Genomic DNA, 55,833 nt, shown 5'->3' on the forward strand with positions numbered 1-55,833 from the left:
CTCAGAACTGATTTAGCTTACATAATACTGTGATTCTATTCACTTTGATTATACCTTACCTATAAGGTATGTTCAATTTTACTTCATTATACTCTTTATGTTTATTCAATCAATCTAATTTTTAATGCGTGTGTTTCATTGGCTTTTGCTTTTTTTGTTGGAAATAATTCTAATGACACAACTGAATCATGTTCTAAAACGATAACAGGGATCACTGTATTGAATCCTCTCTCACTAATGAATTTCTGATCGAAGATAGCCAGCCGCTCCCCTTTTTCAACACGTTTATTTTTTTCCACATATGACTGAAATCCTTCACCGTTTAAAAGTAAGGTATCGATACCGATATGAATCAGTACTTTCATACCTCCATCGGTCTGTATATAATAGGCATGTTTAGCATCGGCCACTTCAATCAACTTTCCTGAAACTGGCGCATACACCACTTCAGATGTTGGTCTTATAGCGTATCCATCTCCAATCATCTTTTGTGAGAATAAATCATCCTGCACTTCTTCTATCGAAATAATTTCTCCGTCAGTGACTGCGCTCAGAATCAATTCCTTTGTTTCATGGTTTTGCTCTTTAACTTGATCACCAAACCCATTACTTTGATTACTCATTTTTTTCTCCTTTTTAAAAAGTGACTGATTTAAATCTAAAAAGCTGTAGAGACAGTCTGAATATTGACTGATCCCGCTACTTTTTCACTCTACTTTTTTATTTCTCGAAGCGAACCACAAAAATCCTATTGTGTAGCTACTATTCTAACAATTAAAGCTCATTCAAGCAATATCTTTTCGCTAGCGTTTTAGTTGGTGTTATTTTTACTTCATGGTATTCTAATACTATAGATGTAAAAATCATGAAAATGATCAGTAAAGGAGGCACACAATGGAATTAGGTTATCTTATTTCGCTCATTATTTTAGGTGTATCACTTGTTTTCCTCATCGGAATAGGTGTGTATGCTATGAAAAAAATAAAACCAACACTGAAAAATATTGAACGGACCCAAACAACTGTACAAGATCAAATTGAACATTTCACTAACGAATCCGATGCGATCCAAAAGAAAGTGGATCTTATCATGACACGCGTCGATAGCACCAAAGATGTTGCAGAAATCAATCTAGAACGAATAAACGAATTATCAGATTATGCGTCTAGCTTGTCTCACTCTTTAACTTATTTAAAAGAGCATAGTGGCAACTATTCGAAGGGTATTGTAGAAAACACCTACACAGAGTTAAAAACAGATGGACCTCGTTTAGCTGAAACATTCAAACGCGCTTTCAAAGGAACAGTTGAAAAGCAAAAGCAACGTCACCAAGATAATAATACGCAAACACTATAATTAGTCTGTTTTGAGAGGATGAAAGAATTATGCCAAAAGTAAGTTTATCAAAAGCTGTATTCATGAGCGCCGCTTCTGCCTTTACCGCTTTACTATTCGCTCCAAAAAGAGGAAAAGAATTTAGAGAAGATTTAAAAGATGAAGCTATCAAATTAAAAGATTCAGGTGAAGAAAAAGCACAGGAACTGGTTGAAGATTTTAAAACATCATATATCGAAGCCGAGAGAGAATTAGAATCGGAGCAAGCGAAATTAGATGCAAAACAAGCGAAGTTGAATCAGACAATTGATGAAATCGAAAGAGACCTGGCTTTAAGCGACGCTGAAAGACAAGGAACAACAGAGGCTGACGCTGTTTCAGCTAGTCAAGCGATCTATACGGATCACAAAGTCGGCGATGTAAAAGACACCGCACTCGAACCCGAGCACGATCAAGCTATTCCAAAAGATAAAGTGGATGAAGCTTTACACGATAATTACTTATCAGATGATGAAGATTTTGAAATCGATGAGTCATCTGTCGAGGACGAAGACGATGCTTCATTGAAGGTAAATCCTAACAACTAATTCTAAAAAAAAGGATCCCTTAAAAAGGGATCCTTTTTACGTTCTAGTTTTATTTTCTAACCCAAACAGAAAGCGATTCTGCATTTACCGGAAATGTTGCATGACCTTCTTCGTCAATTGTTATTTCATCTTCTCGATTTTTCAATAAATCAATATAGATATTCCCAGCATGCAAACTTCCTACGTACATATCCTTGTACCCTTCGTCTCCGTTAGATATGATAACAGCACACCCTTCAGGATGCTCGTCATTCCCTGTTCGAGTAAAACCAATACAATTATCATGATCCAAATAATTATTTTGTTCGCCATAAGCGTATTCTTTGCGTGCGTGTAGTAAGGTATCGATCTCGTATTGACAGCCCTCATAATCCACATCGCCATTATATCCATAATAATCTCCATAAAACACACACGGGTAACCATAAGAACTCAATAAAATAAATCCGTAAGCGATTGGTTTAAACCATGGTTCTACATAAGATTCCAAAGCTTGATTGGGTTGAGAATCATGATTTTCTACAAACGTCACAGCTTGCTCGGCATTACCTTTATAAAGCGTCCCATCTAATAATTTCCTTAAGTCAAAATCACGGTACTGTTTACTTGCTTCATGTAAAGCAAAATGGAAACGAACATCCATCATCGAAATAGAATACTCGTGTTCCTCCAAGTAATCTTCCAAGAATTTATAGCGTTGATTCCAATACTCAGCCACAAAAAAGAACTCTTCGCCATGTTTTTCTCTAACGTCTTCGATTAATTCTTTCATGAATGCACTATCGATGTGCTTAACTGCATCTAGTCGTATGCCATCAATTTTTGTTTCTTCAATAAACCAGTGAATCCATTTTTTTGTTTCCTCAACAACTTCAGGATGTCCATAATCAATATCTGCAAACATAAGGTAATCAAAGTTCCCAAATTCTACCGATACATTCTCATCTGGCGCCCATCCTTTTCCTTCACCCTCGATGCGGAAAATCCCATGGTCACCTGTCTTCTCATCCTCTGAGACGCCCGAAAAATGGTACCAGTGCCATTCGAAGTCTGAATATCCACCTTCCCTTCCGGAGAAGTTGAAATAGGTCCACGCCTCGATTTCTCTGGTCTCTCCGACATCTTCATGACGATTGTCTTCATTCACCGGTGTAGCTTCGAACGTTTCTGTTTCGTCTGCTCCACCTCTGTGATTCAAAACCACATCAGCATACACATGAATATCATTTTCATGTAAGGCTTCTATTGCCTCAATCAATTCTTTTTTCGTTCCGTACTTTGTTCTAACCGTTCCTTTTTGATCAAATTCACCTAAGTCAAATAAATCGTATACACCATAACCGACATCATTTTGTCCCGTACCTTTATAACAAGGAGGAATCCAAACAGAAGTTATTCCTATCTCTTTTAAGTGTTCTGCATCTTCTTTCAATCGCTGCCAATGTTTTCCGTCGTTTGGCAAGTCCCATTCAAAGTACTGCATCATCGTTCCATTCATTTTTCTTTCTCCCTCCATTAAGCTATAGCAGGACATACTACACTTAAGTATTTTACAGTGTATGCTCCTTATTGACAACTTTGACGCCTTTTACACATCATTTAATACCCTTAAAATGAACCTGTAAAGAAAGCTTGTATTTCTTTATCAAGAACGGTAAAATCTAGCTATTCACGTTTTGTTTCGTTACACTTTAATGTAGTTTGCTTTAGGAAGGATTGTTTTAGATGAAAAAATTTCTGGATCAATTTTCTGATTGGCCGATACCGATAAAAATCATAGTGAGTTTCGCTTTTGCTATGTTTGTAGGTTCGTTAATTTTGGCTATGCCTTTCAGTCAATTAGAAACATCTCAAGCAACTTATTTTGATCATCTGTTTGGTGCTGTATCCATGGTGGCTGTGACTGGTTTATCTACAGTCCCCGTGGCTCAAACCTATAATTTATTTGGTCAGATAGTTACTTTGGTATTAATAAAATTAGGTGGTTTAGGACTCATCACTATTGTTTCGGCTATCATCATGCAATTTGGTCGTCATGTAAGTATGAAAGAAGAAATCACTATACAACAAGCTTTAAATCGTAGTAATATGAAAGGATTTAGTCATTTTTTACTTAATGTAGTGAAATATACGACGTTGTTTGAGACTATCGGAGCTATCTTGCTCGCTTTCACGTTTGTCCCAATTTTTGGATGGCCGAAAGGCCTGTTTAATTCTATATTTATAGCTATTTCCTCTTTCAATAACGCTGGGTTTGATAATCTCGGAACCGAAAGCATGCAAGCCTTTGTAGACACTCCCATGGTTAATATCGTTATCCCCTTTTTAATCATTATAGGTGGCATTGGTTTTTCCGTCTGGTTTGATCTCGCACGTAATTTTAAACAGTTTAAAAAAGCAAGAAGTTGGATAGATTTCAAAGGTACTTATCGTCACTTGACTTTACATACACGCTTAGTTATCAAGTGGTCGCTATGGCTGATTGTCTCTGCAATGGTTATTTTCACTTTAGCCGAATGGACCAATCCAAATTCTCTAGGTAACTTAAGCTTAACTAATAAGTTACAAGCGATTTTTTTCCAAGCAGTCACTTTAAGGACTGCTGGTTTCAGTACTTTGAATTTTGCTGAATTTCACATGTTTACTCTGGTCGTATTCACTGTTTTCATGTTTATTGGTGGATCTCCAGGCGGAACGGCTGGTGGGGCAAAAACCTCTACTGTTGCTTTAGTCGTCAAGCTCATTGGGACAGAACTAAAAGGACAAACAAACATTAATTACAAACACAGAACATTAGAAATAGACATCGTCAAGCGAGCATTGGTCATTGTCGTTATGTTTATACTACTAAATTTCGTAGCTTTATCATTAATGACAATTTTTGATGAAGAAGTCCCTCTACAATATTTATTTTTCGAAAGTGTCTCAGCCTTTGGTACTGTTGGTTTATCTGCCAATTTGACCGCAACACTTTCTAGATACAGTCAAACCGTTATCATGTTCTGCATGTTTATCGGTCGACTAGGACCTATTACTATCTTCACTGCTTTAGGAAATAGAGATAGAAAAAAACGAGATATTAGATACGCAACCGGAAGTATATTAATTGGTTAGGAGTGTCAATTTTGGTTAAAACAGTTGGAGTATTAGGATTAGGTGTTTTTGGGTCAACCATCGCAAAAGAGTTAGGCGAACAACATTACGATGTCATTGCCGTCGATAAAGATTTAATTGACGTTAATCGTGTTGAGGAATACGTCGTACAAGCGGTTCAAGGTAATTTCACTGATATCGAACTTTTGAGAAGTATTGGTTTTTCTAATTGCGATGTCGTAGTTATCGGAACAGGCTCAAACTTAGAATCAAGTGTTATGGCCATCATGAATTGTAAAAAACTTGGTATTAAACGTATCATAGCTAAAGCGAAGAATCGTACCCATATGGAAATCATGCAGGAAATGGGTGCACATGAAATAATACGTCCTGAAAAAGAAATGGGCGATAAAGTAGCACGAAATATCATGCGTAATAATATATTGGACGTTATTAATTTAGATGAAGAAAACTCCATAATTGAATTTACTGCACCTAAACGCTGGATAGGACGCAGTTTGAAAGATCTGGATTTACGTAAAAAATACCAGATAAATGTTATCGGAATGAAATCAGATCCAAAAGGTAAGTTGTCCATCAATGTTCCACCCGAAGAAAAAATAAAACCTGGAAGCTTTATTGTAGCCATTGGAAATCCAAAAACCTTTGAGCATCTAGATTATACTGATCAGTTAAAATAAATAAAAAAGCTGAAAGGCTGGGACACATTAAAAATGTCCCGGCCTTTCAGCTTTTATTTAAAGTTTCGTTCACAATTGACTTTACTAACTTCTCATTTAGTTTTCTTTCAATTACCCCGATTAAACGCTCTGCATTTCAATTACAGCGGAAGCATATATGTTTCACTACTTAACTCCCTTAAAACGCTCAGAACGCCTATTTTTAAGTTTGACATCCATATAGAGACATCTACCTCTACAATCGACTGCTTGGACATAAAAAGAGTGGTAACCTCTGTAGTAACCTCACTTTATTTGAGGTTAACACAGAAGTTATCACTCTGAATGTTTAACGTGGAATATCGTTTTCAGGATAATATGATAAGGAAGAAAATTTATTATATTCTTTAATAAAGAGCAATTTACATGTTCCTCTAGCCCCAGAACGGTTTTTTTCCAGTATCACTTCAACGATGTTTTCATCTGCCGATTCATCTTCTTCACCGTCTTCACCACGATAATAATCTTCTCGATATAAAAAGGCTACGATGTCAGCATCTTGCTCGATTGAACCAGATTCTCTTAAGTCACTTAGTATAGGACGTTTGTCTTGTCTTTGTTCCACATTACGAGAAAGCTGAGATAAGGCCACAACTGGAACAGACAATTCTTTCGCTAATTTTTTCAATTGACGAGAAATTTCAGATACTTCCTGCTGTCGACTTTCCCGACCAGTACCTTCAATGAGTTGTAAGTAGTCGATTACAACAAGACCAATACTTCCCTTTTCCTGTTTAAGCTTACGACACTTCGCACGGATCTCAGCTGTTCTGATACCCGGCGTATCATCAATGTAAATATTTGCTTTAGACAAACTACCCATAGCTACAAACAATTTTGTGAATTCTTCTTCAGTTAACTGACCTGTTCGCAAATGTGTTGCATCGATCGTTCCCTCCGCACACAACATACGATTAACTAATTGTTCTGCACCCATTTCCAAACTAAATATGGCCACTGTTTCATCTGTTTTTGTCCCGATATTTTGAGCTACATTTAAGACAAAAGCTGTTTTACCGACACCAGGACGCGCTGCTAAAATAATCAATTCATCCTTATGCAAGCCTGAGGTCATCTGATCAAGCATTTTATAGCCAGTAGATAGACCTGTGATATCATCATCATTCTGAAAAAGTTCATCGATATTATTGATCGTATTTCTCAAAACAGTTTCTATATCTACAAATCCGCTTCTGCTTTTCTTCTCGGAAACCTCGAGTATTCTTCTTTCTGCTTCGTCGAGCAGATCGGGGAGATTATCTGTTTCCTGATACCCTTTAGAGGCGATTTCAGTTGCTGTTTGGATTAAATTCCTTAAAATCGCACGTTCCTCAACGATTTTTGCGTAATATTCAACGTTTGCCGCTGTAGGTACGGTCGTAGCAATTTCTGCTAAATAAGGTGTCCCACCTACATCTTCTAATTGATTTTTCGATCCTAAATTATTAGCAATTGTAATAACGTCTATTGCTTCATTTTTCTCATTCAATTCAACCATGGATTGAAAAATAAGTTGATGCGCACGACGATAAAAATTATTTGCTTCAACATACTCCATAGCTGGAATAATCGCTTCAGGATCAAGTAAAATCGAACCTAAGACAGATTGTTCCGCTTCTATATTCTGTGGAGGTAAGCGATCACCTATAACGTCCATCTTGATGTCTAACTTCCTTTCATACTCGTTAACTGTTCCTTAATTGTACCTTATCTTTATTTAAAAGTACATAAGGGAACACATGTTTTAAAATGTTTCACATGAAACATTTTAAAAAACTAGCACAGTCTCATGTCGTTTACATGAGGAACTATGCTAGTTACTTTAACGCTCTAAAATATTACTATTTATTCTTCCGCTGTAACACTTACAGTAATTTCTGCCGTTACATCTTTGTGTAACTTGATGTCCATTTTCTGACTTCCGACCGTACGCATTGGTATAGATTGATTGATCTTACGTTTATCTACTTTGATCCCTAATTGTTTTTCGATAGCCTTAGCAATCTGTTTTGTCGTTACTGACCCAAACAAACGACCATCTTCTGCCGCTTTTTCTTTGATCTCGATTGTGTTTTCTTCCAACATTTCTTTTTCTTTTGTTGCAGCTTCAAAGATTTCATTTTCTTCACGTTCCTGAGCTATATTCTTCATATTCAATTCTTTTTTTGCTGAAGAGGTTGCTTCTTTTGCTAAACCTTTTTTGATCAAGAAATTCCTTGCATAACCGTCGGAAACATTTTTCGTTTCACCTTTTTTTCCTGTACCCTTGATATCTTTTAATAGAATAACTTCCATAGTTTTTAACTCCCTTTATAATTAGTCTAATTGAGAATGTATAACTTCTTTTAATTCTTCTATTATTTCAGAAATACTTTGTCCATCTATCTGTGTTGCAGCATTGGATAAGTGTCCGCCGCCTCCCATTTTTTCCATAATAGCTTGAACATTTATTTTACCGAGACTTCTGGCACTAATACCGACTGTTTCTTCAGAACGTCTAGTTATAACAAAAGCAGCCTCTACTCCCGACATGCTAAGCATCGTGTCTGCCGTTTGAGCAGCTGTAACTGAAGGATAGATTTCGTCTTCTGCCCCGCTTGCAACAGCTATACCTTCGATAACGTAGTTTAATGTTTCAATTAATCGACTACGTCTGAGATAGCTCTCTGGGTCTTCTTTTAATAGTCTTTGTATCATCGTAGGATTGGCTCCGACCGATTGCAGATAACTTGCTGCATCAAATGTACGTGAGCCAGTTCTTAAGCTAAAGTTATTAGTATCCACGACGATTCCACCTAACATAGCAGTCGCTTCAATACGGTTGATCGGTTCTCCATCTGTTGATATATATTCAAATAGTTCAGTAATCAGTTCCGCAGTGGACGACGCATAGGGTTCGATATACACCAGTAATGGATTCTCTGTAAATTCCTCACCACGTCTATGATGATCGATTACCATGTTTCGTTTTGTTTTCTTCAACAGATTTGGTGCAATTGAAAGGACAGGTTTATGATGATCCACCAATACAACCAAGTCATCACTTTTAATCATTCGTTCAGCCTCGGCTGATGAGATCAGATTATTATTCACCTGTTTATACTTTTTAATTTCTTGAAGAAGTTTGTCAACGTCTTTGCTTACTTCATCTTCATCAATGACAACATGCACAGTCTTTTTAAGCATCATGGCAATGCGCGCTATGCCGAGCGAAGATCCTACAGAATCCATATCCGGATTTTTATGTCCCATAACAAAAATCGCATCACTGTCATTCATTAATTTCTGCATGGCTTGACTGATCATTCGAGAACGTACCCGTGTCCGTTTTTCCATGGGATTTGTTTTACCACCATAATAGCGTGGTTCTTCATCAACTGGTTTGACAATAGCTTGATCGCCACCACGTCCTAATGCTAAATCTAAATTATTTTGAGCTAATTCAGCTAATTTATCAAAAGGTTCATCACCATAGGCGAGTCCAAGACTTATAGTCAGTGGTAAATTCCGTTTAGATGTTCGATCTCTTATATTATCTATGATATTAAATTTTTCACTCTCTAACCGTTCCAGCTCTTCTCTATTCAAAAGCAAGAAATAGCGGTCATCGGATATCCGTTTATAGAAAATACCATGTTGTTTACCCCAGTTAGAAAAATAGGTAGTAAGTAGACTATCAAACCCGGATACTCCTCTATCATCTAGACCCTGAGTGATTTCATCGTAATTATCCAGAAACAACCAGCCTACAACAGGACGTATTTTCTCATATTCTTCAGTAACTTTCGCGTATTCGGTTATATCCAATAGATAGAGAGCATTAACATCTTTTTGAAGAGAAACTTTATAAACTTTGTCGTTCCATTCAATTAAATTGAAATCTTCTCTTTTTTCATTATCAAAGTAATCCGATATATCTCGATTCACCTCTCTAATAGGTTCACCCAACAACTGCTGATTGCTCGGTAATTGTAATTGCATATAGGGATTGATCCATTCAATCTGATTTTTTTCATTGAGTAAAATTATACCCATCGGCATTTTAATTAAAGCTTCCTGCTGCCCACGTTTGATTCGGTAAGATAAATTAAGTATATAGTTATTTAATTCTTCATTATATTTATTACTAAATCGCCATATTATAATGAGGGTAATAAAAAAAAATATTAACATTAAAGAACCCAGCCAAATGAAAGCAAAGAAACTCAACACTGTCATAAAGAGCTGAACAGCTACCGCAAATAAAAGCATTCGCTTTAAATAGGGATGGTCCAGTAACTTAGGTAGATTTTCTTCCTTTGACTTATCATTCATATTTTCTCCTCTTGACATCATCGTTATAACTATTCCCTGATATTTTAACACGTTTTCAAGGTCTATTCTATACCTGATATCACATTATAAATGTTTCACGTGAAACATTTATATCAAAAGAAGCTGCAACAGTATACTGTCACAGCTTCTCTAATTTTTTTATTCTTCAGTAACGAATGGTAATAAGCCCATGATACGAGCACGTTTAATTGTTTTCGTTAATTTACGTTGGTTTTTAGCATATGTTCCAGTAACACGACGTGGTAAAATTTTACCTCTGTCTGAAATGAAACGTTTCAATAAATCGACATCTTTGTAATCAATATATTCAATATGATTTGCTGCAAAGAAATCAACTTTACGGCGCTTTTTGCCGCCTCTACGTCCAGCCATGTTATAATCCTCCTTTTATTCTTGAATCAAAATGGTAAATCGTCATCGGAAATGTCGATTGAATCATTATTAGATTCAAATGGATCTTCATCGAAATTTGCGTGATTGCTTTTAGTATTATTCTTTGGAGCTTGATTGTTATTTTGCGAATCATTTGAATTATTCGAGTAATTCTTTGAAACTCCAGCATTAGAACTTGAACCGTCATTTTGTGCACGTTTTTCAGTGACTGATTTAGGTTCGAGCATTTGGAAATTTTCGCAAACTACTTCTGTAATATAAACTTTTCTACCTTCGTTATTTGTGTAGTTTCGTGTTTGCATACGGCCAGTTACTCCTACTAAAGATCCCTTACGGGTAAAGTTAGAGATTATTTCAGCTGTTTTTCTCCAAGCAACACAATTGATAAAATCAGTTTCTCTCTCACCCTGTGCATTGGTATATGGACGTTCTACAGCTACTGTAAATGAAGCAACGGCTATCCCGCTACCCGTATAACGAAGTTCAGCATCTCTAGTTAATCGTCCAACTAGTACGACATTGTTAATCAATCAAAGTGCTCCTTTCTTAAAAGGCAATCAATAAAAATGTTTCACGTGAAACATTAGTTTTCTAGACGTACGATCATATGACGTAAAATGTCGTCATTGATACGTGCTAGGCGTTCAAATTCATTGATAGCTGCTGCATCTGAAGAATTTAAGGTTACTAAGCGATATGTTCCATCGCGGTATCCTTTAATTTCATAAGCAAAACGGCGTTTCGCCCAGTCTTTTGACTCAGTTACTTCAGCACCGTTATCTTTTAAGATAGTTTCAAAGCGTTCTACTAAAGCTTTTTTACCGTCTTCATCAAGATCAGGACGGATGATATATAAAATTTCATATTTAGCTGTCTGACTCATCGTTGACTGTCACCTCCTTATGGACTTTGGCCCCTTCATTTGAAAGAGCAAGGAGAGTATTCTATATAGAGTACTCACCGAAGCATTATAGCACACCACTACTATTAACACAAGGTTTCTTTTAATATGGATAATAGTGACAAAGAAAAAACACAAAAGTAATAATTAAAATAATGATCTATTTTTAAAATTGATATATCTTTATATGTTTTTGTAGAATTTTATTCACAACTACCTTAAGTTTAATCTATATAAAAGTGATATGATCAAATCATCACAATAGATAATACAGGAGGAATTTAATGATCACATTTTTTGGTGGGATTCTATTTTTAATTCTTGGGTACTTCTTTTACGGAAAGTATATCGAGAAAATTTTTGGGATCGAACATCGTCGAACAACGCCTGCTTTTGAACTAGCAGATGGAAATGATTTTGTTGTTATGGGAACACGTAAGAATGCACTGATTCAATTACTAAATATTGCAGGTACCGGACCTATATTTGGTCCAATTATGGGTGCTTTATACGGTCCTGTTGCGTTTGTATGGATTATATTTGGCAACATATTCGCAGGAGCAGTCCATGACTATATGCTTGGTATGATATCACTAAGGAATGAAGGGGCTCATCTTCCAGAATTAGCCGGTCGCTATTTGGGCAAATTTATGAAGCATATTGTAAATGCTTTCGCTGCGCTTTTGCTTTTGTTAGTTGGTACGGTATTTGTAACATCTCCAGCTAACCTCTTAGCTAATCTAACCCCGGAATGGCTAGGGACAGGTGTTTTAATAGCACTTATATTTGTATATTATATCTTATCAACCTTACTACCTATTGATAAATTAATTGGTAAAATATATCCCTATTTTGGCGCCTTATTGATTATAAGTACACTTGCTATATTTATATCACTTGTATCCAGAGGAGAACCCATCCCTAATCTTACTCTTTCCAGTTTCCGAAATCTTCATCCTTCAGGTGTAAGCTTATTCCCGGGTATTTTCTTTACGATATCTTGTGGTGCAATGTCAGGTTTTCATGCTACTCAAACGCCCATTATATCACGAACACTTAATAGCGAATCAGATGCTCGTTTTGTCTTTTATGGCATGATGACTACTGAAGGTATTATTGCCATGATCTGGGCTGCTGCTGCTATGAGTTTCTATGACGCTCCATCATTGAGTGGTGTTATTGCTGATGGTACCGCCTCATTAGCGGTTGAACAAATAGCTCGCCATTACTTGGGTGCCTTTGGCGGTACTCTTGCTATCCTTGGGGTTATTGTCTTACCTATTACATCAGGAGATACAGCATTCAGAAGTTTACGCATGATTATTGCAGATTATTTGAATATCAGTCAGAAAAAAATTAATAAGCGATTACTTATTAGTATTCCGCTTTTTCTAATTTCTATTGGTTTATCATTTATGGATTTCAACATTTTATGGCGTTACTTTAACTGGGCTAACCAAGCTACTGCGGCTATAGCCTTACTCGTTTCAACACGTTACCTATTCTTAAAAGGAAAAAATTATTTAGTCACGCTTATTCCCGCTTCATTGATGCTTTATGCCGTTATAGTCTACTTGTTGAATGAGCAGATTGGTTTCGGATTGTCTTACGTTATTTCATTAGCTTTAGGATTAATCTTGACTATTGGTCTTCTTTCATTGTTCTGGTATTCCGGCTTGAAACAAAAAGAGACACTAGATCCAGAGCATGTTTTATTAAATGACCATTTATCTATTAAAACCATACGAGGATTAAGAAAAAGAGCTTTCAATAACTAATAACATTACAAAAACCCCCGTATCATCAGTAAATTCGTACTGATGATACGGGGGGATTTTTCTATTTATTTTCTCTTTAGATTAATCTGTTTCTTCTTCATTTTCTTGATTTTCAGTTACTACTTCGCTGTTTTCTTCACTTGCGGTTTCTTCTAATTCATTTGTCTCTTCTTCTACTGGTTCAACTTTTTCTAATGTTGATACAAAGACATCTTCTTCAAGTCTCATTAAACGTACACCCTGAGTTGCACGCCCTGTTTGAGAAATGTTTTTTGCATGGAAACGAATAATAACGCCATTCGTTGTGATCATCATGATATCTTCTTCACCATGAACGGTTTTGAGCCCAACAAGTGGTCCGTTTTTATCGGTAATATTAACGGTTTTAACCCCTTTACCTCCACGTCCTCTGATTGCATATTCAGAAGCAGCGGTACGTTTACCATAGCCTTTTTCTGTTATAACTAAGACTTCAGAGTCAGGATTTAAAATATCCATTCCAACGACCTTATCATCTTCTCTTAAGCGTACGCCTCTAACTCCTGCAGCAGCACGTCCCATACTTCTTACATCTTCTTCATGGAAACTTACTGCGTAGCCTTGACGTGTCCCGATTACAATGTGATCTGACCCATGAGTTACAGCTACATTGATCAATTCATCTTCTTCTTTAAGAACGATCGCTTTGAGTCCGCTGGTTCTGATGTTTTCAAATTCAGAAAAGGCTGTACGTTTCACTGTACCCATTCGGGTTGTAAAGAATAAGTGATCAGTTTCTTTAGTTTCTCCTCGAGTACTGATGATGGCTTGTATGTTTTCATCATTGTTGATACCCAAGAAGTTAATGGCAGGTATTCCTTTTGCTGTTCTTCCGTATTCTGGAATTTCATACCCTTTTGCTTTGTACACTTTACCCGTATTGGTAAAGAACAAGAGTAGATCATGAGTCGAGCAGGTAATCAGTGTCTCTACAAAGTCATCTGTGTTCGTTGTCATGCCCTTAACGCCACGACCGCCACGGTGCTGAGCTTTAAACTCAGAAATAGCCATGCGCTTCATATAGCCGTTGTGTGATAAGGTGACAGCAATTTCTTCTTCTTCGATAAGATCCTCATCTTCAATACTGAGAGATTCACCGACAAGCAATTCTGTACGGCGGTCATCACCATGTTTATCAGAAATTTCTTCTAATTCAGTTGCGATGATTTCATGCACGCGCGCAGGGTTAGCTAAAATGTCCGCCAGATCACTGATGAGCTGAATAAGGTCCTGATATTCACCTTCGATTTTTTCTCTTTCAAGGCCTGTTAATCGAACCATACGCATATCCAGGATAGCCTGAGACTGTCGATCACTTAAACCAAAACGTTCCATCAAGGCATTTTTTGCCACATCACCCGTTTTTGAACCTCTGATTATGGTTATGATTTCATCGATATGATCTAAAGCAATGCGCAAACCTTCAAGAATATGTGCGCGTGATTCTGCTTTACGTTTGTCAAATTCTGTTCTTCTTCGGATAACTATCCGTTGATGTTTTAAATATTCAACGAGGATTTCTTTGAGTCCTAAAGTTTTAGGAACACCATTCACGATAGCCAGCATATTGAAGCCGAAAGATGTTTGCAACGGTGTCAATTTATAAAGGTTATTTAAAACAATACTGGCTGAAACATCACGTCTGACATCAATAACAACACGCATACCGTCTCTGTCTGATTCATCATTTAAATCAGTGATGCCTTCAATACGTTTGTCTCGAGCTAAATCTGCTATACGTTCAACCAGTTTTGCTTTATTGACTAAGTAAGGAATTTCATCGACGATAATGCGTTCTTTCCCGTTGGGTTGAATTTCGATTCTTGTTTTGGCCCGAACTTTGATCGAACCTCTACCTGTTTCATAAGCTTTTCTAATGCCTGATTTACCTAAAATCATAGCTCCAGTAGGGAAATCTGGTCCAGGTAAGACTTCCATCAATTCTGCGACAGTTGCGTCTTCGTTTTCCATCACAATACGGCAGGCTTTAATGACTTCTCTCAAGTTGTGTGGTGGAATATTTGTAGCCATACCAACAGCTATACCGGATGCACCGTTAACCAGTAAATTAGGGAAACGGGCAGGTAAGACATTCGGTTCACGTTCTGATCCATCATAGTTATCATGATAATCGGTTGTGTCCTTATTGATATCACGTAGCATTTCCAAGGCCATTTTACTCATACGAGCTTCAGTATAACGCATAGCGGCAGCGCTATCTCCATCGATAGAACCAAAGTTACCGTGTCCGTCAATCAAAGGATTACGGAAACTGAAATCTTGAGACATACGAACCATCGATTCATAAATCGCAGAGTCGCCATGGGGGTGATATTTACCCATGACATCCCCGACGATACGCGCCGATTTTTTAAAGGCTTTATCCGGTGTCATTCCCAGTTCGTTCATTCCATACAGTATACGACGATGTACAGGTTTCAAACCATCACGTACATCAGGCAAAGCACGAGCTACAATAACACTCATTGCGTAGTCCAAAAATGATTTTTTCATCTCACTGGATAAGTTTATTGTTTCCATGCGTGCTTCTCTTTCTTCAGTCAAGTACTTTTTCCTCCTTAAACAAATTCACAACTATATTTACTTTTCATATTAAAATAGCACTCTATTTTATGATTAAACGTCGATATTGGTTACATATTGGGCATTTTCTTCAATGAAAACACGTCTTGGTTCTACTCTTTCACCCATCAGCATATCAAACACCAAATCGGCTTCTATCGCATCTTCAACTGTCACCTGCAGTAAACGTCTATTTTCAGGATTCATCGTTGTTTCCCACAGTTGTTCAGCATCCATTTCACCTAGTCCTTTATAACGCTGTATAGAGGGTTTAGGAGACGTAGGAATAGTTTTAAGGTAATTCTCCAATTCTTTTTCAGTATCCAAGTAGACCTCTTTTTTGCCTTGTTTAACTTGATACAGTGGTGGCATCGCTACATAAACGTAGCCTGCTTCTACCACTGGTCGCATGTAACGGTAAAACAGAGTTAATAGTAACGTCCGAATATGTGCGCCATCGACATCGGCATCGGTCATGATGATCAGTTTATGATAACGCGCTTTATTGATTTGAAATTCTTCTCCAAAACCGGTGCCCATCGCAGTAAAGAGCGAACGAATTTCTTCGTTAGCCAAAATACGATCGATGGTCGCTTTTTCAACGTTTAAGATCTTACCTCGAATAGGTAAAATAGCTTGGAACAAACGAGAACGTCCTTGTTTGGCAGAACCGCCCGCGGAATCTCCCTCAACGATAAAGATTTCTGATTTTGCAGGATCTTTTGATGAACAGTCAGCTAATTTCCCAGGTAAATTACTGATTTCCAGTCCATTTTTCTTACGGGTCACTTCGCGCGCACGTTTAGCAGCCAAGCGTGCTTTAGCGGCGAGTAAGGCTTTTTCCATTATTTTCTTTCCAATTTTAGGATTCTCAACCAAGAAACGATTGAAATGCTCACTAAAGAGACGATCTGTGATCGTTCGTACTTCTGAATTGCCTAATTTTGTTTTTGTTTGTCCTTCAAATTGAGGATCAGGATGTTTGATGCTTAAAACAATCGTTAACCCTTCTCTAGCATCTTCCCCACTCAGGTTTTCTTCATTTTCTTTTAGAAATTTATTTTTTTTGGCATAATCATTGATGATACGTGTGAGTGCCGTCTTGAAACCAAACTCATGCATACCACCTTCATAGGTATGGATATTATTGGCAAAACTCATGATATTCGTGTGATAGCCGTCTGTATGCTGCAAGGCAACTTCAACGACTATCCCCTCTTGTTCACCTTCTAAAAAGATGGGCTCATCGTATAAAACAGTTTTGCTTTGATTGAGGTATCCTACATAACTTTTGATTCCGCCGTCGTATTGATACTCTAAACGGACAGGCTCTTCGGGGCGCTGGTCTTCAATGGAAATAGCTAGCCCACGATTTAAGAAAGCTAATTCACGGACACGTTTCGACAATTTATTGAAATCATATTCCTGTGTTTCCTTGAAAATGTCTGCATCTGCTTTAAAACGGACAACCGTCCCGGATTTATCTGTGTCTCCGATCTCATTCAATTCATTGATTACATCTCCGCGCTCAAAACGCATGTTATGAATTCTGCCGTTCTTATGAACATCCACTTCAAGAAATTCTGAGAGTGCATTCACAACAGAAGACCCTACACCATGAAGGCCACCGGAAACTTTGTATCCGCCACCACCGAATTTACCACCTGCATGCAAAATCGTAAAGACGGTTTCTAATGCCGGACGTCCTGTTTTCGCTTGAATATCGATCGGTATGCCACGTCCGTTATCGCTGACTTCTACAACATTGTCGGGTTTGATTACGATGTCAATATTTTTTGCATGACCAGCCATTGCTTCATCGATAGAATTATCGACTATCTCCCAAACGAGGTGATGCAAACCTTCAGGACCTGTTGTTCCAATATACATACCGGGACGTTTTCTAACGGCTTCTAATCCCTCTAAAACTTGAATCTGACTGGCATTATATTCTTGTACCTCTTTTGGCGTTATTTTTTCATCTGCCATTTTATTCACTCTCCATTTCAATCTGTCCATTATGAACGGTAAAAATTCGCGGATCATGGAGTAATTCTTTTTTTACTCCATCTAAACTTGTCGTTGTTAAGAATGTCTGCACTTTATCCTGAATAGATTTCAGTAAATGTGTCTGGCGATCATCATCCAGTTCGCTCAAAACGTCATCCAATAATAAAACGGGGTACTCTCCCGTCATCTCTTTCATTAGTTCGATTTCTGCCAGTTTCACACTCAAAGCGGTTGTCCGCTGTTGACCTTGTGACCCATACGTTTGAACATTTTTGCCGTTCACATAAAAACGAACATCGTCGCGATGCGGACCAGAAAGCGTTGTTCCTTGTTCATATTCTCTACGTTCATTCTGTTTATACTGCTCAAGTAAATCGGTTATCACTTGTTCTTTCTTTTTTTCCGACGATAAAGTGACGGAAGACGCATACTCAAGGGTCAGCTCTTCCTTGCCCTGTGATATTTCTGAATGAATGGGTCGTGCCCATTTTTCCAATCGTTTAACAAAAGAAAAGCGTCCAGTCAGTACCTCAGCACCTTCTGCCGCTAGTTGTTCGTTAAGTATCGCTACGTATGTTTTGTCCAGCTTACCGTTTTTTCGATTCTGCTTTAGGTAAGCATTCCGTTGTTTAAGTATTTTCTGATATTCTACGAGATGATACAGATAAATGGCACTCATCTGTCCCATTTCCATATCCAGGAATTTTCGTCTGACTGAGGGTGAGCCTTTAACAAGCGCTAAATCTTCTGGGGCAAACAAAATAATGTTCAAATGCCCTATATAGGCACTCAATTTCTTTTGTTCTAAATGATTCAACTTGGCTTTTTTCCCTTTTTTTGACAACACGATTTCAAGTGGATACGTCGTTTTATCCGTTTCCACCTTACCTGTTATTTTAGCGAAATCCTGATCCCAGCCAATGAGCTCTTTATCGTTGGCTGTCCGGTGACTTCTTGCCATGGCTAAAACGTAGATACTTTCCATCATATTCGTTTTACCTTGAGCATTTTCTCCTAAAAAAACATTGATTTTTTCAGAGAATGCTACGTCTGCTGTTTCATAGTTTCGGTACCCTTTTAAAGAAAGTTCTTTTAGAAACATTCCTATTGTCCATCATGGCTTGATTCAATCGTGTATGTCCCAAAATCTTCGATTTTTATGATATCTCCATGACGTAATTTCTTTCCTCGACGGTTTTCAGGTTCACCGTTGACCCATATAGCGGTGTCCAGTAAAAAAGGTTTTGCCATGCCACCACTTGAAATGATATTGGCATGTTTTAAAAATTGTCCTAATGTGATCATCGATTCATCGATTTGAATTATTTCAGACACAGTTATCGGCTCCTTAAAAAGTAAAGACATGGAAACTCTCCACGTTCACTTCATTTATCTTCATATTATACCTCAAATGACCATTTAAAACAACTTTATATGGGGAATTCGGCATTCTAATCGATTTTGTATCATTATAGATAAAAAGTGCTATTAATAGCGAAATGAGCTCAGAGTGGAAATTTTGAATAGATTGGGTGTTTTGGAATGAAAAAAAGGGGGATTACACTTTTTTTTAACAAATTAAAGAAAAAAAGACCCAAAATGGGCCTTTTTCACTGTTTTAAATTCACGAAGAGGTTCTGATCGGTGTAATCAACTGAATAAATTCACCATTGTCTTCACTTGGTACCAATACAAACGGACGGAGCGTGGAAATCAGTTTCATTGTAATTTCAACAGGTCCAAATGTCGTTAAGGCAGCTTTTAAATAATCAGGATTAAATGAAATTTCCATTTGTTCACCATTCAAATCATTGTAAGCCACTTGTTCATTCACCCGGCCAACTTCAGGAGAGTTACCCGTAATTTCAACGCTATTGTTATTTACTGTTAATTTAACCACATTGTTCTTGCCTTCATGTGACAATAAACTGGCTCGTTCAACGGCACCCAGCAAAATGTTTGCGTCTAATCTTAATTGTGTAGATGAATTTTCTGGTATCAGGCGATTAGTATCAGGATAATTACCTTCGAGTAAACGAGAATAGAAATAAGTATCTTCCGTCTTAAATAATATTTGATTTTCAGCTACAGCGACTTCGATCTCATCCAGACTGTCGTCAAGTAAGCGAGTCAATTCTTGTAGACTCTTTCCTGGAATAACTAAATCATGAGAAAGTTCTTCAGTTCCTTCAATAGGAATGACGCGTTGACTTAGACGGTGACTGTCTGTTGCAACAGCTTTAAGTTTGCCGTCACTGATCGTAAAGTGGATCCCAGTTAAAATAGGACGACTTTCATGAGTGGATACTGCAATAACCGTTTGTTTGATAATCTTTTTAAGCAAGTTTACGGGTAAGGTAAAAGCTTTTGTTGTATCTATTTCTGGTAAATGTGGGTAATTAGCCGCATCTAATCCATTGATCACAAATGCAGAAGAAGCGGATGTAATAGATGTTTGTACACCGTCTTTAACTTCTACGGTAAAGGTTTCATCTGGTAATTTATTGACAATATCACTAAAGAAACGCGCAGGCTGCAAGACGATCTGTCCCGTTTCTTCGATAGACAAGCCCGCTTTTTCATCTGAAACACTTATGAGTGTTTCTATAGAGATATCCGAATTACTTCCGGTCATTTTAATTCCTTCAGAATCAGCAATTATTTTTATCCCTGTTAATATTGGGATTGTTGCACGTGATGAAACAGCTAACTGAACATCTTTTAATTTCTTTAAAAAAATTGATCGATTGACAGTGAATTTCATAGTCTTCCTCCATTGATAAATTAGTGACCTAATTCATAGTATATATTAGTATAAATACTTAGTAATAGTAGTAGGTCCTGTGGATACTGTGGAAAACGGAATAATCATTTAAGGATAAAGGTTTTCCACTTGTGTATAAGTTGTGTATAAGGTTGTGAGTAAATCTGTTGTTTATCCACAGCCTTGTTTTATAAACTTTTTTTAATTTCCTTGATTTGATCTCTCAATTCGCCATTTTGTTCTTCATTTAAAATCTTTTTAATTTTCTCATGAGCATGAATGACCGTTGTGTGATCTTTTCCTCCAAATTCTTTTCCAATCTTAGGCAAGGACATACTTGTTAATTCTCTTGATAAATACATAGCTATTTGTCTTGGCATAACAATTTGTCTGACTCTTTTTTTCCCTTTTAAATCAACTAATGAGATTTGATAGTATTTACTTACTTTTTGTTGAATGGAAGCAATCGATACATTTTGTTTGGTATCATTTTTCAGCATACTTTTCAGAGCATCAGCTGCTAAACTTGTGGTGATATCATTGCGTTGAATGGCAGAATAAGCCTGAACTCGAACTAAAGCTCCTTCAAGTTCTCTGATATTGGAGTCGATCTGACCGGCAATATAACTTAATGTGTCATTAGGTATTTCTAACCCTTCTGCATTAGCTTTTTTACGCAAAATAGCAATACGGGTCTCCAGATCCGGAGGGGTGATGTCTACCGATAATCCCCAGGCAAAACGCGAAACAAGGCGTTCCTGCAGTTTAGGAATCTCATTTGGTAAGCGATCACTTGTTAAAACGATTTGTTTTCGGTCATCATACAACGCATTGAACGTATGGAAAAATTCTTCCTGCGTTCCTTCTTTGTCTGCAAAAAATTGAATATCATCAACTAATAACAAGTCTACATTGCGGTAATTTTGTCTGAACTGTTCCTGCGTACGATTTTGTATTGAATTAATAAAATCATTGGCAAAATTTTCGCTGGAAACATACTTTATTCTGGCATTGGGATTGATTTGTAAAAACTGCTGACCGATGGCATGCATCAGGTGAGTTTTGCCTAAACCTACACCACCGTAGAAGAAGAGCGGGTTATAGATCGTTCCCGGTTCTTCAGATACGACTAAGGCAGCAGCATGGGCCATCTGGTTACCTTTACCAATAACAAAAGTATCAAACGTGTATTTACTATTTAAAGTACTCGATTTATATTGTGATGTAAATTGGTCAACCGTATCATTCGTATCCTGTTCCTCATAAGTAGCTTGCTCATCTGCGGTCACAAATAATGGAGAAACTTCTCGGCCTAAAAATTCGTACAGGTATTCAACGACTTTAGTAGAGAGATTATTTTTCCAATATTCTTTATGCAGCGTGGAAGGGACTTCAATCGTGATTGAATTATCAGAGATTCTGACGAGGTTAGCGCTTTGAATCCAAGTATCATAACTAACTTTTGATAGTGTTTCTTTAAATTTATCCTGAAGATAAGTCCATATAGTATATATATCGTCCATTTTTTTCCTCCTCGCCGTAAAGTTACTTTTATTATTTTAGCACGTCTTGATTAAGTTTTCCACAGTTGATTTAAATTGTTGATAAATAGTTCACAGGGTGTAAACAAAGATATACACAGGCTGGGACAAGATGTGTTTAAATTAAATTTACGAGTGATTTTTAACATATTTTGTGGATAAGTATGCACTAATTAACGTTGCTATAATAGGTTTTTTGTTAGTTATGCACAGACAGAAAAGGCCTGTGCATGGTTTTCATTAACACCCTGTGGAACTGTGTATAATATCTGGACAAAGGGGTGGATAAAAAAAGTGAAGGATTGACTTATCTTAACATGTGGATATCTTATTGGGATAACTTTTAGGCGGATCTTAAAAAAAAAAGTGATATTTAAATGAATTGATGGTAAAATAAGCTTGACAAATTATGAAATGTTTTCTAAACTAACATAGTCTGTCTATATAGTGTAAAGTAATAGTCTGTTATTGCTTATAATTAAGTACAGAGGACAAAGGAAAGATTCAGGAGGTGTTCGCCGATGGCACAAGGATTAACTCATCAACCAAAAAAACGTAAACGTCAAAGAGTACATGGATTCAGAAAACGTATGAGTACAAAAAGTGGACGTAATATATTAAGAAACAGACGTCGTAAAGGAAGAAAAAATATTTCTGCTTAATGATGTCAGGCGACGAGAGCTTCTTGCTGGAATAACTGGTGAGGGCACGTTGCCTTTTTTTTATTTAAAATTTGGAATTACTTAGTTAATGTAGAAAGATGGGACGTATATGAAAAAAGCTTATCGCGTAAAATCAGAAGCAGATTTTCAAAAAGTCTTTCATCAGGGGCAATCTATGGCTAACCGTCAATTTGTTATTTATCATCTACCCAAAGAGGGACAAACTCATTTTCGTGTAGGGATATCTGTTGGTAAAAAATTGGGCAATGCACCGAAGAGAAATGCAATTAAACGAAAAATAAGGCACTGCTTCATTGAATTTGATCAGGAAGACAAGATAAAACCTGACTTAGATTTTATTGTTATTGCAAGACAGCCAGTAAGCACGATGGATTTTCATGAAATTAAAAAAAGCCTGCTGCATGTTTTAAATCGATCAAATATGCTTAAAAGTGATAAGTAAGCTTGTCACTTCGTTTAAGTAAATAAACTAGTCTCAAAAAAGAGAGTCAATGATGTTTGAGAAAAGAGGAGAAGTACGTGAATTTTATAAAAAAACGTAAGCGATTGCTTCTAGCAATGGCTATGATTGGTTTAGTAGTCTTTCTGACTGCCTGTGGAACAGAGCCTGTGACATCTGAAAGTACCGGTTTATGGGAAGGCGTTGTTATTTATAACTTTGCCCGAGCAATAATATGGGTATCTGACTTTTTTGGTGGAAATTACGGTATAGGAATCATCATTGTAACTATGATCATTCGAGCAATGCTTATCCCTTTTACGCATTTTCAACAAAAGAACATGCAGGAAATGAGCGAAATAAATCCTCAGCTACAAGAATTGAAAGAAAAATATTCAGCTAAAGATTCAGAAACACAAGAAAAATTAAAAGAAGCGCAACAACGTCTGTATAGCGAAGCCGGTGTCAACCCGTACATGGGCTGTTTACCCTTGCTGGTACAAATGCCTGTTTTTATTGCCCTGTATCAAGCTGTTAACCGTACCGATATTTTAGCAACGGGAGATTTCTTGTGGGTCAACTTAGGCCAACCCGATCCATATTTCATTTTACCGATTCTTGCCGGTATATTTACCTTAGGACATTCTGTTATGATGAGTATGGGAAAACCGCAAGCAGGCAATAAGGTGATGACTTACATGATGCCTTTATTCATTGTCTTCATTACAGTACGCTTATCGAGCGCTCTAGCTCTTTATTTTGCTGTTTCAAATGGATTTTCTGTCATTCAAACGCTTCTTTTCCAAAATCCATTTAAACTGATAAAAGAGCGCAAAGCAAAAGAAGACCAAGAAAGAGAAGCTGAACTTCAACGTAGACGCGCAATGAAGAGAGCTCAAAAATACGGTAGAAACGTAAAAAAATAGAATTTATCTGACTTAGACCTATTTATTTGGTAAAATAGTAAAGAATAGAATTTCGACTGGAGGATAGTAGTCATGAATGATAAATATACAGCACAAGCGTCAACGACTAAGGCAGCCATCGAAAAAGGCTTAAAGGCTTTAGGTATTGACAGAGAAGATGCCACAATTGAAGTTAAACAGGAAGCCAAGAAAGGCTTTTTAGGAATCGGACAGAAAGATGCTACCGTAGTTATTAAAAAGACGAACACAAAAAATGTCGTCGAAGAACTGTTATCTAAAGAAGTGATGTTGGGAGAAGAAAAAACGTCTACCATCAAGCCTTCTAAAAAAACACCAGCAAAAGAAGAAGTGACAGAAAAACCAGTTGCTGAAGATCCAAAGGATTCAAGCGAAGTGGTTAAAGAAACAGAAGAGACCGAAAAAACGGATGAGACTGAAGAAGTCAAAGCTTCTCAACCTCGCGAGCAAAGAGAAGTTATCTTTAATGAACAAGACGAAGCAGCCATTAATAAGGTTTCTGAGTATTTAGAAACTATTGCTTTGAAAATGGGTGTGGATGACGTTTCTATTGACGTGAAACGTGACCATAACCGCGTGAAATTCTCTATCGATACAGAAGATGCCGGCTTGATCATCGGTCGTCATGGTAAAGTTTTAAATAGTTTACAGACCTTGGCTCAAATTCAATTGCACCAGGAAGCGGATAATAAACTGTACGCAAAAGTGGATGCAGAGAACTACCGGGATCGTCGTAAGCAGACGGTGGAACAGTTGGCGACACGCACGGCCGAAAAAGTGAAACGTACCAAGCGTCCGGTCATTTTAGAGCCTATGCCTGCACACGAACGCAAACAAATTCACCGTTATTTGAATCAATTTACAGGGGTTCAGACCCATTCAGAAGGAAAAGATCCGCATCGTTACTTGGTGGTTGAACCTTCTAAAGAAGAAGAATTTAAACTGTAAAGACGATGCAATCATAATTAAAAAGCTCTCTAGAGGCGGTATTTCGTCTCTGGAGAGCTTTTTTTATATATCATAGTATGTTTAGTTGACCCGTTCACCGTAAACCAGGAGACGCTTGTAATTCATGGGATATTACAGACCTATCACACAGTATGTTATGGTCTTATCAAGCGCTTGCATTTTCAAGGGACCGCCTTGATTTTTTTTTGAAAAAAAAAAAGACCTTAATTTTAAATAATAAAAAGGTAGAATAAGCTCAGCGATATTATAGTGCTTTGAATACATGAAAAAGGCCTCTGAATGGAAAAATGAATTTTTCCAGTAATCAAAGGCGTGGGTCTTTTTCATTCAATTGGGAGGTAAGTATTGTGGGATCAATAGAATCCAGTTGTGCTGTATGTGGGTAATTTGTTTTTATTTTTTTTCACCTCTTTAATCGTTACAGCATTCATAAGGTAAGTCATAAAGATTATTAATCTTTACTGATAGGAGATAGAACATTTAATATTTTGTTATTATGAATATTCTACTACTAATTTTCATTTAGCACAAATATGAGAACTTCTCTCATAAATGAGAGGATTTACTCTTGTTTGGAAATTCATGGATATTTTTGTGAAAAACTAGTAATTTATTATCAATTAGAGGCTTTTTATATAGCTTACTATTGATAAGTATGTCCTAAAATGTAATTGTGACAGAAATGTGAATATTTTGCAAATTATTTTGTTGTGGCATTTCTTTGAACCCGTTATAATTGAAAATGAGTAATTAAGACTAAAGTAACCCTATGAAAAAGTTTAATAAATGAGGACTGATGAGATGGATATGAAAAGCGTGATAGAGTTAGTCAATACAAACAGGGGAAACGGTAGGAAAGAAAGCCTGAATCGCATGCATAGTTTGCTGGATAAAATAGGTAATCCCGAAAAAGCGTTATCGTTTGTTCATATTGCCGGAACAAATGGAAAGGGATCGACTGCTTCATTTATATCCGAAATTTTGGTACAGGCAAATATAAAAACGGGTGTATTCACTTCGCCTCATCTTGAAAGAATCAATGAACGGATTCGGGTCGATGGAGCGCTTATAACGGATGAAGACTTTATCAAAACAACCGAACAAGTAGCTGCAATCGTGGATGAGGTTGAACAAGAATGTGGTGAACACCTTTATTCCTTTGAGATTTTAACAGCTGTGGCACTGCTGTATTTCTATCAGCAAGAGTGTGATCTAGTGGTTCTGGAAGCGGGGATAGGCGGCAGACTTGATGCGACCAACACGATTCCCACTCCAGAAGTGGCGGTTGTGACCTCGATCGGCATGGATCACATGCGCTTACTCGGCGATACGCTAGAAAAAATAGCCAGTGAAAAGGCTGGCATCATCAAAGAACATGGCGATGTGGTTTTACCTCATTTTTCGCCTTCTATAGATGAAGTTTTTAAAGAAGTGGCTGAAAACAAAAAAGCTCTTATTCATAGCGTGCTGGAAAAAGATGTTAAAGAGTTGAGCGTAACGGAAGACGGAAGCACCTTCTCTTATAAACAATTCGCGACTTTAAAAGTCAAAATGGTAGGAAAACATCAAGTGAATAATGCGCTATTAGCCATTGAGGCGGCGCTCATACTGAAAAATAAAGGGTATAAAATTACTGATAAAAATATCAGTCAAGGTATTGAAGCGACGTATTGGCCCGGACGGATGGAAAAGATTCAGGCTAACCCGATTATCTTCATTGATGGGGCACATAATCCTGAAGGCGTAAAGGTATTGAGAGAATCGATTGAAACGCTTTTTCCTAATAAAAGACTGACTATCATTGTAGGAATGATGAAGGACAAAGATTATATGCATATGATAGATGAAATTCTTCCTTTTACAAAAAAAGTCTATACGGTATCACCGGATCCTTACCGTGGCTTTCCTGCGAGAGTCGTGGCTAAACAGTTGCAAGAAAAAGGGATAGAGGCAGATCCGTTTGATTCAACTAAAGAAGTGGTTGAATTTCTCAAAGAACAGAAAAAGAGTAATGAGATATTTATTGTTTTCGGTTCACTTTATTTAATAGGAGACATAAAAAAACAGTGGTAAACATGAAACGCTTCTTACTCATTTTGAGTAGGAAGCGTTTTTGTTATTAATCAAAGAGTAAACAATGATAAAATAGGTTAATAGAAGTTTTTATGAAAGAAATGAGAGAGGAGAGATAAATAAAAACGCTTGCACTTTTTTTTCGGTTACAGTATAGTAAGAGCAACATAACTTGTATATACAAGTTAAACAAAGGAGGAAATATTTGTGGCAGATTTTAAGAAAGATGCGCAGGAGCTACTGGATGCGATTGGCGGTAAAGAAAATGTCAATGCGGTAACTCATTGTGCAACACGTATGCGTTTTGTGTTAGCTGACCCTGAAGCAGCAGATAAGGAAAGAATCGAAGAGATTCCATCTGTAAAAGGGACCTTTACACAAGCTGGACAATTCCAGGTTATCGTCGGTAACAGAGTGGCAGATTTTTATAACGAGTTCTCAGCTATATCAGGACTTGAAGGCGTCTCCAAAGATGACGTGAAGAGCGCGGGCAAACAAAATATGAACAGCCTACAGCGTATTATGGCAGCTTTGGCAGAGATTTTCACACCATTAATTCCAGCTATTATTATCGGTGGTTTGATTTTAGGTTTCAGAAACGTTTTAGAGGCAGTGCAATTCGGTTTTCTGGATGGTCAGACAATTGTGGAAGTATCTCAATTCTGGAGTGGCGTAAATGGCTTCCTATGGCTTCCCGGTGAAGCGATTTTCCACTTCCTGCCAGTTGGTATCGCATGGAGTGTAACCCGTAAAATGGGGACCACACAAATTCTCGGTATCGTACTTGGTATCACATTGGTTTCTCCTCAGCTGATGAATGCGTATGGTGTCACAGAAATTCTGGCAGGTGACGTAAATCAGTGGGACTTCGGTTTCTTCCAACTGGATATGATCGGGTACCAGGCACAAGTTATTCCAGCCATGTTAGCCGGCTTCCTGCTCGTTTATCTGGAAAAAGGGCTTCGTAAAATCGTACCCGAATCCATATCAATGATTTTTGTTCCTTTATTCGCATTGGTTCCAACCATCTTTGTGGCTCATGCAATCATTGGACCGATCGGTTGGCAGCTGGGTGCATGGTTATCTATGGTCGTTCAATGGGGACTGACTGGTTCATTTAACTGGGTCTTCGGGTTCGTATTCGGTGGATTATATGCGCCACTTGTTGTAACAGGACTTCACCACATGACTAACGCTGTAGACCTGCAATTGGTAGCTGACTTCGATCAGACCATTTTATGGCCAATGATCGCATTATCCAACATTGCTCAAGGATCAGCTGTATTAGGTATCATCTTGCTGCACCGTGGGAATGAGAAAGAACAGCAAATCTCTATTCCAGCGATGATTTCAGCTTATCTTGGCGTCACAGAACCCGCACTCTTTGGTATCAATATCAAATATGTGTACCCATTAGTTGCAGGTATGATCGGTTCAGCATTTGCTGGAATGACATCGGTAGCCTTTAATGTAGCCTCATTCAATATCGGTGTTGGTGGACTGCCGGGTATCTTATCAATCATCCCTGAATACTGGGTAGGCTTCTTGATAGCTATGACAATTGCAATCGTTGTTCCTGTCGCACTGGTATTCTTGTTTGAGAAAAAAGGCATCATGACTAAATGGGAAAATGATCACTTACCAATTCCTAAATTAGGTAACTAAGAAAAACAGACTAAATAATTAAAGACAATGGTTAAGGAGGAAGGATACATCCAAAAGAGGGGCTTGATTCTAGTAAGTATACTGGGACATGCACGCTTGGAGGATCTATCCTTTTTCTTTTAGACGAAAAGAAGGGATGGTAACAATGGGAAATCTTCATGATAAAGTGATTTATCAAGCTTATCCTAAATCATTTAAAGACACGGACGGTAACGGCATCGGAGATTTAAACGGTGTGATTGAAAAATTACCCTATTTAGAAGAGTTAGGGATAGACATGTTATGGTTGAATCCTTTTTACAAATCGCCGCAAAATGATAATGGCTATGACATTGCTGATTATGTATCGATCGATCCATTATTTGGATCCTGGGAAGATTTTGATCGGCTCGTTGAAGAAGCCGGCAAGCACAGTATCGATTTGATGCTGGATATGGTGTTGAATCACACCTCGACCGATCACGATTGGTTCCAGAAAGCTCTAGCGGGAGACAAAAAGTATCAGGATTTCTATATTTTAAGAGACGCACAATCAGATGGCAGTCTGCCAACGAACTGGGAATCGAAGTTCGGTGGACCGGCGTGGTCTAAATTTGGAGATACCGATAAATACTATCTGCATTTATATGACGTGACTCAAGCAGATTTAAACTGGCGGAATCCAAAAGTACGCGAAGAACTTTATAACGTGGTCAATTTCTGGCTCGAAAAAGGCGTCAAAGGCTTCCGGTTCGATGTCATCAATGTCATCGGGAAAGCAGAAGAAATGGAAGATGCAAAAGATGGTGTCGGGAAAGCTCATTACACAGACACACCTATCGTCCATGAGTACATCAAAGAACTGAATAAAGAGACCTTTGGACAGTATGAGGATATTGTCACTGTTGGCGAGATGAGTTCAACCACGGTAGAAAACGGCATCCAGTATTCTCATCCGGACACTGACGAATTATCGATGATCTTCAGTTTTCATCACTTAAAGGTCGATTATAAAGACGGAGAAAAATGGACGAAGGCACCGTTTGATTTTATTGAATTGAAACGTATTTTAGATGAATGGCAGGCAGGCATGGCTGAAGGTGGCGGTTGGAATGCGTTGTTCTGGAACAACCACGACCAGCCGAGAGCGGTTAATCGCTTTGGCGATGTGAAAAATCATCCCATTGAAACAGCCACCATGTTAGCGCAGACCATTCATCTACTCAGAGGAACACCTTATATATATCAAGGTGAAGAAATAGGCATGAAAAATCCTGACTACTCTGAACTTGATGAGTATGTGGATATCGAAACCCATAATGCCTATAGAGAGTTGAAAGAAAAAGGCTTATCTGAAAAAGAGGCACTCGAAATCATCAAAGAAAAATCACGGGATAATTCACGGATACCGATGCAGTGGAATGAATCCAAGCATGCAGGCTTTACTGAAGGGACGCCTTGGTTGAAAGTTCCGGAAAATCATAAAACGATCAATACAGAAAATGAGGCACACAGTGGGAAGATTCGTTCTTACTATAAAGAGCTCATTCGTTTACGAAAAGAAATGCCTATTATACAAGAAGGATCTTATGAAGCACTGGAATTAGAACACCCAAGTATTTTTGCTTACATTAGAGAATATGAAGGCGAGAAATTGCTTGTCTTGAATCACTTCTATGCAAAAGAAGACAGCATCACCCTTCCTGACGAATTGGTTGATAGCGAAAGCAACTATGTGATAGGTAACAGCGGCAAGCGAACACTGGAGAAAACATTTGAAATGGGACCCTATGAAACGGTGGCCTTTTTGATCAAATGACGAACACCAAAAAAGGATGGAAGATTAGCCTAGGCTAACCTTCCATCCTTTTTTGGTTCAACTATAATCCATCGGTGGACGGCGACGGGCAAATTCCACAAAACGAAACTTGTCTAACCGGTGTCTGGATTCTGTGTACTGGAACAGGGTCGTGTCTTCGAGATGCACTTCACTCCGCGTTACGACAACGTGTGTATCACCATGCAGCGTCATATACTCGCGGTCTTCTTGTGTAGCGGGTTCGACTACGAACTCTTTTCGGGCATACCCGATAATGAGACCCATTTCTTTTTCAATAAAGTTATAAAGTGATTTTTTTGCTTCGTTATCAGGAAGGACAGGAATAACAGAGGTTAATAAATAGTCTTTATCCAGGATAACTGTTTCTCCGTCAACCTTTCGAGCCCGAATCAATGCGTGCACTTCGGTTTCTTTGGACACTTTAAGAAAAGTTGCGATCTGTTCCGGGATCGTTTCTTTCTGATTTTTTATTAAAAGGGTTTCACTGTTAATGTTTTGAGAATCCTGTAATTCCTTGTAACTGGTCAGCCCTGAAATAGGAAAATTAAACCGTTTAATATCAAGGACAATAGATCCTTTCCCCTGTTTCTTTTGGATATAACCGCTCTCGAGCAGTAAGGTCAGGGCTTTTCGAATTGTTTCACGGGAAACATTGTATTTTTTTGACAATTTATTTTCACTCGGAAGCAATCCTCCAGCTTTATATTGTTGATTAAGAATATCGGATTCAATATCCAAAAAAATGTCTTGAAATCTACTCATTTTATTCAGTCCTTTAACACGTTCTCTTACTGTCGTAACTTATATTCTAATAGAAAAGAAACAGGAACTCAACATACTTATATACCTTTTATAGAATAGTTGTGTAATCAGTGAATAAAAAATGTAATTCAACGCAGAAGAGTCAAGTGTTTTTAACATGGCAGTTTATTTAGTATCTGATTTGTTGAAAGTATCTGAGTGTTGATTTATACTGTACATAGATAAAACTCTATATTAGAAGCGGACAACGATATGTTTATGTGATAAAGTGAAGTAGTTATCCAACAACCGATGAAATTGCTGAGTGGTTGGAAGCACCATTACAATCAGACGATACAAAACGAGTGTCAACAAATTAAAAAGGATGGATGTAAAATGAATTTCCAAGAGTATGCAAAAGTAGCAAAAGCTATCGCTGATCCGAAAAGAGTCAAAATATTGGATTTGTTATCTTGCGGCGAAATGTGTGCGTGTGATATTTTAGAGCATTTCGACTTCACACAACCGACACTTTCCCATCACATCAAAGTGCTATCAGAAGCAGGACTGGTTGTCTCAGAGAAAATAGGGACGTGGCATCATTACACTATCAATCAAGAAGTGGCGCAAGAATATATCGAAGAGACGGTTCATTTACTGACTCATTCAGATAATTGCAGTTGTAAGAGTAATTCAGTTTGTCGACAAGATAAATCGGCTTCGACAACAGTATAAACAAGCAAAAGGACTAACTTGGGCATCATTACCCATACGCTAGTCCTTTTTGATTTAGTTTAACGAATAATGAGTCGTTGTCCAATACTAATGAGGCTAGGGTTCGAGATGTTATTGTCTGCAACAATACGCGCAACGGTTGTATTGTATCTGAGGGCGATGGCATACAACGTGTCACCGGCTTTAACGGTATAGGTTATCGTAGTTGAAGGAGGTGGAGGAGTAGTAGTCCCGCCACTACCAGGAAGTATCAACACTTGTCCGACACGGATAAGGCTCGTATTGGTTATGTTGTTGAGTTGTGCAAGTCTTGAAACCGTTGTGTTGTAACGTAGAGCAATGGAATATAAGGTGTCCCCAGCTTTAACAGTATAGGTGTTTGTGCTTGAAGGCAGGTTAAGGAGCTGGTTGATCGTAACGAAGCGGTAACCTAAACTTTTCAATCGCGAAATCATGGTTGGGAGGGCTGCTGGTGTTCCTGAAGCCCCTGCGCCAGTGTGCATCAAGACGATCGCTCCAGGCGTTATTCTGTTCATCACACGGGCAACGATATCGCCGGATGAATTGCCTGTCCAGTCGATGGTATCGATGGTCCACATGATCGAATAAGGGTATCCGGCATCACCGACACGTTGGAGTACAGTCGAGTTGTAGGCACCATAAGGCGGTCTGAAAATAGGTTTAGTGGTTTTACCGGTTAGTTGTTTGATCGTATCTTCTGTTCGTTTTAGTTGACTTTGCGTTTCAGTTAGAGAGATTTGAGTGAAGTAAGGATGAGAGTAAGAATGGTTACCCAGTTGATGTCCTTGATTGGCGATATTACGGATAGATTGAGGATGGTTGTTTGCCCCTGATCCCGTTAGGAAGAAAGTGGCTTTCACGTTATGATTGGATAGAGTTTGAAGGATATTATTGATGTTAGTTCCATCAGAGCCGTCATCAAAAGTGAGTGCGACAACTTTTTCGGTCGTGTTACCTTTGGTGATGGTTTGAGCGGGAGCGGCTGCGACTGTTGAGAATGTAAGAATTGAAGAGAGAACAAGTAAAAAGGTTATCATAATTCCTACACTTCTACTTATTAATTTTCTTCTATTTTTTGTGTTCATTTTTCTCACCCCTTTCATACAATAGAAGATCATATTGACTATGTATGCGTGAAAAAAGGATTTAATTAACAAATATTGAATGAAATTACACTCTGATTGTTTATTAAATTATACCATAAAAAAAGTTGAGGTCACTTTCTGACACTCAACTTCGATGGTTTTTTTGTTTTAATTGTTTGGTATAACAGACGACCCGATTCACTTCTTTGAAACCGATAGACTCATGAAAATCAGTACTTTTCTCGTTCACTAGTTCAACATCACTAGCGAACTCAGTGGCATCCATAAATCGTGACCAATCTTCGCATACCTCAACGAGTTGTTTACCAATGCCTTGTTTTCTATACGCTTCTCTGACGTAAATACATTCCAAATAACCTACAGGAGTAGAAACGGTGCCTTCTACATAATCGTAGCGCAACTGAACATGTGCAAATCCGATGATTTCTTGAATCTCTTCGCATATGAATAACTCTGAGGTGCTATCTCGGTGAAAATGATTCATTTCCTTTTTTAAGGCGTTGATATTTTCTTCGGGCCACAGTAAATGAGCCAGCTGCGTGATTTTTTCAATATGAGTATCATTTGCTTTTTTTATCTTGTGCATCATCGTTCCTCCCAAGACCAGTTAAATACGTTTGTTATTTTATATTCTATCATATTAGGCGAAAGAACGCTTTCAATTCTTTCCAGATAGAAAAATATAGTATTATGACACCTTGATACTTGTAATAAATTGTTCACACAAAACTTATTATTAATAAGTAAAAAAGTTGACAATTCAGGCCATTACTTATATCATTTAACATGTCGAAACAAATAGAATAATTCATTTACGTTTTTAAATAAGGTAAAGTAGTGAAAGTGCTTTCCGCTCAATGTAGTAGTCTATACTAAATTGGAGTGGACCAGGCACTTTTTTTTGTGAATAAAATTAAAATTTATGCATGTTTTGCGAAATAAGAAATAAATAGGAGGAACTATGAATGGCTATAGAATTTGATACGATTGCTGCAATCTCTACGCCACCAGGTGAAGGTGGTATTGGGATCATTCGCATCAGTGGTGATGAAGCGCTGGAAATTGCTGACCGTGTTTATCAGTCAGGTAGGAAACGATTGAATGACCAGAAAACCCATACGATTCATTACGGTCACATAGTGAATCCTAAAACAAACGAACAGATCGATGAAGTCATGGTGACTATCATGCGTGCACCGAAAACGTATACTAGAGAAGACGTCATAGAAATCAACACACACGGCGGGATCGTTTCTGTCAACAAGGTACTGCAAACGGTCCTGCATAACGGGGCCCGTTTAGCTGAACCGGGTGAATTTACCAAACGTGCTTTTTTGAATGGACGGATCGATTTATCTCAAGCCGAAGCGGTCATGGATGTTATTCGCGCAAAAACAGATAAAGCGATGCATATGGCAGTGTCACAACTTGATGGAAATTTAAGCCGTTTGATTAGCAGTTTGCGTCAGGAAATTTTGATGACACTGGTTCAAGTAGAAGTCAATATTGACTACCCAGAATACGATGACGTTGAAGAAGTGACTTCAAGACTCTTGGTTGAAAAAGCCAAAGAAGTCAAAGCTCAAGTTAAAGCCTTGCTTGAAACAGCGGGCCAAGGAAAAATACTTCGCGAAGGATTAGCTACGGCAATTATTGGTCGCCCGAACGTTGGGAAATCGAGTTTGTTAAATGTTTTACTCAAAGAAGAAAAAGCGATCGTTACTGAAGTGGCCGGGACGACACGAGACACGATCGAAGAGTACGTGAGCGTCAAAGGCGTACCATTAAGACTGATCGATACGGCGGGGATTCGCGAGACAGAAGACATTGTAGAGCGCATCGGTGTGGAACGCAGTCGTAAAGCTTTAACAGATGCCGAGCTGATCCTGCTTGTCTTTGATCAGAGCGAATCACTGACCCAAGAAGACAAGTTATTGTTAGAAGCCACTGAAGAGCATCATCGACTTATTATTTTAAACAAAATGGATTTAGAAAATCAGTTGGACTTAGACAAACTAAAAACATATGTTGAGCCAGGCAGTATCGTTCAAACGTCTGTTATTACACAAGCGGGATTGAATGAGCTGGAAACTAAAATTGCGGCACTGTTTTTTGCCGGCAACACAGGCGAAAAAGATGCGACATACGTGTCAAACGTCAGACATATTGCCTTACTCAATGAAACCATCGATGCATTTAACGATGTGATCGAAGGTATCGAGATAGACATGCCGGTCGATTTAGTTCAGATTGATATGACCCGAGCATGGGAACTGCTTGGCGAAATCACAGGGGACAGTGTTCAAGATGAACTCATTACCCAGCTATTCAGCCAGTTCTGCCTCGGGAAATAAGAAAAGCGGAGTCAGGCTTGTTCCGCTAGACAATAAGAAAAGCAGAACAAGCCCGATATTGAACTATAAAACTTAAAACAAAACTAAAAAAACGAATTATAATTAGAAAGGAAAGAATCTATGCAAACTTATGAAGCAGGTTATTATGATGTGATTGTTGTAGGAGCTGGTCATGCCGGTTCGGAAGCAGCTCTGGCTTCAGCCCGAATGGGTGCCGAAACCTTATTAATGACGATCAACTTAGACATGATCGCCCATATGCCGTGTAATCCATCACTTGGTGGACCCGCCAAAGGTATCGTGGTCAGAGAAATCGATGCTTTAGGCGGCGAAATGGGCCGAAACATCGATAAAACATATATTCAAATGCGTATGTTGAACACAGCTAAAGGACCCGCTGTACGCGCATTGCGTGCCCAAGCGGATAAACATATGTACTCGATCGAAATGAAAAAAACGATTGAACGGACGAAACATTTAGACTTGAAACAAGGCATCGTGGATGAACTCATCGTTGAAGACAATCAAATTCAAGGAATAGTCACCAATGCGGGAGCTATTTACAGAGCAAAAGCGGTCATCTTAACTGCCGGCACGTCTTCACGTGGACAAATCATCATTGGAGAACTAAAATACTCTTCGGGTCCTAACAACACTCAACCCAGTATTAAACTGTCAGAAAGTTTATTGAAACATGGTTTCGAACTCGACCGTTTCAAAACGGGAACACCTCCTCGCGTGCACAAAGAATCGATCGATTACTCTGTGACCGAAGAACAACCAGGTGATAAAGAGCCGCATCATTTCAGTTTTGAAACGTCAGATGATGATTATCTCGATGAACAAATCTCATGCTGGTTAACCTACACAAGTAACATTTCTCATGATATTATTCGTGAAAACCTGCACCGGGCCCCAATGTTTACAGGAATCGTTGAAGGAGTCGGGGCACGCTATTGCCCGTCTATCGAAGACAAAGTCGTCCGCTTCAGTGACAAACCGAGACACCAATTGTTCCTGGAACCGGAAGGTGCAAACACCGACGAAGTTTACGTGCAAGGGTTATCGTCTTCTTTACCGGAAGATGTCCAACTAAATGTTTTACGTTCCATTGAAGGCTTGGAAAATGCTCAAATGATGAGAACGGGTTACGCCATCGAATATGATGTAGTTAAACCGTATCAATTACGTCCATCGCTGGAAACCAAGCTCGTCAGTGGTTTGTTTACAGCCGGACAAATGAACGGCACATCCGGTTATGAAGAAGCCGGGGGTCAGGGGCTTATGGCCGGAATCAATGCAGCGAGTTTAGTAAAAGGCCAAGAACCGCTTGTCTTGAAACGTAACGAAGCCTATATCGGCGTCATGATCGATGACTTAGTGACGAAAGGAACGAATGAACCGTATCGTTTATTAACGTCACGTGCGGAGTATCGTCTACTTTTACGTCACGATAATGCCGATTTCCGTGTAACAGAAAAAGGGTATGATCTTGGCCTGATTTCTCAAGAGCGTTTTGAATTGTTCTTGACCAAGAAAGACCTCGTTGAAAAAGAACTGGAACGACTAAAAACGATTCGTTTGAAACCAAGTGATGTCAAAGAATATTTGGATTCAAAAGGTGAGCCGCAACTTAGAGATGGGACCCTTGTATATGATTTCCTGAGACGACCATATGTAAAATATGAAGATATCATTCCTTTTGCACCTTTGGAAAAAGCATTACCCAAAGATGTGAAAGAACAGGTAGAAATTCATATTCAATACGAAGGGTACATCGATAAAGCAATCCGTAAAGCTGATAAAATCAAGCGAATGGAAAACAAACGCATCCCTGAGGGTATCGATTATTCTGTGATCAACGGCATTGCGACCGAAGCCAGAGAAAAAATGGCTAAAATCCAACCTGAAACGATTGCTCAGGCAAGTCGTATCAGTGGCGTTAATCCGTCAGATATCTCGATCTTGATGATTTACGTTGAACAAGGCGATATTCAAAAAGTGAGCAAAACTTAAATATGATTAGGAAAAGGCTGGATATCCAGCCTTTTTTTATACCTTTGAAGTAAAACCTTGAATAAATTGGAAAATGGTCGAAAAAGACGATTGGGCTCGTTTTTTTAAAATTACTAACTGCTATTTTTTCAGGTTTTTGGACAGGTTCGGTAAGTTAGATTTCTTTTTACCTATCTAACTACCGAATAGTGGTAGGTTCGGTAAGTAGCGCAACTCTTTTCTCCTCAATGTGTCGAAGTACCAACAGGTTCGGTTATTAGAAATATCAAAAGCCTCCCCAATTACCGAATGGAGGCTTGTTCGGTAATTAGGAGAGTAAGTATTTTTTCAAAGTGTCGAAGTTGGACCAAGTTCGGTCATTAGTCTATCAGGTGAAGCGGTAACTTACCGAATATGCCCTTATTCGGTAAGTTGGAGCCACGCATAAAAAGCTACTTACCGAACTTGCCGGCAAACCGATTTTCACAAAGGAGCACGCTCATCTTGCGCCGAGTGTGCTCCTTTGTACTCTACAATGATGAAACTGATAACCGTCAGTTTCGTCTTCTAAGTCACGAATCAGCATGACTGAAAAAGTAACGCGTTTGCGCAATCCTGATCTGCGCTTTGTTTCACAGTAGCTCAAGTCACTTTTAGATGAAGTGATTAGATTGGTCGTTAATTTCTTTATATTTTGGTAAACTAGAGATAAATCTATGCTTAGTGAGGAAGATACTATGGAGCAGCTAAATAATTTTTTCGATTTTTTGCGAAACAATGAAATCAGTTTCTGGCTGGGTGCAATCGTTGGCTTTATTCTTATATTTGTTATTCGCGCCAGCTTACATTCAGTTCTTAAAAAAGTTATCAATCAAATAAAAACACGTTTATTTCTTGAGACGATCGTGAACTGGTTCACTGTATTCGTTCTAGTCATTTATTTTTTCACCTATTTTTCTGAAACATCATTCATTTACCAGACGTTATTTGTATTTGGGAACACCGATATCACCATTTTTCTTATTATAGCCGTCCTATTTGCGATTATTTTGGCTGTTAAATTTTCAAAAGCCATTCGTGAATACATACTGCCTACTGTTTATGATAAGTACGGATTGGATCGAGGCTTGCGCGCCTCGATGAATACCTTCTCCCATTATCTGATTATAACGATGGCTGTTCTGATCTCTCTTTCATCTATCGGCTTTAACCTGACCAGTTTGACGGTCTTTGCCAGTGTTCTGGGTGTTGGGATCGGGTTCGGTTTACAAAATGTCATGTCTAATTTCATATCGGGTATAATTATTTTGTTTGAACGTCCGATCAGAGTAGGAGACCGCGTCATTATCGATGATACGATCGCTGATGTTGAGGAAATAAAAATACGCGCGACAGTTGTACGCACGCGTGTGAATGAACGCATGATCATTCCTAATTCCTATTTTTTAGAAGAAAAATTTGTTAACCGTTCTTATACGGACACACGGTTGCGTATACCGGTTGAAGTAGGGGTTTCATATGGCAGCGATGTTGAGTTAGTTCAACGCTTATTGCATGAAGCGGTGTACGAATTGAGAGAAGAATCGTGGCCCAACATACTTGAAAGTCCTACACCGCGTGTTTTTTTTGAAGGGTTTGGAGAATCTGCTTTGAAATTCACGGTCTGGTTCTGGATCGACTCTCAAAGCGACGAGAGAGAATTTATCATCCCGAGCGATTTGAGGTTTAAACTGTTCAAAAAATTTGCTGAGAATAATATTGAAATACCCTTTCCACAACGTGATATTCATGTTATTTCAAATAAAAAATAATTGAATAAAAAATAGTACCGGCGAGTAGATCCTACTCGCCGGTACTATTTTTTTTGAAACAATCTCATCTGCTCTGAGAGAGTAAGTGATGTCAAAACAAGTTAATAGATGTTGTTATCAAGTGTATTATGGGTATTTAATTCAGTGATTTTACCTGTTTCAAGATAAACGATCCATTCACACAAGTTCGTAACATAATCGCCGATGCGTTCGATGTTTCCAGCCACTAAAATGTAATTCGTGGCACCAAGGACTATTTCAGGATCTAGTTTCATCTCATTTATCGTTCTTATGTGTAATTCGAAAGCGATCTGATCGATTTCATCATCTTTTAAGGCTATCCTTTTAGCTTCTTCTACATCCATGTAGATGAATGCTTTTAAAGCCCGTTCAACCATTTTCTTGACCTTTTCAGCCATTATAGCTAACTCGTTTTCAATATCCAGATTCCTCTTATTGCCTTTGACACGAATCGTTGCCTTCGCGATATTAACGGCATGATCTCCCATACGCTCTAAATCGGCACAAGCTTTCATAATAGTAATGATTCGACGCAGATTGCTTGTTACAGGCTGTTGTAAGGCGATGAGCTCGATAGACTTCGTCTCGATTTTTACTTGTTGTTCATTGATAAGGGGGTCATTCTCTACGATTTTTTCAGCGATACCTTTATCGTGGGCCGTAAACCCTTTAACGGATAGATAGATTGATTCAGATACCATTAATCCCATTTGGTAAAATTGTGAATGCAGATTACTTAACTCTTCTTCGAATGCTCTTCTCATTAAATTAGTCACCTCTTAATTTTATTTTTCGATATGTGAATTTCATTTTATTATAGATGGAACAGATGGTTTATCCAAACTTACCTGAAATGTAATCATCTGTTCGTTTGTCATCCGGTTTACTGTACATTTTTTCTGTTGGACCAAACTCAATAATTTCTCCATTTAAAAAGAAGGCTGTTTTATCTGATATTCGAGCAGCTTGCTGCATGTTATGTGTGACGATGATGATGCTATAATCTTTCTTAAGTTCATGAATCAAGTCTTCTATTTTAGCAGTTGATAACGGATCGAGTGCTGATGTCGGTTCATCCATCAATATGACTTCCGGTTCTACAGCTAAAGCTCGTGCGATACATAGACGTTGCTGTTGACCCCCAGAAAGCCCAAAAGCATTCTCACTTAATCTGTCTTTTACTTCTTCCCATAAAGCGGCACCTTTTAAACCTCTTTCAACCACTTCATCTAAGGTTTTCTTATCTTTGATCCCGTGGATACGGGGTCCGTAAGCAACATTATCATAGATTGATTTAGGGAAAGGATTCGGTTTTTGAAAAACCATACCAACCTCTGTACGTAAAGCTTCCACTTTAGCGTTGGATTTAAAAATATCTTCATTATTATAGTGAATGGAGCCTTTCATCTTTACAGTAGGAACGAGCTCTACCATGCGGTTCAGTGTTTTAATGAATGTTGATTTGCCACAACCAGAGGGTCCAATTATTGCGACCACTTGTTTTTCGGGTATTTCTATTGAGATATCTTTTAATGCCTGCGTATTCCCGTACCACAAGTTGAAATTTTTAACGGAATAGACAGACTGAACAGTTTCTTCTTTATTCATGATTTTCCTCCTACATTAATAACGTTTCGAGTATTTATTACGAATGACAATAGCCAGTGAATTCATCAAAATTAAAATGATGAGTAAGACAATACTTCCAGCTGCGGCTACTGCCTGGAATTCTGCTTGGGGTCTGCTTGCCCAGCTGAAAATTTGAATAGGTAGAATAGTAAAGCTATCCAGGATGGAAGTTGGCGTATACGCAATGAAGGTCATCGCACCGATCATCAATAGGGAGGCTGTTTCTCCGACACCTCGGGATAATGAAAGAATCGCTCCCGTCAATATTCCGGGTGTGGCTGCTGGAAGGACAACGGTCCGAATGATTTGCCATTTGGTTGCGCCCATAGCATATGCTGCTTCATATTGTTCTTGCGGAATAGACCGTATGGCTTCTTTTGAAGCGACTACGATGACGGGTAAAATAAGAAGCGACATGGTCAAACCACCGGCTAAAATACTTCTGCCCATTCCGAGTAATCGAACAAAGACTGTGAGACCAAGTAAACCAAACACAACAGAAGGAACGCCAGCTAAGTTGGCTAAATTCAGTTCGATAAAACGGGTAAATTTATTTTTTGGTGCATATTCTTCTAGATAGATGGACGTCCCAACACCTAGTATGAGTGAAACAGGTATCGTTATGGACATGACCCAGATAGTTCCAAGGAGTGCAGCTTTGATTCCTGCATCTTCAGGTCTTCTTGAGGCATAATTAGTCAAAAAATCTATATTCAAGTAGCCGATTCCTTGTGAAAAAATTCTAATAATCAGGGTAGCCAGTACGACCATTCCAAATAGGGTGGCCAAGAAGAAAATCCCTTGAGCCAGTTTGTTTTTTGTAATTCTTCTTGATATTTGCTTTTCATCAGGTACAACAACTTTGTTTTTCATTAGTAGACCTCCCTATATTTTCGGGAAATGTGATTGGCAAATAGATTCATGATCAAAGTGAAGAGGAATAGAGTCATTCCTACTGCATAGATACTGTAATAAATAGTCGAGCCAAACGTCGCATCCCCCAGGCTGACTTGAACAATATAAGCTGTCATCGTCTGAATCGATTCGGTGGGGGTGAAACCTAAGTTTGGTGTCGAGCCTGCTGCAGTCGCTACGATCATTGTTTCACCGATCGCACGTGATAAGCCCAAAACAAGAGAAGAGATGATCCCACTAAGTGAACCGGGAATGACGATTTTCAAAGCAACTTCTAAACGCGTTGCGCCTAATGCCAGAGCGCCATCTCGCATGGACTGAGGAACAGCATTCATCGCTTCTTGAGATAATGAAGCGACTTGAGGAATGATCATGATTCCTACAACTATTCCTGGGCTTAAGGCATTAAAAATAGGTAAACTAGGCATAAATGTTTGCAGCAAAGGTGTAACAAACGTTAATGCGAACAAACCATAAACGACCGTCGGAACACCGGCTAATACTTCTAAAATGGGTTTCAATACTTTACGTCTTCGATCGCTGGCGTATTCACTCAAATAAATGGCTGCAGCTAAACCAAAAGGTACAGCAACTGCCATTGCGATCGCGGCAATTGTAAATGTGCCGGAAAGCAGTGGCAAAATACCATAGCTAGGGTTATTCGCAAAAAAAGGATACCATTCTGTGCCCGTTATAAAATCAATAAAAGGAACCTGCGAAAAAAAGTAGATTGTTTCTCTAAATAGGGTGAAAATGATTCCTGCTGTAACTAAAATGGAAAGAGAAGCCATGAGTAAAAATAGCATCGGCATGATCGTTTCAATTTTATTTTGGTAGGACTGTTTAGATTGATTTTGCTGAATCCTGTCACGTATCGTTGATTTCATGATTGAACACTCCTTAAACATAGGCAAAATGTCCAACGAGATATTCACGATGGACACTTTGCTATATAATCTTTCAAATAAATGTTTGCTTTTGAGTATTTATAACAAATCATTAATTCTTTTGTGCTATTAATTTAATTATTTATTTTAAACCTTCAAGTGTTTCCAAGCTCTCTTCGTATAGGGAATCGTCTAGTGCCACATATCCAACTTCAGTAGCCATTTCTCCAGCCATTTCTAAAGTGTATTTAGCGAATTCATAAGCTGTTTCGTTTTCCTTCATAGATTCGTTTTTCACATAGATGAATAATGGTCTTGATAACGGTTCGTAAGTGCCGTCTTGAACGGTCTCATCTGAAGGTGTTATGATTTCTCCTTCACTATTTTCGATGGGAACGATTTTAACAGTGTCCATGTTTTCTGCATAATAGGCATAACCGAAGTAAGCTAAACCGTTTGTTGAACCTTGAACCCCTTGTACCAGTACGTTGTCATCTTCAGATAGAGAGGCGTCTCTTTTTATTTGTTCGCCGTCTAAGATGATTTCATCGAAATAATCGTAGGTGCCAGAATCGGTTCCTGGACTGAATAATTTGATTTCTTCATCAGGCCAGCCATCTCGGACTTCTGCCCAGGTTGTAACGCCGCTAGCTTCTCCCCAAATCATTTCTAATTCTTCAAGAGTTAAGTAATCCACCCAATCGTTTTCTGGATTTACGACTACTGAGAGTCCGTCAAGAGCAATTTGGAATTCTGTGTATTCAATACCAGCTTCTTCTACTAGTGCAGCTTCTTCTTCTTTTATTGGTCGAGAAGCATTAGACATGTCTGTTTCTCCAGCAATAAATTTCTCGAATCCGCCACCAGATCCAGATACGCCAATGGTTGCTCGAGCCTCTGGATTTGCAATTGAAAATTCTTCGGCTACAGCTTCCAATATTGGAAAGACCGTTGATGACCCGTCTACTTGAACAGAACCAGCAATACCTTCGGAAGTTTCACCATCAGAAGTGTCGCCATTTGTTCCAGTGTCGTTTTCATCAGTCGGTTCATTCCCACATGCTGCCAAGAGAAGTGCTACACTTAATGAGGTACCTATTTTAGCTAGTCTATTCATTTTCATAATTATATCCCTCTTTTTTTTTTAGTTGAACATCGCCTGTTCATATATTCATAATAAACGACCAACATTGATTTTATGAAAATACAATGTAAAGATTGTGTAAATATTTCTTCGGCATTTTTTTATACAGTGCTGTCCGTGCTGAGAATCGTTCTGTGAATCCGTTATACTAGTTGAATCCTTGAGCGTTTTAGCTTATTATTGCTTTAAATAACAAATAAGAATTTCGCTCGATACATAATACAAAAGATAATACTTACCTAATATGATACAAACCAATGGAGGATACGTATGAAAAAAGTATTGATAATAGAAGATGAGTTATCGATAGTCAAATTACTTCAATATAATTTAGAAAAAGAGAACTATAGTGTCGAAGTAGCGATGGACGGGGAAGAAGGATTAAATCTAGCTCTGGCGAATGAGTATGCCATAATATTACTCGATTTGATGCTGCCCTCTAAAGATGGCATGGAGATATGCAAAGAATTAAGAGGAGAAAAGATCGATACCCCCATCATCATGTTGACAGCGAAAGACTCTGAGATTGATAAGATCGTTGGGTTGGAAATAGGGGCTGACGATTATATTACGAAACCGTTCAGTCCTCGTGAAGTGATTGCGAGAATTAAAGCAATCATACGCAGAATCGAGAAGAATAATAAACAGGAGACGATACCCGAAACAACTGAAAAAATCATTAAATTCGATGATATCACCATCTATCCTGAAAACTTCGAAGTCTATGTCAAAGAAGAAAAGGTGGACTTTACACCCAAAGAGTTTGAGCTACTGCTTTATTTGGCAGAAAACAAAAATCGAATCTTAAGTCGCGAACAGCTTTTGCTTGCTATATGGGACTACGATTTTACTGGAGAAACACGCATCGTCGATGTGCATATCAGTCACTTGAGAGATAAAATCGAAGAAAATCCGAAAAAACCGCACTACATTAAAACAGCTAGAGGCTTCGGCTACAAATTAGAGGTACCTAAATGAAAAAAATTCAATCGAGAATGATTTTTGTCTTTACACTTATTCTTCTGTCTTTTTCTGTTCTTTTTGTTTATATGGTTTCTTCTGTCATCGAAAGGCAAGCCGTCGAACAACAAGAAGATGCGCTATCTGTTCAATTGATGACGTTGGAAAGTCAACTAGAGAGCGAAATTACCACTTTTGAAAATAGAGACAGACTCATCACTCAGCTAGCTTCTGCATCAGAGGTAATCAATGAGAGAATAACGTTCATTGATTTGGCAGGAGAGGTTTTATATGATTCGCATGCACCCTTAGATACAATTGAGAATCATCTGGATAGACCAGAAATAGAGCAGATCATTGAAGGGCAAGAGATTGGAACGTATTATCGCATCAGCGAAAGTACGGGAGATATTTTTTACTACAGTGCCGCACCGATTCGGACGGATGAAGGGACGCTTGTAGGATTTATCAGACTATCTAAAAGTGCTGAAGAGGTGGTCGGTGTAACGGATGAATTAATGACCGCCTTATTAGTATTTATTGTGCTGTCCATTTTTGTTGCTGTCTTGTTCATACGCTATTGGGCGGAAAAAATAACCGCGCCCATTGAAAACATCAAGAATATAGCTGATGTCCTGTCTTTTCAGGATTATTCTGTTAGATATCATCCAGGTTCATACAAGGAAATTGATGAACTGGGTTACTCTATAAATAAATTAGCCGTTAATTTATACAACCAAATGGGAGAAATTAAAGAGAACGAGTTAAGGCTGAAAGAACTCGTGAATCATCTGGTTATTGGCGTGATGGTGGTTGAAAGAGATAAAACCATCAATATGGTCAATCCTATAATGAATGAACTACTCGGGGAAGATTTGAATAGCAAACAAGGAAAGCCATTCTATGAGAGTCTGCATAGCTCTGAATTGATTGCCATAATAGAAAAAGCATATGATGAACAAGTTGTTCAAAACAAAGAAATTCAAATCTATTATCCGGAAGAAAAAATAGTGGATGTCCATGTGGTCCCGATTCTTAATCAATCTTTAGAAACGCTTAATTTTATTGTTCTGCTGTATGATATCACTGAAATAAGAAGACTTGAAAAGGTGCGTACCGATTTTGTGGCTAATGTGTCGCATGAGTTGCGTACACCGATCACTGCGGTTAAGGGGTTCAGCGAGACATTGCTGGACGGCGCTTTATACGATGAAGATGTACTGGTCGAATTTTTAGAAATCATTTATAAAGAATCTAGCCGGTTAGATGCCATGGTCAATGATATTTTACAATTGTCCAAACTAGAACATAGAAAAGTTAGCGGGATAAAAGAAAAAATTCGTGTAAAAGATACTATTGATGAAGTCATCAAAATCTTAAGCCAAAAAATCGATATGAAGCAAATTCATATCAGTGTCAATAATATAGATAATGTTGAAATAAAAATAAATCCCGATCATCTCAAACAAATCTTCATCAACTTAATTGGCAATGCGGTTGCTTACACGCCAGAAAAAGGGAAAGTGACAATCGATATCGATACGCTTGATAATGAATTGCAGTTATCCGTCATTGACTCGGGAATAGGCATACCTAAAGATCAAGTGAGTAGAATATTCGAACGCTTCTATCGCGTCGATAAAGGAAGAAGCCGGAACGTCGGAGGGACAGGACTCGGCTTGTCGATCGTTAAATGGCTGGTTGAAAACAATAATGGACGCATCGAGGTGGAAAGTGAAGTTGGAAAAGGCACACGCTTTACTGTCTGGCTGCCTCTCTCAACATCCAAAACGTCTGAGAAAAATCGTTAATGCCACAAAGGGACTCCTTTCAATAGTCTTAGAAGCCGTTTAACATTCTGAGACATCTAAAACGCAAGAATAAAGCACCTGTTACGACATAAAAATTAAAAATATATGAGAACACTCATCAAAGACTAAAGATCTCGATCTTTAGTCTTTTTTATTATAAATGAGAGTAAAGTCAGGATTAGTCGTTAAAGTTGTAGAAATAAGCTCCCTACTTATGTATAATGATTTAATATAACTAATATTATAATGGTAATATAATGAGAGGGCTTTGTGAATGAGAATTGGGGAGAAGATAAAGAATAGAAGAAGAGAAATAAAAATGACTCAATCTGATCTATCAGAGGGCATTTGTACGCAAGCGATGATTAGTCGAATCGAAAAGAGAAAAGTGAGACCTAGTAGAGAATTAATGGAAAAGTTGGCTGAAAGACTAGAAGTTTCACTGCATTATTTTTACGGGGAAGATTCGATCGAGAGTCGGTATTCTAAAACTACGCAATTAAGCAAGTTGGTACGACAACATTTGGAGCGAAGAGAATACGATACTGTTTCTTATCTTATTGATTCAAATGAAGAACTCATACAGCAAGCTATTGGAGAAGACGGATTGTTCTTTGAATGGGTTAAAGGTTTATTGTTTGATTATCGTGATGGGGACAATGATAAAGCATTAAACCACTTGATCCGTCTGGAAAAAGAAATGAAAAATGGGGAATTACGCTTAGAAGTTATTGATAGTATCGGCAATCAGTACTTAAAAAAAGAGGAATATGATATAGCAGAAAAGTATTATCATAAAGGCTTTGATATGTTTTCTGAATGGATGAATCATGAGAAAAAAGCCAAGCTGATGTTGAATTATTCTATTTGTCTTGCGCAGCAAGACAAATATGGCGAATGCCTTAGTATAGTTTTCCAGGGGCTAGATTTGGTTGTAGAACAAAAGACGCTGTTTCTCTTAGGTGATTTTTTATATTATAAGGGATTTTGTCTGGAAAAATTAGAACAAAAAGAAGATGCTTTGAGTGCTTATAAACAGGCTTGGACTATTTTTGATATTCAGCAGAATGAAAAATTCACGGTCTCAATGCAATTAACTATTGACCGATTAGGAAAAGAATTGATCAAGTAGAAACAGCTCAGTGTAAATCGACCATAAAAAAATACATTCACCACTGGTACGTCGTTTCGACGAATTAGTGGGAATGTATTTTTTGTTTACAATGATAAATAACCTTTTCCATTGATAGTCTCTTTTTTCAATTCTGACTTTCAATATCCCAAATTCGAAAAAAAGACCCCCGAATAGATTCTTCGAGAGGTCAAAATCAATTATATTTTATCGTTCAAGTTAGCGTCATCTTGGTTTTCACGGATTTCGTCAGAAGCATCGTCCACTTCGACTGCAATATCCACATAAGCATCTTCAGTTGTTTCTTTCACTTCTTCTTTCAGCGTGCGGGCTTCATCTTTGATTTCTTCTGAAGCATGATGCAACTGTTCGCGTAAATCTTTAGCTGTTTTACTTATTGTCAGCTTGATGTTTTCTGTAGCTGTTCCAGCTGTTTGTGACATTTCTTCAGATCTTACTTTGGCTTTATCTGCGTAGTCACCTGCTGATTTTTTTGAATCGTCCATTCTTTTACGTAAATCTTCACGTGTTTCTTCACCGCTCTTAGGCGCGAACAATAAACCTAAAGCAGCCCCAATTAAAGCACCTTTTATAAATGACATTTTTCTTCCTCCTTGGCAATTAAGTGTTAATACTTTCTCTTTACATTATAGAGCAAACACTTGGCTTTTCAAATCAGAATCACTCGAAACCTATAAACTAATAATGATTCAAATTTTATACTTTCAGAGTGATGGTTCAGTAAAAAGTGATTTCCTTTGAAACGGTGCTTTAAAAAGCGATCCAATCATTCTAATATTAGGAATTTTTTATTCATGTTATACTATGTTCAAACTTTAAGAGGAAAAAAGACGGTAGAAAATGTGAGTTAGTCACTTGTTCCAGGAGGGATAACAATGAGATTTTATGATCGTATAGATGCAGGAAAGCAGCTAGCTGCAGCTCTTCAAATAAAAGATGCTGATAATTCCGTTGTTCTGGCTTTGCCACGAGGAGGCATTCCCCTGGGCATAGTAATTGCTGAGCAATATCACCTACCCTTTGATATGATCATGTCGAAAAAAATTGGTCATCCTTATCATTCGGAGTATGCTATTGGCGCAGTTTCTGAAAAGGGAGAGCCTATTTTAAATAGACTTGTAACCGACCATCTGGATCCGGAATGGATAAACAAGGAAGTCATCCGTCTGCGTAAAGCGATGGAAAGTCGCCGGAATAAATACTCACAAGTGCTTTCTCAACAACCGATCAAGGACAAAACAGTTTTTTTAGTGGATGATGGAATCGCGACGGGATTAACGATTCAAGCGGCGATTGCAGCTGTGAAGAAACAAAAAGCCAAGGAAATCATCGTAGCCGTGCCGGTAATACCCCAAGATACCTATTATGAGTTGCTGAGTTTGGTTGATCAGGTTGTGGCATTAGATATTCCAGTAGTTTTTCTGGGGGCTGTCGGAGCTTACTACACTCATTTCCCACAAGTAGAAGACAAACAAGTAATCGAAAGTTTAAAATCATTTTCACAGACGGATTAAATAGAAAACTCAATTTAATCTGAGCAAATTATCTTAATAGTAGCTTATACAATATCCTGATCATTCATAAGTTGAATCTTAAAATGAGTTAAACTTGTTTTGAAATTCAGCTTATTTTATTTTAAAAAAATATACTGAGGGAGTTTACAAAGATGAAAGCTATAATCATAGAAGCGTTTGGTGGAGTGGATCAATTAAAGTTAAAAGAAACGGATAAACCTGAATTGAAACCAGATCGCCTGCTCGTTGAAGTATACGCCACGAGTGTCAATCCGGTCGATATCAAACGTCGAAAAGGCTCATTTGGCGGCAGTTTACCAATGACTGTCGGTAATGACGTTGCCGGGAGAGTGCTCGAAGCAGGTGCAGACGTCAAAGGATTCGAAGTAGGAGACCGTGTGATGGCTAACGGGTCTAAAACGTATGCAGAAGTTGTTTCCGTCCGTCCGGACAGGACCGTTAAGTTAAACGACAGCATTTCATTTGAAGAGGCGGCAGCCGTTCCATTGACCGGACAAGCGGCTTATGAAGCAATCGTCTCACGAGGTCAAGTTAAGAGCGGACAAAGAGTGCTGATACATGCCGGTTCAGGGGGTGTCGGGACGCTTGCTGTTCAAATAGCTAAACTGCAAGGAGCCTGGGTTGCTTCCACGGCCAGCGGCAGCAATCAAGAGCTGCTTAAATCGCTGGGTGTCGATCGACCAGTTGATTATGAAAAGGAAGCGTTTGAAGAGGTTTTAGAAGATATCGACTTGGTCTTTAATACTATCGGGGGAAAGGTCTTAGAAAAAAGTTTGTCTCTTATTAAAAATAAAGGCAGACTTCTGTCTATTGCCGGAGACCCGAGTGAATTAGTTGATACAAAGATTTACGATGCACAATTTTTCTCGATGAAACCGACAAAAAAAGCGCTCGAACAACTCCACGAATGGCTCGTACAAGGGAAGTTAAAACCTGTTATTTCAGAGGTTTATCCTTTTTCAGAAGAAGGACTGAGAGAAGCTCATACGTTGAGTGAGACGGGCCATGTGCAAGGGAAATTAATTATCAAAGTAAAAGAGGAGAGCGACTGACTGACTGAATGGAGCGGGAAAAGATGATTTTTGTGGGCATTTTTTTAAGCGCCTTATTATTGTTTTTATCGTATAAATTCCAGATAAGATCACTGCTGTTGGGTAGTAAAGTCGTTGCACAGGGGTTTAAAATATTGGGAAAAGAAGAAGATGACTATGTAACTTGTCCGAACTGCTCAGAGAAAGTTAAAAGGACGGCCGAACCCTATTGCAGCAAGTGTGATCTATATTTTTAAATAATAGAGAGATTGATTCAGTTTAATTGATACAAAGTTCAACTTCTTTAATAAATTTTAAAGAAGTTTGTCTATACTGTAGTAGAGATAAATAGTGAGAACGATGATTGGGAGGTTAAGCGATTGAATATCGGGATAGACAAGATAGGTTTTTACACACCTGATCAATATATAGATATGGAAAAATTAGCTGAAATTAGAGGTGTCGATCCAGCAAAATATACGATAGGTATTGGACAAGAAAAAATGGCGGTCGCGCCTCTTCATGAAGATGCCGTAAGCATGGGGGCAAATGCGGCGTTAGCCATATTAGATGATGAAGACAGAGCAAAAATCGATTTGGTTTTATTTGGAACAGAGTCTGGTGTTGACCATTCAAAATCTGGAGCAGTATGGGTCCACCACTTAACAGGCATACAAGAAAATGCCCGTTCGTTTGAGCTTAAACAAGCGTGTTACGGTGCGACGGCTGGAATAAAAATGGCCATGGGTCACATTGCTTTGAATCCGGACAGTAAAGCATTAGTAATAGGCGCCGACATTGCAAAATATGGCTTAAATACAGCCGGAGAACCGACACAAGGTGCTGGAGCTGTGGCGATGGTCCTTTCAAGTAATCCGCGCATATTAGCCTTAGATAACGATAGTGCAGCTTTAACTAAAAACATTTCGGATTTCTGGCGACCTCTGTATTCAGACTATGCAATTGTCGATGGCAAATATTCGAATGAATCCTATCTTTCTTTTCTCAATGATGTCTGGGGCGTATATAAAGAAAGAACGCAGCGCGATTTAAAAGACTTTGAAGCGGTGTGTTTCCACTTGCCGTATACGAAGATGGCTAAAAAAGCGATTTTAAGTTTGACAGCAGAAGCCAGCAAAGAAGATGCAGAACGTCTGATGAGTCATTATCAGAACAGTATCATTTACAACAAACAGGTAGGGAACGTCTACACTGGTTCGCTCTATCTCAGTCTGTTGTCCTTACTTGAACAAGCACCGGAATTAAAAAAAGGATCACGTATCGGTCTGTACAGTTATGGCTCAGGCGCAGTCGGAGAATTCTTCAGTGGCGTCGTTCAACCTGATTATAAAAACTATGTAAACAAAGGAAACAATGAAGCACTATTAAATACACGTCGTGAATTGACTACGGACGAGTATGAAGAATTATTAGAAAAAGCCTTACCTAAAGACGGCTCAAATATTGAAATGAATACGGAACAGATCAAAGATGGAAAAGCATATTTAGCAGCTATCCAAGACAACCTTAGAAAATACGCAGTCAAGTAACAACGCCACAGTTTAATCGGGGTAATGTGACTCAGTTAAACGAGTGACCGAAACACCTTCTATAGTGAAATTGATTTATGCATAGAAGAGAACCTACTTAAAATTTAAAAAAGTATCAGCCAATTGCTGATACTTTTTTGTGTTTTTTTGAATAAACTGAAAAAACAGACGGAGAGCTATATAAAAAGAAGAAAATCTTAAGAGGGTCGGATAATTTTATCGAACGAAGAATTGGGTGTTTTCAAGTAAATAAAAATATATTATTAATCACTTGAATTTATTAAATACATGTAGTAAAATTACAAAACGTAATCATTACGATTTAGAATGTAAATTGAAGGAGCTATTATAATGGCGGTACCTAAAAGAAGAACATCAAAAGCAAAACAGAGAAAAAGACGTACACATAAAGGTTTGAATAATCCTGGAGGACTTTCACTTGATGCTTCTTCGGGTGAATACCGTATGAGTCACCGTATTACGAAAGATGGTTATTACAACGGAAAAAAAGTGCTGGATAAATAAAAAGTAAAAGTGGAAATATTTTTGTAGTGGAATTTTGTTTGTTTTTCAAAAATAGAAGGAGTGTGACTTTTGGCTAAGAAGAGTAAAATCGAAAAATTGAAACGTCAGGAAAGAACTGTAGAAAAATATGCTGAATTACGTAGTGAATTAAAAGAAAAAGAGGACTATGAAGCATTGGCAAAATTGCCGAGAGATGCTTCACCTACGCGTTTACAAAATCGCGACAAAATTGATGGGAGACCTAGAGGCTATATGCGTAAGTTTGGTATGTCTCGTATCAACTTCCGTAAATTGGCACACGAGGGCAAAATTCCTGGTGTAAAAAAAGCGAGCTGGTAAATCTGATCGGCAATAGAGCATAATCAGGAAAAGGAGTCGTTATAATGAGTCAGAAAATACCCGTAACAATCATTACAGGCTTTTTAGGAGCCGGAAAAACAACCTTGATCAACGAACTCTTGCATCAACCTTATGATGAAAAGGTTGCAGTCATTGTAAATGAATACGGTGACGTAGGAGTAGATCATAATCTCGTTGTGAATGTAGAAGAAGAAGTTTATCAAATGAACAATGGCTGTCTGTGCTGTGCTTTACGTACGGATTTATCGGATATGCTACGCACGATATATAATATAAGAGAAAAGCAAAAGGTATCAATTGATCGAATCGTCATTGAGACCACGGGTTTAGCAGCACCGGGGCCAATCGCTCAGACATTTATGCGCACGCCTTTCTTGCAAGATCACTTTGAAATCGATTCTGTTTTAACTTTAGTGGATGCTTCAAACGCAATGTATCAAATAGCTCATTATGAAGAATCGATCGATCAGATTGCTTTTGCGGATAAATTATTATTAACAAAAGGAGAGCAGGTAAACAGTCAAATGCTCCACTTATTGAAAAAGAAACTTCGTTCAATAAATCCTTTTGCAGATATTGACAGATTAAATCTGGAAGAAATAGCAGTAAACGACGTGTTAGGATTGAACCTTTTCGAAGAACAGAGAACAGAAAAAGATGACAGTCTGGAATTAGAAGAAGATGGAGATGGCCATGAACACCGACATGACGACCACCATCATCACGACCACGACGCACATGATCACAGTCATGACCATCATATCAACCATACAGAAGGTATGGTAACACTTTCTTTAAAAGCTTTGGAGCCAATTCATCCCACATTGATCGATATGTGGATGGATGAATTGATTATGACATATGGAATGGACCTTTTAAGGTATAAAGGAATAATACATCTTTATGGTGATGCAAATCAGATCATCTATCAAGGAGTAAACATGGCCTTTAAAGCTGAGCGTGGAGAGCCTTGGGGAGAGAGGAAACGTGAATCGGTACTCGTGTTTATAGGGAAAAACTTGCCATTGGAAGAAATGAAGAAGTCTTTCGAGAGGTGTGTCTTAACCAAAGATACAATGGAAGAACTTGGTATGGATTCGTAAACTGACTTAAACTATATATAAAGATAATATAGATAGTAGTAGGTTATACAGCTGAACCTTATGACCTCGATTTAAAGTGGAAAAGCGGTTGAAGTGAACAAGGATACTTATCATAGTAAGGAGTGGATTGATATGGCTGAAAAAAGAGATGTGTCTACGGCTCGGCGTATAATGAAGAGTCCGAATAAAAAAACAGCGCGACGAGGACTTAGAGTTATCAAACAATTAAAAAAATTGAAACGGGGAGTAAGATAAGATGAGAAAAAACATCACATTGGAATGCGTAGAAACTGGCGAACGTTTATATTTAACAAGTAAGAATACAAGCAATGATTCTGAGCGATTAGAACTGAAAAAATATTCTCAAAAATTAAGACGTAAAGCCTTGTTCAGAGAAACCAAATAACAGAAAAAATAAGCTTATAGAACTAATCAGTTTATAAGGTAGAATGTTTTCATTCTATCTTATAAACTTTTTCTATTACAGACAAAGTAGTGAGTTTTTAAAGATTCGATAAAATAAAAAAACCGTTAGTTTAAGGCGTGCTGACCAAAGTGATTTGGAAAGAGCAGGACTTTAACTGACAGTTTTTTTAATAAAACATAAAAAATAGAATCGGGATAAAAATAGCGGGGACAAAATTCATTACTTTAATTTTGGTTGCTTCCAGCAGATTAAAGCCTAAAGCTAAAATAAGAAGTGATCCGATAGCATTGATGTCATTTATCATAGGATCAGTTAAGATAGCATCTAGTCTGCTGGCAAATAAGGCGATCGCGCCTTGATAGATGAAAACCAAAAATCCCGAGAAGAATACGCCGATGCCCATACTTGAAGCAAGAATAAGACTTGTCAATCCGTCCATCACTGACTTTGTGAGTAAAATCGTGTGAGTGCCGACAAGACCACTCTCTAAAGGTCCAACAATCGACATGGCTCCCACGGCCATGATCAGGCTGCTCATCACAAATCCTTTTGATAAGGAGGCTGAACCGTTTTTAGCGGGAAAACGACTTTCAAGCATATTACCCATGTGGATTATTTTTTTATCTAGATTAATGATTTCACCAATCGTTACACCGATAACCATAGAGAGAATAATATAAATCGTATTTTCTCCAGTAGAAAGACCTGTGACACCAATGTAGATGGCACAGAGCGCGAGTGCTTTCATCAAAGCATTTTCTATATGTACAGGAATACCTTTGTTAACAAATAATCCGATAATACTCCCCACAAAAATAGCCACTGTATTTATAATAACTCCAAAAAACATAACCGTGCTCCTTTAGTTGCAAAAGTAGTATGTGTCACTCTATTATAATTGGGATACTGTGCTTATACAAATAAAAATACAAGCAGTTTATGAGAAGAATACCATTAAAGGTAGAAGAAACTGACTTCAAGTCAGTTTCAACAGCTTTAAAAGATCTAAAACTGATAACGATTCTTGTAGATGAATGAATTGTGTGCCCTTCACAAGAAATAGGGTTTGAAGATCACGTTTTTTTCTAATCTTCTTCCTTTCAAAAAATAAATATCGTTGCTGGATTTTATAATGAAGTTAGCCGCTTAGGCTAACATATAAAAAACGCCATGTGAATTTCATGTTATATTAAAGTTACCTCTAACTCTCAATAGACAGGATGAATTCACATGACGCACTCTAACGATAACACATCAGTACGTAAGGGAAAACACTTATCTTATTCAGAACGGTCTCAAATTGCTATTCTAAAGATTGAACACTACTC

The 55,833-nt window shown here is 38.1% G+C and carries 51 protein-coding genes; 27 read left to right on the forward strand and 24 right to left on the reverse strand.

All coding sequences use genetic code 11. The features are described 5' to 3' along the window. Positions 1 to 101 precede the first annotated feature (101 nt). Complete coding sequence (locus tag AX762_RS01170) at positions 102 to 623, reverse strand: PTS glucose transporter subunit IIA (RefSeq protein WP_071847331.1); 522 nt, start codon at positions 621 to 623, stop codon at positions 102 to 104. A gap of 271 nt (positions 624 to 894) precedes the next feature. Here AX762_RS01170 and AX762_RS01175 point away from each other — a divergent pair, with 271 nt between their 5' ends. Together AX762_RS01175 and AX762_RS01180 are read left to right on the forward strand one after the other, a co-directional pair. Then, positions 895 to 1,356 (forward strand): DUF948 domain-containing protein, encoded by a 462-nt coding sequence (locus AX762_RS01175; RefSeq protein WP_071847332.1) that lies wholly within the window; start codon positions 895 to 897, stop codon positions 1,354 to 1,356. A gap of 29 nt (positions 1,357 to 1,385) precedes the next feature. Then, complete coding sequence (locus tag AX762_RS01180; RefSeq protein ID WP_071847333.1) at positions 1,386 to 1,922, forward strand: YtxH domain-containing protein; 537 nt, start codon at positions 1,386 to 1,388, stop codon at positions 1,920 to 1,922. Positions 1,923 to 1,971: 49 nt separating this feature from the next. Here AX762_RS01180 and AX762_RS01185 read toward each other — a convergent pair whose 3' ends face one another. After that, positions 1,972 to 3,420: an alpha-amylase gene (locus AX762_RS01185; protein ID WP_083432726.1), complete on the reverse strand. Its 1,449-nt coding sequence runs from the start codon at positions 3,418 to 3,420 to the stop codon at positions 1,972 to 1,974. A 227-nt stretch (positions 3,421 to 3,647) separates the two neighbouring features. On the opposite strand from AX762_RS01185, the gene AX762_RS01190 reads away from it, so the two are divergent. Together AX762_RS01190 and AX762_RS01195 are read left to right on the forward strand one after the other, a co-directional pair. Further along, positions 3,648 to 5,036 carry a TrkH family potassium uptake protein gene (locus tag AX762_RS01190; RefSeq protein ID WP_071847335.1) on the forward strand — a complete coding sequence of 463 codons (1,389 nt, stop codon included), beginning with the start codon at positions 3,648 to 3,650 and terminating at the stop codon, positions 5,034 to 5,036. A 2-nt stretch (positions 5,037 to 5,038) separates the two neighbouring features. Continuing rightward, positions 5,039 to 5,716 (forward strand): TrkA family potassium uptake protein, encoded by a 678-nt coding sequence (locus tag AX762_RS01195; protein WP_256244337.1) that lies wholly within the window; start codon positions 5,039 to 5,041, stop codon positions 5,714 to 5,716. Between the two features lie 328 nt (positions 5,717 to 6,044). On the opposite strand, the gene dnaB is transcribed toward AX762_RS01195, so the two are convergent. The 6 genes from dnaB to rpsF all read right to left on the reverse strand — a co-directional run bounded on the left by dnaB (position 6,045) and on the right by rpsF (position 11,366). Next, positions 6,045 to 7,412 (reverse strand): replicative DNA helicase, encoded by a 1,368-nt coding sequence (gene dnaB, locus AX762_RS01200; RefSeq protein WP_071847336.1) that lies wholly within the window; start codon positions 7,410 to 7,412, stop codon positions 6,045 to 6,047. A gap of 188 nt (positions 7,413 to 7,600) precedes the next feature. Next, the gene (rplI, locus tag AX762_RS01205) at positions 7,601 to 8,050 is read right to left on the reverse strand and encodes a 50S ribosomal protein L9 (RefSeq protein WP_071847337.1); all 450 of its coding nucleotides are present in this window, start codon (positions 8,048 to 8,050) and stop codon (positions 7,601 to 7,603) included. A gap of 21 nt (positions 8,051 to 8,071) precedes the next feature. Next, positions 8,072 to 10,069 (reverse strand): DHH family phosphoesterase, encoded by a 1,998-nt coding sequence (locus AX762_RS01210; RefSeq protein ID WP_071847338.1) that lies wholly within the window; start codon positions 10,067 to 10,069, stop codon positions 8,072 to 8,074. Between the two features lie 159 nt (positions 10,070 to 10,228). Next, positions 10,229 to 10,462 (reverse strand): 30S ribosomal protein S18, encoded by a 234-nt coding sequence (gene rpsR / locus AX762_RS01215; RefSeq protein ID WP_071847339.1) that lies wholly within the window; start codon positions 10,460 to 10,462, stop codon positions 10,229 to 10,231. Between the two features lie 26 nt (positions 10,463 to 10,488). Next, complete coding sequence (gene ssb, locus AX762_RS01220; protein ID WP_071847340.1) at positions 10,489 to 11,013, reverse strand: single-stranded DNA-binding protein; 525 nt, start codon at positions 11,011 to 11,013, stop codon at positions 10,489 to 10,491. Between the two features lie 53 nt (positions 11,014 to 11,066). Next, positions 11,067 to 11,366 carry a 30S ribosomal protein S6 gene (gene rpsF / locus AX762_RS01225; protein WP_071847341.1) on the reverse strand — a complete coding sequence of 100 codons (300 nt, stop codon included), beginning with the start codon at positions 11,364 to 11,366 and terminating at the stop codon, positions 11,067 to 11,069. 302 nt (positions 11,367 to 11,668) lie between these two features. Here rpsF and AX762_RS01230 point away from each other — a divergent pair, with 302 nt between their 5' ends. Continuing rightward, a complete protein-coding gene (locus tag AX762_RS01230) occupies positions 11,669 to 13,162 on the forward strand; it encodes a carbon starvation protein A (RefSeq protein WP_071847342.1) in 1,494 nt (497 codons plus the stop codon). A gap of 81 nt (positions 13,163 to 13,243) precedes the next feature. On the opposite strand, the gene gyrA is transcribed toward AX762_RS01230, so the two are convergent. The 6 genes from gyrA to dnaA all read right to left on the reverse strand — a co-directional run bounded on the left by gyrA (position 13,244) and on the right by dnaA (position 22,081). Further along, positions 13,244 to 15,742, reverse strand: coding sequence for a DNA gyrase subunit A (gyrA, locus tag AX762_RS01235; RefSeq protein WP_143139249.1), 2,499 nt, complete (start codon positions 15,740 to 15,742; stop codon positions 13,244 to 13,246). A 96-nt stretch (positions 15,743 to 15,838) separates the two neighbouring features. Continuing rightward, positions 15,839 to 17,773: a DNA topoisomerase (ATP-hydrolyzing) subunit B gene (gyrB, locus tag AX762_RS01240; RefSeq protein ID WP_071847344.1), complete on the reverse strand. Its 1,935-nt coding sequence runs from the start codon at positions 17,771 to 17,773 to the stop codon at positions 15,839 to 15,841. A gap of 1 nt (position 17,774) precedes the next feature. Continuing rightward, a complete protein-coding gene (gene recF / locus AX762_RS01245; RefSeq protein WP_071847345.1) occupies positions 17,775 to 18,896 on the reverse strand; it encodes a DNA replication/repair protein RecF in 1,122 nt (373 codons plus the stop codon). A 2-nt stretch (positions 18,897 to 18,898) separates the two neighbouring features. Beyond that, positions 18,899 to 19,159 carry a S4 domain-containing protein YaaA gene (gene yaaA / locus AX762_RS01250; protein WP_083432727.1) on the reverse strand — a complete coding sequence of 87 codons (261 nt, stop codon included), beginning with the start codon at positions 19,157 to 19,159 and terminating at the stop codon, positions 18,899 to 18,901. 259 nt (positions 19,160 to 19,418) lie between these two features. After that, entirely contained in the window at positions 19,419 to 20,558 is a 1,140-nt protein-coding gene (gene dnaN / locus AX762_RS01255) for a DNA polymerase III subunit beta (RefSeq protein WP_071847346.1), read from the reverse strand. Between the two features lie 188 nt (positions 20,559 to 20,746). Further along, positions 20,747 to 22,081, reverse strand: a complete 1,335-nt coding sequence (dnaA, locus tag AX762_RS01260) for a chromosomal replication initiator protein DnaA (RefSeq protein ID WP_071847347.1) — start codon at positions 22,079 to 22,081, stop codon at positions 20,747 to 20,749. Positions 22,082 to 22,620: 539 nt separating this feature from the next. Here dnaA and rpmH point away from each other — a divergent pair. From rpmH to treC, 7 genes are all read left to right on the forward strand, one after another. Further along, on the forward strand, positions 22,621 to 22,761 hold the full coding sequence (gene rpmH / locus AX762_RS01265) for a 50S ribosomal protein L34 (RefSeq protein ID WP_071847348.1): 141 nt from the start codon (positions 22,621 to 22,623) through the stop codon (positions 22,759 to 22,761). 109 nt (positions 22,762 to 22,870) lie between these two features. Continuing rightward, complete coding sequence (rnpA, locus tag AX762_RS01270; RefSeq protein ID WP_071847349.1) at positions 22,871 to 23,224, forward strand: ribonuclease P protein component; 354 nt, start codon at positions 22,871 to 22,873, stop codon at positions 23,222 to 23,224. Between the two features lie 77 nt (positions 23,225 to 23,301). Further along, complete coding sequence (locus tag AX762_RS01275; RefSeq protein WP_371261617.1) at positions 23,302 to 24,147, forward strand: YidC/Oxa1 family membrane protein insertase; 846 nt, start codon at positions 23,302 to 23,304, stop codon at positions 24,145 to 24,147. Positions 24,148 to 24,219: 72 nt separating this feature from the next. Beyond that, positions 24,220 to 25,113 (forward strand): RNA-binding cell elongation regulator Jag/EloR, encoded by an 894-nt coding sequence (gene jag / locus AX762_RS01280; protein WP_071847350.1) that lies wholly within the window; start codon positions 24,220 to 24,222, stop codon positions 25,111 to 25,113. 822 nt (positions 25,114 to 25,935) lie between these two features. Continuing rightward, a complete protein-coding gene (locus tag AX762_RS01285) occupies positions 25,936 to 27,207 on the forward strand; it encodes a folylpolyglutamate synthase/dihydrofolate synthase family protein (RefSeq protein WP_071847351.1) in 1,272 nt (423 codons plus the stop codon). Positions 27,208 to 27,414: 207 nt separating this feature from the next. Next, a complete protein-coding gene (treP, locus tag AX762_RS01290) occupies positions 27,415 to 28,872 on the forward strand; it encodes a PTS system trehalose-specific EIIBC component (RefSeq protein WP_071847352.1) in 1,458 nt (485 codons plus the stop codon). A gap of 145 nt (positions 28,873 to 29,017) precedes the next feature. After that, positions 29,018 to 30,670 (forward strand): alpha,alpha-phosphotrehalase, encoded by a 1,653-nt coding sequence (gene treC, locus AX762_RS01295; RefSeq protein WP_071847353.1) that lies wholly within the window; start codon positions 29,018 to 29,020, stop codon positions 30,668 to 30,670. Positions 30,671 to 30,727: 57 nt separating this feature from the next. Here treC and treR read toward each other — a convergent pair whose 3' ends face one another. Continuing rightward, complete coding sequence (treR, locus tag AX762_RS01300; protein ID WP_071847354.1) at positions 30,728 to 31,453, reverse strand: trehalose operon repressor; 726 nt, start codon at positions 31,451 to 31,453, stop codon at positions 30,728 to 30,730. A 375-nt stretch (positions 31,454 to 31,828) separates the two neighbouring features. On the opposite strand from treR, the gene AX762_RS01305 reads away from it, so the two are divergent. Next, positions 31,829 to 32,167, forward strand: a complete 339-nt coding sequence (locus tag AX762_RS01305) for a helix-turn-helix transcriptional regulator (RefSeq protein ID WP_071847355.1) — start codon at positions 31,829 to 31,831, stop codon at positions 32,165 to 32,167. A gap of 59 nt (positions 32,168 to 32,226) precedes the next feature. On the opposite strand, the gene AX762_RS01310 is transcribed toward AX762_RS01305, so the two are convergent. Next, positions 32,227 to 33,273: a polysaccharide deacetylase family protein gene (locus AX762_RS01310; RefSeq protein ID WP_071847356.1), complete on the reverse strand. Its 1,047-nt coding sequence runs from the start codon at positions 33,271 to 33,273 to the stop codon at positions 32,227 to 32,229. 145 nt (positions 33,274 to 33,418) lie between these two features. Continuing rightward, complete coding sequence (gene aac(6') / locus AX762_RS01315) at positions 33,419 to 33,883, reverse strand: aminoglycoside 6'-N-acetyltransferase (RefSeq protein WP_083432729.1); 465 nt, start codon at positions 33,881 to 33,883, stop codon at positions 33,419 to 33,421. A gap of 376 nt (positions 33,884 to 34,259) precedes the next feature. Here aac(6') and mnmE point away from each other — a divergent pair, with 376 nt between their 5' ends. The 3 genes from mnmE to AX762_RS01330 all read left to right on the forward strand — a co-directional run bounded on the left by mnmE (position 34,260) and on the right by AX762_RS01330 (position 39,454). Beyond that, positions 34,260 to 35,648: a tRNA uridine-5-carboxymethylaminomethyl(34) synthesis GTPase MnmE gene (gene mnmE, locus AX762_RS01320; protein ID WP_071847358.1), complete on the forward strand. Its 1,389-nt coding sequence runs from the start codon at positions 34,260 to 34,262 to the stop codon at positions 35,646 to 35,648. Between the two features lie 120 nt (positions 35,649 to 35,768). Then, complete coding sequence (gene mnmG, locus AX762_RS01325; protein ID WP_071847359.1) at positions 35,769 to 37,664, forward strand: tRNA uridine-5-carboxymethylaminomethyl(34) synthesis enzyme MnmG; 1,896 nt, start codon at positions 35,769 to 35,771, stop codon at positions 37,662 to 37,664. Positions 37,665 to 38,380: 716 nt separating this feature from the next. Next, entirely contained in the window at positions 38,381 to 39,454 is a 1,074-nt protein-coding gene (locus AX762_RS01330) for a mechanosensitive ion channel family protein (protein WP_071847360.1), read from the forward strand. Positions 39,455 to 39,555: 101 nt separating this feature from the next. Here AX762_RS01330 and phoU read toward each other — a convergent pair whose 3' ends face one another. From phoU to AX762_RS01350, 5 genes are all read right to left on the reverse strand, one after another. Further along, positions 39,556 to 40,239 carry a phosphate signaling complex protein PhoU gene (gene phoU, locus AX762_RS01335; protein ID WP_071847361.1) on the reverse strand — a complete coding sequence of 228 codons (684 nt, stop codon included), beginning with the start codon at positions 40,237 to 40,239 and terminating at the stop codon, positions 39,556 to 39,558. Between the two features lie 70 nt (positions 40,240 to 40,309). Next, a complete protein-coding gene (gene pstB, locus AX762_RS12490) occupies positions 40,310 to 41,083 on the reverse strand; it encodes a phosphate ABC transporter ATP-binding protein PstB (RefSeq protein WP_143139246.1) in 774 nt (257 codons plus the stop codon). Between the two features lie 15 nt (positions 41,084 to 41,098). Then, complete coding sequence (gene pstA / locus AX762_RS12495; RefSeq protein WP_143139247.1) at positions 41,099 to 41,977, reverse strand: phosphate ABC transporter permease PstA; 879 nt, start codon at positions 41,975 to 41,977, stop codon at positions 41,099 to 41,101. Next, positions 41,977 to 42,906 carry a phosphate ABC transporter permease subunit PstC gene (pstC, locus tag AX762_RS01345; RefSeq protein ID WP_083432731.1) on the reverse strand — a complete coding sequence of 310 codons (930 nt, stop codon included), beginning with the start codon at positions 42,904 to 42,906 and terminating at the stop codon, positions 41,977 to 41,979. Before pstC ends, pstA begins: the two co-directional genes overlap by 1 nt. Before the next feature lie 142 nt (positions 42,907 to 43,048). Beyond that, positions 43,049 to 44,029, reverse strand: coding sequence for a PstS family phosphate ABC transporter substrate-binding protein (locus AX762_RS01350; protein ID WP_071847363.1), 981 nt, complete (start codon positions 44,027 to 44,029; stop codon positions 43,049 to 43,051). 291 nt (positions 44,030 to 44,320) lie between these two features. Here AX762_RS01350 and AX762_RS01355 point away from each other — a divergent pair, with 291 nt between their 5' ends. The 3 genes from AX762_RS01355 (at position 44,321) to AX762_RS01365 (ending at position 47,953) form a co-directional block, all read left to right on the forward strand. After that, complete coding sequence (locus tag AX762_RS01355) at positions 44,321 to 45,028, forward strand: response regulator transcription factor (RefSeq protein WP_071847364.1); 708 nt, start codon at positions 44,321 to 44,323, stop codon at positions 45,026 to 45,028. Further along, a complete protein-coding gene (gene pnpS, locus AX762_RS01360; protein WP_071847365.1) occupies positions 45,025 to 46,821 on the forward strand; it encodes a two-component system histidine kinase PnpS in 1,797 nt (598 codons plus the stop codon). The genes AX762_RS01355 and pnpS overlap by 4 nt, the downstream gene beginning before the upstream one ends. A gap of 274 nt (positions 46,822 to 47,095) precedes the next feature. Next, positions 47,096 to 47,953 carry a helix-turn-helix domain-containing protein gene (locus tag AX762_RS01365; RefSeq protein ID WP_071847366.1) on the forward strand — a complete coding sequence of 286 codons (858 nt, stop codon included), beginning with the start codon at positions 47,096 to 47,098 and terminating at the stop codon, positions 47,951 to 47,953. Positions 47,954 to 48,153: 200 nt separating this feature from the next. Here the strand turns inward: AX762_RS01365 and AX762_RS01370 are convergent, their stop codons facing one another. Further along, entirely contained in the window at positions 48,154 to 48,555 is a 402-nt protein-coding gene (locus tag AX762_RS01370) for a YtxH domain-containing protein (RefSeq protein ID WP_071847367.1), read from the reverse strand. A 294-nt stretch (positions 48,556 to 48,849) separates the two neighbouring features. Here AX762_RS01370 and AX762_RS01375 point away from each other — a divergent pair, with 294 nt between their 5' ends. The 8 genes from AX762_RS01375 (at position 48,850) to rpmG (ending at position 54,484) form a co-directional block, all read left to right on the forward strand. Continuing rightward, positions 48,850 to 49,488 (forward strand): phosphoribosyltransferase, encoded by a 639-nt coding sequence (locus tag AX762_RS01375; protein ID WP_071847368.1) that lies wholly within the window; start codon positions 48,850 to 48,852, stop codon positions 49,486 to 49,488. A 152-nt stretch (positions 49,489 to 49,640) separates the two neighbouring features. Further along, the gene (locus tag AX762_RS01380) at positions 49,641 to 50,561 is read left to right on the forward strand and encodes an NADP-dependent oxidoreductase (RefSeq protein WP_071847369.1); all 921 of its coding nucleotides are present in this window, start codon (positions 49,641 to 49,643) and stop codon (positions 50,559 to 50,561) included. 359 nt (positions 50,562 to 50,920) lie between these two features. Then, positions 50,921 to 52,090, forward strand: a complete 1,170-nt coding sequence (locus AX762_RS01390; RefSeq protein ID WP_071847371.1) for a hydroxymethylglutaryl-CoA synthase — start codon at positions 50,921 to 50,923, stop codon at positions 52,088 to 52,090. Positions 52,091 to 52,441: 351 nt separating this feature from the next. Further along, entirely contained in the window at positions 52,442 to 52,615 is a 174-nt protein-coding gene (rpmF, locus tag AX762_RS01395) for a 50S ribosomal protein L32 (RefSeq protein ID WP_071847372.1), read from the forward strand. Between the two features lie 69 nt (positions 52,616 to 52,684). Beyond that, positions 52,685 to 52,954, forward strand: coding sequence for a 30S ribosomal protein S14 (gene rpsN / locus AX762_RS01400; RefSeq protein ID WP_071847373.1), 270 nt, complete (start codon positions 52,685 to 52,687; stop codon positions 52,952 to 52,954). 44 nt (positions 52,955 to 52,998) lie between these two features. Further along, on the forward strand, positions 52,999 to 54,078 hold the full coding sequence (locus AX762_RS01405; RefSeq protein WP_071847374.1) for a GTP-binding protein: 1,080 nt from the start codon (positions 52,999 to 53,001) through the stop codon (positions 54,076 to 54,078). A 132-nt stretch (positions 54,079 to 54,210) separates the two neighbouring features. After that, positions 54,211 to 54,333: a putative metal homeostasis protein gene (locus AX762_RS12685; RefSeq protein ID WP_177244009.1), complete on the forward strand. Its 123-nt coding sequence runs from the start codon at positions 54,211 to 54,213 to the stop codon at positions 54,331 to 54,333. A gap of 1 nt (position 54,334) precedes the next feature. After that, complete coding sequence (gene rpmG / locus AX762_RS01410) at positions 54,335 to 54,484, forward strand: 50S ribosomal protein L33 (RefSeq protein ID WP_071847375.1); 150 nt, start codon at positions 54,335 to 54,337, stop codon at positions 54,482 to 54,484. A 187-nt stretch (positions 54,485 to 54,671) separates the two neighbouring features. Here rpmG and AX762_RS01415 read toward each other — a convergent pair whose 3' ends face one another. Next, entirely contained in the window at positions 54,672 to 55,355 is a 684-nt protein-coding gene (locus tag AX762_RS01415) for a DUF554 domain-containing protein (RefSeq protein ID WP_071847376.1), read from the reverse strand. Positions 55,356 to 55,833 lie beyond the last annotated feature (478 nt).

It is taken from the genome of Alkalibacterium sp. 20 (genome assembly GCF_001885615.1).
GTDB lineage: Bacteria > Bacillota > Bacilli > Lactobacillales > Carnobacteriaceae_A > Alkalibacterium.

Coding starts and splice junctions, on each gene's coding strand:
- rpsR (WP_071847339.1), bottom strand. CDS start 10,462: ATGGCTGGACGTAGAGGCGGCAAAAAGCGCCGTAAAGTTGATTTCTTT.
- treR (WP_071847354.1), bottom strand. CDS start 31,453: ATGAGTAGATTTCAAGACATTTTTTTGGATATTGAATCCGATATTCTT.
- AX762_RS01415 (WP_071847376.1), bottom strand. CDS start 55,355: ATGTTTTTTGGAGTTATTATAAATACAGTGGCTATTTTTGTGGGGAGT.
- yaaA (WP_083432727.1), bottom strand. CDS start 19,159: ATGTCTTTACTTTTTAAGGAGCCGATAACTGTGTCTGAAATAATTCAA.
- jag (WP_071847350.1), top strand. CDS start 24,220: ATGAATGATAAATATACAGCACAAGCGTCAACGACTAAGGCAGCCATC.
- treC (WP_071847353.1), top strand. CDS start 29,018: ATGGGAAATCTTCATGATAAAGTGATTTATCAAGCTTATCCTAAATCA.
- recF (WP_071847345.1), bottom strand. CDS start 18,896: ATGTTTCTAAAAGAACTTTCTTTAAAAGGGTACCGAAACTATGAAACA.
- AX762_RS01330 (WP_071847360.1), top strand. CDS start 38,381: ATGGAGCAGCTAAATAATTTTTTCGATTTTTTGCGAAACAATGAAATC.
- pstB (WP_143139246.1), bottom strand. CDS start 41,083: ATGAATAAAGAAGAAACTGTTCAGTCTGTCTATTCCGTTAAAAATTTC.
- AX762_RS01210 (WP_071847338.1), bottom strand. CDS start 10,069: ATGAATGATAAGTCAAAGGAAGAAAATCTACCTAAGTTACTGGACCAT.
- AX762_RS01190 (WP_071847335.1), top strand. CDS start 3,648: ATGAAAAAATTTCTGGATCAATTTTCTGATTGGCCGATACCGATAAAA.
- dnaA (WP_071847347.1), bottom strand. CDS start 22,081: ATGGACGATATATATACTATATGGACTTATCTTCAGGATAAATTTAAA.
- pstC (WP_083432731.1), bottom strand. CDS start 42,906: ATGAAATCAACGATACGTGACAGGATTCAGCAAAATCAATCTAAACAG.
- AX762_RS01285 (WP_071847351.1), top strand. CDS start 25,936: ATGGATATGAAAAGCGTGATAGAGTTAGTCAATACAAACAGGGGAAAC.
- mnmG (WP_071847359.1), top strand. CDS start 35,769: ATGCAAACTTATGAAGCAGGTTATTATGATGTGATTGTTGTAGGAGCT.
- gyrA (WP_143139249.1), bottom strand. CDS start 15,742: ATGGAAACAATAAACTTATCCAGTGAGATGAAAAAATCATTTTTGGAC.
- mnmE (WP_071847358.1), top strand. CDS start 34,260: ATGGCTATAGAATTTGATACGATTGCTGCAATCTCTACGCCACCAGGT.
- AX762_RS01355 (WP_071847364.1), top strand. CDS start 44,321: ATGAAAAAAGTATTGATAATAGAAGATGAGTTATCGATAGTCAAATTA.
- rnpA (WP_071847349.1), top strand. CDS start 22,871: ATGAAAAAAGCTTATCGCGTAAAATCAGAAGCAGATTTTCAAAAAGTC.
- AX762_RS01350 (WP_071847363.1), bottom strand. CDS start 44,029: ATGAAAATGAATAGACTAGCTAAAATAGGTACCTCATTAAGTGTAGCA.
- rpmH (WP_071847348.1), top strand. CDS start 22,621: ATGGCACAAGGATTAACTCATCAACCAAAAAAACGTAAACGTCAAAGA.
- pstA (WP_143139247.1), bottom strand. CDS start 41,977: ATGAAAAACAAAGTTGTTGTACCTGATGAAAAGCAAATATCAAGAAGA.
- AX762_RS01370 (WP_071847367.1), bottom strand. CDS start 48,555: ATGTCATTTATAAAAGGTGCTTTAATTGGGGCTGCTTTAGGTTTATTG.
- pnpS (WP_071847365.1), top strand. CDS start 45,025: ATGAAAAAAATTCAATCGAGAATGATTTTTGTCTTTACACTTATTCTT.
- AX762_RS01175 (WP_071847332.1), top strand. CDS start 895: ATGGAATTAGGTTATCTTATTTCGCTCATTATTTTAGGTGTATCACTT.
- AX762_RS01305 (WP_071847355.1), top strand. CDS start 31,829: ATGAATTTCCAAGAGTATGCAAAAGTAGCAAAAGCTATCGCTGATCCG.
- dnaB (WP_071847336.1), bottom strand. CDS start 7,412: ATGGACGTTATAGGTGATCGCTTACCTCCACAGAATATAGAAGCGGAA.
- AX762_RS01230 (WP_071847342.1), top strand. CDS start 11,669: ATGATCACATTTTTTGGTGGGATTCTATTTTTAATTCTTGGGTACTTC.
- AX762_RS01310 (WP_071847356.1), bottom strand. CDS start 33,273: ATGAACACAAAAAATAGAAGAAAATTAATAAGTAGAAGTGTAGGAATT.
- gyrB (WP_071847344.1), bottom strand. CDS start 17,773: ATGGCAGATGAAAAAATAACGCCAAAAGAGGTACAAGAATATAATGCC.
- rpsF (WP_071847341.1), bottom strand. CDS start 11,366: ATGAGTCAGACAGCTAAATATGAAATTTTATATATCATCCGTCCTGAT.
- AX762_RS01180 (WP_071847333.1), top strand. CDS start 1,386: ATGCCAAAAGTAAGTTTATCAAAAGCTGTATTCATGAGCGCCGCTTCT.
- dnaN (WP_071847346.1), bottom strand. CDS start 20,558: ATGAAATTCACTGTCAATCGATCAATTTTTTTAAAGAAATTAAAAGAT.
- rplI (WP_071847337.1), bottom strand. CDS start 8,050: ATGGAAGTTATTCTATTAAAAGATATCAAGGGTACAGGAAAAAAAGGT.
- AX762_RS01365 (WP_071847366.1), top strand. CDS start 47,096: ATGAGAATTGGGGAGAAGATAAAGAATAGAAGAAGAGAAATAAAAATG.
- rpmG (WP_071847375.1), top strand. CDS start 54,335: ATGAGAAAAAACATCACATTGGAATGCGTAGAAACTGGCGAACGTTTA.
- AX762_RS01185 (WP_083432726.1), bottom strand. CDS start 3,420: ATGAATGGAACGATGATGCAGTACTTTGAATGGGACTTGCCAAACGAC.
- AX762_RS01380 (WP_071847369.1), top strand. CDS start 49,641: ATGAAAGCTATAATCATAGAAGCGTTTGGTGGAGTGGATCAATTAAAG.
- phoU (WP_071847361.1), bottom strand. CDS start 40,239: ATGAGAAGAGCATTCGAAGAAGAGTTAAGTAATCTGCATTCACAATTT.
- AX762_RS01405 (WP_071847374.1), top strand. CDS start 52,999: ATGAGTCAGAAAATACCCGTAACAATCATTACAGGCTTTTTAGGAGCC.
- rpmF (WP_071847372.1), top strand. CDS start 52,442: ATGGCGGTACCTAAAAGAAGAACATCAAAAGCAAAACAGAGAAAAAGA.
- AX762_RS01375 (WP_071847368.1), top strand. CDS start 48,850: ATGAGATTTTATGATCGTATAGATGCAGGAAAGCAGCTAGCTGCAGCT.
- AX762_RS12685 (WP_177244009.1), top strand. CDS start 54,211: ATGGCTGAAAAAAGAGATGTGTCTACGGCTCGGCGTATAATGAAGAGT.
- AX762_RS01170 (WP_071847331.1), bottom strand. CDS start 623: ATGAGTAATCAAAGTAATGGGTTTGGTGATCAAGTTAAAGAGCAAAAC.